This window comes from Bradyrhizobium sp. AZCC 1610, from assembly GCF_036924515.1.
Classification (GTDB): domain Bacteria; phylum Pseudomonadota; class Alphaproteobacteria; order Rhizobiales; family Xanthobacteraceae; genus Bradyrhizobium.
This window is the reverse complement of sequence record NZ_JAZHRR010000001.1, coordinates 5235312-5289636: the sequence shown is the minus strand read 5'-3', so window position 1 is coordinate 5289636 and position 54325 is coordinate 5235312. Positions and strand designations below refer to the sequence as shown.

Sequence of the window (54325 nt, the reverse complement as noted above, 5' to 3'; positions counted from 1 at the left end):
AACATGGCTAAGGAAATCGACCGCCGGCTCGGTCTGTTCGCGGCCGGCACGATGCTGCCGTTCACGGTGTACGATGCCGACAGCAAGGTCGCGGGCATGACGACCTATATGAACGTCGATGCCGCCAACCGCCGCGTCGAAATCGGCTCGACCTGGTACGCCAAACGCGTGCAGCGCAGCGCGCTCAACACCCAGTGCAAATTGCTGTTGCTGACGCATGCTTTCGAAACGCTCGACTGCATTGCGGTCGAGTTCCGCACGCATTTCTTCAATCACCAGAGTCGGCGCGGCATCGAGCGTCTGGGCGCCAAGCAGGATGGTATCCTGAGAAGCCATCAGATCGCGCCGAACGGCACATTGCGCGACACCGTGGTTTACAGCATCATCGCCAGCGAATGGCCGACCGTGAAGGCGCATCTCACCTATCAACTCAACGAGAAGACGCGGTGAACAGGCCGCGCTAGAAACGATACGATGGAAACGTTCGATTACGTGATTATCGGTGCGGGCTCCGCAGGCAGCGTGCTCGCCAACAGGCTCAGCGAAGACCCTGCGAGCCGCGTCTGTGTGCTGGAAGCGGGGCCGAGCGACTGGCACCCCTACATTCATCTGCCGGCCGGCTTTATCAAGACGTTCCACATGAAGAGCGTCAACTGGGCCTACAGCCAGGAGCCGGGCCCATGGACGGGCGGCCGCAGCATCTATGCGCCGCGCGGCAAGACGCTGGGCGGATCGTCCTCGATCAACGGCCATATCTACAACCGCGGCCAGCGCCAGGATTTCGACACCTGGGCGCAGCTCGGCAATCGTGGCTGGGGCTATCCGGACATACTGCCCTATTTCAAGCGGCTGGAGCGGCGGGTCGGCGAGGGCGACGAGACCTATCGCGGGCGCGACGGCAGTCTCACCGTCACCACCATGGACTGGCAGGATCCGCTGTGCGAGGCGTTCATGGCCGGCGCCATGAGCCTCGGGATTCCGCGCAACCCCGATTACAACGGCGCGATCCAGGAGGGCGTGTCCTACTGCCAGCGCACCATCGAGAAAGGCCTGCGCATGAGCGCCGCGAAGGCGTTCCTGCATCCGGCGCGGAAGCGCGGCAATGTCGATGTGCGCACCCATGCGCATGTCACCAACCTCGTTTTCGAGGGCAAGCGCGCGGTCGGCGTGCGCTACCTCAAAGGCGGCAAGGGCGGCGCGCCCGTCGAGGTGCGCGCCAGCAAGGAAGTCATCCTGTCCGGCGGCACCTACAACTCGCCGCAGGTGCTGCAATTGTCCGGCGTCGGTTCGCCGGAATTGTTGCAATCACACGGCATCGAGGTCCGCCACGCGCTGCCGGGCGTCGGCGAGGGTCTGCAGGACCATTACGCGCCGCGCTCGGTCGCGCGCGTCAAGAACATCAGGACCATCAATGAAATGCGCCGCGGGCTTAGTCTGTGGGTCGAGGCGCTGAAATGGGCGACGACGCGGCGCGGCCTGCTCTCGCTGTCGCCGACCATGGTCTATTGCTTCTGGCACTCCGGCGAGACCACCGAAAGCTCCGACCTGCAGCTCACCTTCACGCCGGCAAGCTACAAGGAGGGCGTGCAGGGCCAGCTCGAGGACGAGCCCGGCATGACGGTTGCCTCATGGCAGCAGCGCCCCGAGAGCCGCGGCTATGTCCGCATCCGCTCGGCCGACCCGTTCGCGCCGCCGATCATCCAGACCAATTATCTCGTCGAGGAGATCGATCGCCGCGTCGTCGTCGCTGGCATGAAGCTGGCGCGCCGGCTGCTCGCATCCAAGCCGCTCGCGCCCTATTACGCCTATGAGGATTTCCCGGGACCGAAGGTGCAGAGCGACGATGAATTCCTCGCCGCCGCCACCGAGCGCGGCACCACCACCTTCCATCCCGGCTGCACCTGCCGCATGGGCCCGGCGGATGCCAAATGGGCCGTGGTCGACGACCAGTTGCGCGTGCACGGGCTGCAGGGCCTGCGCGTCGTCGATGCCTCGATCATGCCGCGGATGATCTCGGCCAATCTCAACGCCTCGACGCTGATGATTGCCGACAAGGCCTCCGACATGATCCGCGGCAAGACCGCGCTGGAGGCGGTGAGGTTTCCGGTGTCGGCTACGGTGTGATGCAGCGAACGAAATTGGCCCTCATAGAAACTCGTCATGCCCGGCCTTGTGCCGGGCATCCGTCTTTGCTTCAACACAGCAAGAAAGACGTGGATGGCCGGGACAAGCCCGGCCATGACGAGAGATGGGCGTCGCGAAACTGCGCCTTAGCTAAGCCGCTTCCGGCCGGTACAGGGTGTCAATGGTCACGACACCGATCACGCGCGAGACGCAGGGGCAGATCTTGCGGTTGTCCTGCTTCTGCTGATCGCTGAAGAACACGTCGCGATGGTCGATCTCGCCCTCGACGGCAACGACGTCGATGGCGCAGACGCCGCATTCGCCGCGCTGGCAGTCCGAAATCACTTCGAAGCCGGCACCGTTCAGTGCGTCCAGCATCGAGCTGTTCTGCGGCACAACGAGTTCGGTGTCGGTACCCTTCAGCCGCACGCGGAATTCCGCCGTAGGCTTTAGCCCGCTGGAACCAAAGGTCTCGTAGCGCAGATCGGCGGGCGCTCTTCCCGCGTCATTCCAGGCACGCCGCGCGGCTTCCAGCATCCGCATCGGTCCGCACATGAAGGCGATGGCATCGTCAGGCAAAGCGCGGAAGGTGGTTTCGAGATCGAGCCGCGCGCCTTCATCGGAGGCGTGCACGATCAAGAGATCGCCGAGCAGCGCCGAGAGTTCGTCGAGGAAGGCGGCATCGGTGCGTGATCTGACGGCGTAGTGCAGGGGAGCGTGGATATTCCTGCGGCGCAGGGCGGCTGCGATACCTGTTATCGGCGTGATGCCGATGCCGCCCGCAATCAGGCAATAATTCTTTCTGGTCCAGTCGATTTGGAGCAGGGAGGCCGGAGTTGACGTCTCGATCCGCGCGCCCGGCGTCAAGCTCCACATGCCGCGCGAGCCGCCGCGGCTGTCCGGCGCGAGCCGCACCGCGATGCGATAGGTGTTGGGATCACTGTTCTCCACCAGCGAATAGGAGCGTCGCGCCGGCTGTCCGTCGATCAGCACGGTAACGCCGATGTGGCTGCCGGCCGGGTAGGGCGGCACGCGGCCGTTCTCGGGGCGCAGTCTGAATTCGCGGATCGTGGGCGTCACGTCGCGCACAGTTTCGACGGTGCACCAGCTCCATTGCTCGGCAAAACGCATGGGCGCCCTCCTATTCGGCTGACGATTTGAGCAAAGCGAGCGCAGGCATCAGTTCGAGATGCGTGCGGTTTCGAATCGCGAGCCGCAAATTGCGCGCGGCGAGACGCGAATGCTCGCGCATCACGGCCTCGGCCCGCGCGCCCTCGCGGTTCTCGATGGCGTCGACGACGATGCGGTGATGATCCTGCCCGATCAACAAAATCTGATGCGCCTCCGGCAGCGCCGACTGCGCCATCACGAACGCGCTGGGGGAAGCAAACGGCAATGCCGAGACGCGGTCGATCTCCCGGATCACCGGCGCGCTCGCGGAGAGTTCATTGAGCAGCGCGTGAAAGCGCGCGTTCATGGTCACATAGGCGGAAAAGGCTTCGACCGAGATCGGGTCCTGCCGCACCAGTTGATCGAGGTCGGCGAGGCATTCCTTCAGCGGCTCGAGGCTGCGCGCGCTGACGCCCCGCTCAGCCGCAAAGCGCGCGGCGAGGCCCTCCAGTGTGCCACGCAGCTCGATCGAATCCAGAATGTCGCGCTCGGTAAACGCCTTCACCATGAAGCCGCCAGAAGGGATCGCCTGCAACAGGCCTTCGTCCTCCAGCCGCACCAGCGCCAGCCGCACCGGCGTTCGCGAGACGCCCGTAATATCGACCGCCTGCAGCTCGGAGATGCGTTCGCCCGGGCGCAGCCGGCTCGAGAGGATCATGTCGCGCAACGCGAGTTGCGCGCGCACGGTTTGCGAGACGGAGCGCTCGGCGTCGCGTTCGCTCATGTTCTTACTCCGCTTCGCTCATGACCTCACTCCGCAGCTTGCACGTTTTGCGGCGCGGTCTCGCGCGCGACCATGCGGTCGATCACGCGCCGCGCCCACATCGCACCCGCATCGATGTTGAGGTTGTAGAAGGTGCGGTCCGGATTCTCGTTCATGGCGCGCTGCTGCGCTTCGAGAATGATTTCATCCTCGTGGAAGATGCCGGCAACGCCCTCGCGGATTTCGGTGGTCAGCTTCTGCTCGGTGGTCCGGTAATTGCGGACGAATGCCCAGAAATAGTGACACGTGGTGTCGGTCTCCGGCGTCATGGTGTTGAGCACAAAACCGTTGACGCCGTGCGAGCGGTCGCCCTCCGGCGCGCCGGTGCCGGCAGGCGCGACGCCGACGTCGATATTTACAGTGCCGGGCGCCTGGAAGTTTATGATCTGCCAGCGGTCGACCAGGCCCGGCTTCTGCAACTGCGCCGCCCAGAACGGCGGCGCGTCGATGCCCTTCATCCAGCGCGTCACCGTCACGGTCTTGTCGCCATGGGTGACGTCGAACGGGGCTTCGGCGACATGGTCATTGCCGATGCTGGATCCGTGCACGAAAGCCTCGTGGGTCAGGTCCATCAAATTGTCGACCACGAGGCGGTAGTCGCACTTCACATGAATGGTCTTGCCGTCGCCGGCCCAGGCCGGATCGTCGTTCCAGTGCATATCGGGCACCAGCGCGGGATCGGCCAGCGCTGGATCGCCCATCCACAGCCAGATGAAACGATGCCGTTCGACCACGGGATAGGAGCGCACGCAGGCCGACGGGTTGATGGTATCCTGCGATGGCATGTAGGTGCAGCGGCCCTGCGCATTGAATTTAAGCCCGTGATAGCCGCAGACGACGGTGTCGTCATCGAGCCGTCCCTTCGACAGCGGCACCAGCCGGTGCCAGCAGGCATCCTCCAGCGCGCACACCCGCCCGTTGGACTGGCGGTACATCACGACATGCTTGCCGCAGATCGTGCGCGGAAACAGCGCGTGCTTGAGATCGACATCCCAGGCGGCGGCGTACCAGGCATTGAGCGGAAACGAGGACGGCACGGCTGCACTCCTTGGTGAGTGCAGAATGTATACAGAAATTGCGAAGCCGTGGCAAATGCGTCAATTATACGTATCTAAATACCATCTAACTACCATCTCAGTATACAAAAGCTTTGTGAACTACCTCATTTCGCCGATTCCGGTTAGCCGTCATCCTGATCGCGGGGCAAGCTCGCAACTCCGAAGGGCATGCTTGCGGGCGTCGCCGGAGCGAATAACTGCCGCCTCGCCACTGGCAATGGCCGGCGAAAGCCGCGGCGCCAATCCAGTTCCGAGCAGCGCTCGGCAGGCCCGCAGGGAGATCAAATTCGGAATTCGCAACAGGCAAAAGGAGGCGCGATGTCATCTCAAGTATCGGCCCTCAGGCTTTTCGACTTGATACAGTCGCAACGTGTGACAGCAGTGATCTATGTCGCCGCCAGACTTGGGCTCGCCGAATTGCTGCGGGACGGACCGCAGGCGACAGGCGCGCTCGCCAAGGCAACCGGCGCAGATGAACGGGCGCTTGGCCGCCTGCTCACGGCGCTCTCCACCCTGGGCATCTGTTTGCGTAGCGGCGAAGATCGCTATGCGTTGACGGACATGGGTGCCTGCCTCGATAGCTCTGCAAAGCATTCGATGAAGAGCTGGGCAATCCTTGAGACCGAACTGCTTTCAAAAGCCTGGAGCGGAATGCTTGAATCCGTCATGACCGGCAAGACCGCAGCGCAACTGCAAGGCGTCGATAACAGCTTCGAGCTGATGGGCCGGACGCCGGAGATTGTGGACACGTTCAACGCGGCGATGGTGGAGCTTACCCGTCTTGTCACACCGAATGTCCTTCAGTCCTATGATTTCAGCGGGATACATCACCTGATGGACGTAGGCGGCGGGTCTGGCGAATTGCTTGGCGTCATCGCGCAGCAAAACCGGAAACTGCGCGGAACCGTTTTCGACCTTCCCAGATGTGCCGAGGCCGCGAGCAAACATCTCAGGCAGATCGGTGTCGATGACCGCGTGGAATTTGTGGCCGGCGATTTCTTCAAGGCCGTGCCGGCGATCGCTGATGCGATCATCCTCAAGAGCATTATTCACGACTGGGATGATGCGCGCAGTGTCACGATCCTGCAAAACTGTCGCAAGGCGCTCTCCGACGAAGGCAAGCTGCTTCTGGTGGAACGGCTAATGCCGGAGACGCCAACCATGGCGGACGAGGACAGGGAGCAGGCGTTGAGCGATCTGAACATGCTTCGCGGGCCCGGCGGGCTCGAGCGCACCGAGGGACAGTACCGCAAATTGTTCGACCAAAGCGGCTTCGATCTGGCCGCGGTTTATCCGGCCGGCCGCTTCAACCTGATCGAAGCGCATCCCGCCTGAAGTTCGCCGAGTGACGGGAGTTACCGTCACTCGGCGTCAGGCGCGGCCTCAGCCGTAAACGAACGCCTTGTCCTTCAGATCGATCGCCGGGAATTCGTCCTTCTCCGCCCAGTAATCCTGGTTGTGCTGCCATTCCGGCTTCTCGCCGCGCTTGGGCAACAGGTGCATGCCGCGCATCATGTAGCCGGGATTGAAGTTTTCCGGATCGATCCAGGGCAACAATGGCATGTTGTGGTCTTCGGGTCGGAGCTGCGGTGTGACCTTCTTGGCGCCGCTCTGCTTCATGTGCGTGAGCAGCCGGCAGACGAAGTCGGCGACGAGGTCGACGCGCAACGTCCAACTGGCGCGGAAATAGCCGAATACCCAGACGAGGTTCGGCACGCCGGTAAACATCATGCCGCGATAGGTCACGGTGTCGGCGAAATCGAGCGGCTTGCCGTCAACGGCGAAATCGATGTCGCCATTGGCGGAGAGGTTGAAGCCGGTCGCCGTGATGATGATGTCGGCCTCCAGCTCCTTGCCTGACTTCAGCAAAATGCCCCTTTCGGTGAAACGGTCGATCTCGTCGGTGACGACGGAAGCCTTGCCGGACTTGATGCCCTGGAACAAGTCACCGTCGGGAATGAAGGCGATGCGCTGCCGCCACGGGCGGTATCTTGGCGTGAAGTGGGTCGCGATGTCGTAGTCTTTGCCGAGATAGGCCTCGACCGCCGAAAGCAAATCCTTCTTGGCTGCTTCCGGCTCCTCAAAGGTCTTGCGGGTGAAGGCGTCCTGGTCGAACAGGATCTTTCGCCGCGTGATTTCGTGGATCCATTTCTCGTCGACCTGCAACTGGCGCAGTTGCTCGGCGATTTCGATCGCGTTGCGCCCGGTGCGGAAATACGTCGGCGAACGCTGCAGCATGGTGACATGCGCGCAATCGCCTGCCAAGGCCGGGATCAGCGTCGCCGCGGTGGCGCCGGAGCCGATCACGATCACGCGCTTGTTCCTGTAGTCGAGATCTTCAGGCCATTTTTGCGGATGGACGATCGGACCCTTGAACTTGGTCATGTCCTTCCACTCCGGCGTATAGCCCTCGGTGTGGCGGTAATAGCCCTGGCACATCCAGAAGAAGTTGGTGGTGAAGCGAAGTTCTTCGCCGGTGTCGGTTCTGATAGCCTCGATGGTCCAGAGATTTTCCTCGCTCGACCATTTCGCCGCGGTGATGGTGTGCTGGTAGCGGATGTGAGGCGCGAGATCGTTCTCCTCGATCACGTCGCCCATGTATTTCAGGATTTCGGCGGCGCTCGCGATCGGCGCTGTCGTCCACGGCTTGAAGCGGTAGCCGAAGGTGTGCAGGTCGCTGTCGGAGCGGATGCCGGGATAGCGGTGGGTGGTCCAGGTGCCGCCGAACGTTTTCTGCGCCTCCAGCGCGACGAAGCTCGTTCCCGGGCATTGCGTGGTGAGGTGGTAGGCGGCGCCAACGCCCGAAATGCCGGCGCCGGCGATCAGGACGTCGAAATGCTCTGATGTGCGGGGCGAAGTTGCGTGGATCTGGGTCTGAACGTTCATCTTCCCTGTTCTTTTTTGTTTGTTGTGTTCTGAAAAGCAAAACGCCAGAACCTCAGGTTCTGGCGCCGTAGTCGTCAGCCAATTACACTTCGCGGCGGCTGAGGAAGGCGAGCCGCTCGAACAGGTGCACGTCCTGTTCGTTCTTGAGCAGCGCGCCGTGCAGCGGCGGGATCAGCTTGCGCGGGTCGCGCTCCCTCAGCATCTCCGGTGTGATGTCCTCGTTGAGCAAGAGCTTGAGCCAGTCGAGCAGTTCCGAGGTCGAGGGCTTCTTCTTCAGGCCCGGCACTTCGCGCACCTCGAAGAAGATGCGCAGCGCTTCTTCCACCAGCCGCTTCTTGATGCCGGGGAAGTGCACGTCGACGATCCGGCTCATGGTGTCGGCGTCCGGGAACTTGATGTAGTGGAAGAAGCAGCGGCGCAGGAACGCGTCCGGCAGTTCCTTCTCGTTGTTCGAGGTGATCATCACGATCGGGCGCAGGCTCGCCTTGATGTTCTCGCCGGTCTCGTAGACGAAGAACTCCATGCGATCGAGTTCCAGCAACAGGTCGTTCGGAAACTCGATGTCGGCCTTGTCGATCTCGTCGATCAGGAGCACCGGGCGCTTGTCGTGGGTGAAGGCTTCCCAGAGCTTGCCGCGCTTGATGTAGTTCGAGATATCCGAAACCCTGGAGTCGCCGAGCTGGCTGTCGCGCAGCCGCGACACCGCATCGTACTCGTACAGGCCCTGCTGCGCCTTGGTGGTCGACTTGATGTGCCAGGTCAAAAGCGGCGCGCCGAGCGCCTTGGCCACTTCCTCCGCCAGCACGGTCTTGCCGGTGCCGGGCTCGCCCTTGATCAGCAGCGGGCGCTCGAGCACGATCGAGGCGTTGACGGCGACCTTGAGGTCATCGGTGGCGACATAGTCCTTACCGGTAAATTTCATCTATCCGTTTGCCTTGTGGTTCGTTCGTGGGCCGCTCGCGGCCTGAACAGTAAACGACCGCCGGTCCGGCGGTCGCGATTGGAGTTGAGGCGCTTAATCCTCAGCGTTTGATCAGCGACAGGATCACCAGGATGATCACGGCGCCGATGGTGGCGTTGATGATATCGCGGACCCAGGTGCCGCCGAGGCTGACGCCCAGTTGCGGCAACAGCCAGCTCGCCAGCAGCGCGCCGATGATGCCGATCACGATATTGCCGATCAGCCCGAACCCTGCGCCGCGGACGATCAGCCCGGCAAGCCAGCCCGCGATACCGCCAATGATCAGCGCCGCAATGATGCCCATTGAATTTCCCCTGCCGGAATAAGCCTTTTATGGCTCAATTGTAATTGAAAAAGCCTCCCGGTCTAGGCCTGACTGCCATGCGCCAGCCCGTGACGTGCGCTGGCTCTTGACGTGCGCGGTCCGGCGGGCAATCTGTATCCCATGTTCCTGCAATTCTTCACATCGCTGCGCGACGCGCAGGTCCCGGTGACCCTGCGCGAATATCTGACGCTGATGGAGGCGCTCGACGCCAACCTCGCCGATCAGACGGTCGAGAATTTCTACTACCTCTCCCGCGCCGCGCTGGTGAAGGATGAGCGCAACCTCGACAAGTTCGACCGCGTCTTCGGCACCGTGTTCAAGGGGCTGGAAAGCCTGCTGGACGCCATGGAGAAGGCGGACATTCCCGCCGAATGGCTGAAGAAGCTCGCGGAAAAATACCTCACCGAGGAAGAGAAGAAGCAGATCGAGGCGATGGGCTGGGACAAGCTCATGGAGACGCTTCGCAAGCGCCTTGAAGAACAGAAGGGTCGCCATCAGGGCGGCAACAAGTGGATCGGCACCGCCGGCACCTCGCCGTTTGGTGCCCACGGCTACAATCCCGAAGGCGTGCGGATCGGGCAGGAGAAGAGCCGCAACAATCGCGCCGTCAAGGTATGGGACAAGCGCGAGTTCAGGGATCTCGACGGCAATGTCGAGCTCGGCATCCGCAACATCAAGATCGCGCTGCGCCGCCTGCGAAAATTCGCCCGCACCGGCGCGCCGGACGAACTCGACCTCGACACCACGATCAGGGAAACCGCCAACCACGGCTATCTTGACGTCCACATGCGCCCCGAGCGGCGCAACGCGGTGAAGGTCTTGGTGTTCTTCGATATCGGCGGCTCGATGGATTCGCATATCGAGCAGGTCGAGGAGCTGTTTTCGGCGGCGAAGTCCGAATTCAAGCACATGGAGTATTTCTACTTCCACAACTGCCTCTATGAGGGCGTCTGGAAGCAGAACAAGCGCCGCTTCACCGACCGCACGCCGACCTGGGACGTGTTGCACAAATACCCGCACGACTACAAGGTGGTGTTCGTCGGCGACGCCTCGATGTCGCCTTACGAGATCATGGTGCCGGGCGGCTCGGTCGAGCATGTCAACGAGGAGGCCGGCTCGGTCTGGCTCGATCGCATCACGCGCACCTATCCGCATGCGGTGTGGCTCAATCCGGTGGCGCAGAAGCATTGGGACTATTCGGAATCCACCACCATCATCCGCCGGCTGTTTTCGGAGCGCATGTACCCGATCACGATCGAAGGCCTCGAAGGCGCAATGAAGGAACTGGTGCGGTAACGGGTGTCCCGGACGCGGTGCAGCGTTCTTCACGATGCACCGCAGAGCCGGGACCCACGTCGCGGCCGGTCGATGGGCCCCGGCTCTGCAGCGCACCGCTGACGCGCTGCGCTGCGTCCGGGGTACGTAATCCCGTGAGGGCCGGCACAAACACAAAGAGGAAACACAATGCCCCAGACCATTCACCGCGGCATCAAATCCCTGATCGACGAAGCCAATGCCGCGATCGAGACCGTCAGCGCGGCTGACGCCATCAAGGCCGCGCAGGATCCCAATGTCGTGATTGTCGATATCCGCGATCCCCGCGAGATCGAGCGCGAGGGCAAGATCCCCGGCGCGTTCTCGTGCACGCGCGGCATGCTGGAATTCTGGATCGACCCGCAAAGCCCCTACGCCAAGCCGATCTTCCAGGAGGACAAGAAATTCATCTTCCATTGCGCCGGCGGACTGCGTTCGGCGCTCGCGGCCAAGACCGCGCAGGACATGGGTCTGAAGCCGGTCGCTCATATGGGCGGCGGCTTCGCCGCCTGGCGCGACGCCGGCGGCCCGGTCGAGAAGTGGGAGCCGAAGAAGAAGGGGTGAAGACTCGTCACACGCGGGCTTGACCCGCGTGTCCATCCCAGAAGATGAATCTTTCCGAAAGAAGATGGATTGCCGGGTCAAGCCCGGCAATGACGATCTGCGCAATTGCCGGAGACTGTATCCATGACCGCCACCAACGACCCACTCGTTTCCACCGACTGGCTCGCCGCGCACCTGAACGATCCCAACGTCAGGGTGATCGACGCCTCGTTCAAGATGCCGGGCGTGCTGCCGCTGCCGAAAGACGATTATCTCGCTTCCCATATTCCGGGCGCGGTGTTCTTCGACGTCGACGCGGTGTCGGATCATTCCAATCCGCTGCCGCACATGTTTCCCTCCGCCGATCAATTCGGCCGCGATGTCGGCGGGCTCGGGATCGGCAATGACGACACCGTCGTGCTCTACGATTCCGGCGGCTGGGTCGCTGCACCCCGGGTGTGGTGGATGTTCCTGTCATTCGGCAAGGACGTGCGCGTGCTCAATGGCGGCCTGAAGAAGTGGGTTGCCGAAGGCCGCAAGGTCGAGAAGGGTGAGGTGACGCCGAAGCCGGCCACGTTCCGCGCGACATTCGATGCGCGGCGCACGCGCAGCATGCAGCAGCTCGTCGCCAATCTCTCAAGCCGCGCCGAGCAGGTGATCGACGCCCGCGCCAACGAACGCTATCAGGGCAAGGTGGCCGAGCCGCGGCCGGGCCTTCGCTCCGGGCATATCCCGGGCAGTCTCAGCCTGCCCTACAACAACCTGTTCGATGCCAGTACCGGCACGATGAAATCGCTGGACGAATTGCGCACCGCATTTCTCGGCGCGGGCGTGAAGCTCGATGTGCCCATCGTGACCAGTTGCGGCTCCGGCGTCAGCGCCGCCGTGCTGACGCTGGTGCTCTATCGCCTCGGCGTCGAGAACCCGGCGCTGTATGACGGCTCATGGACGGAGTGGGGCGCAGCCGACGGCCCGCCGCGTCGCGACCGGCCCGGTCTGATCCCAATCCAGAAGCTACCGCGTTGTGCGCGTGACTGTCAGTTGCGCGAATGGATTGGCCAGTTGCTGCTGAGCCGCCAGCGCCGCCTCTCGTGCCAGGTGCGCCCGCCGCACCGCGATCCGCCGCCGTTCCCGCACCCGCTCCGCGGCACGCTTTTTGACGGCGCTGTTGTCCGGCTTCGCTTCCGTCGCCTTGGCTCCCGTTGCTTTGGCTTCCGTGGCCATGGCCGCCGTCTTTTCGTCGACGATGACAGCGGGACCGCCGAGCGTTGCAATCTGCGTCGCGGCGACGTTGCCTTCGAATGAATAGATATCCGGCGCCGGCGGAGGCGGGGTGGCAGCGGCCGGCTCCGGCGTTTCCGGGATGGCGGCGAGCTTTACTTCCGCAGTGGCGACGGGCGCTACGGTTTCGGCCGCAGGGGCCGGAGCGGCCGGTGTCTCTGGGCCTGCCTCCTCCGCCGGGGCTTCCGGCTTTGCCGCTTCTACCTGCACCGGCTCTGCCGGCCTCACGGCGGCCAGTTTCTCGGGCTCCGCCGGAGGGGCGTCCGGGCCTTGTCCGGTCGGCGCGGGGATGTCAGGGGTTGCTTCCGGAACTGCGGCGGCCGGGACATTCTCCGCCGGCTTCTCCGCGACCGGCGGATCGATGCGCAATAGCGCCAGCGTCGGCGGCGGGCCGTCATTCTGGCGTGCAAACATCGGCTCGGGCGTCGCCCGTCGCGAGGGAAGGTTGGCGAATTCCTCATGCGCGGCACGCAGCAGGGCGGCGGCGCCAAGCCCAAAGACCAGGATCGACATCGACAGAACGATCGCAGTGAACAAGAAACGAAAGCTGGGAAGCATGGACTCGAGTTCCACCCTCCTTGATCTCTGGAGGGTTATTGATACCAGGGGAACGCGGTGACCACATGTGGCCGGATTCGTAAGGGCGCGTATGCGCGAATCAGGCTGATTTGAGAGTATCTCAACGCCCGGCCGCTTTTTGTTACAAAATCTGCGGTGTGGAGTCGCTCACCACCCGCTAATGGCGATTTCCGGCGCGCTGAGGCATCTTTGCCGCAACCTAGTGGCAATCACAAATGACCGGCCCGGGCCGAATTTCGCGGATTTGTCTTGAATGTGCCGCTATCTTCCGTCATCTGCCGTTAACCGTCCGGTGGGGCTTGGGGTCTATACATAAGGCGATGATGAACAACCGCATTCTGACGATTTGTGCTGCCATTGCCGCTGGCATGGCGGGAACTTCGCTCGCCCATGCGCAGCAGGGCTATCCGGCCCAAGGCCAAGTCTACCAAGGCCAAGGCCAGGTTTATTCGCCGGCGCCGGGACCGTATGTGCAAGGTGGCTACGCGGCTGATGAACGCCGCGGCCCCGGCGAACCCGATTTCGACGCATTGGAAGATGACGAGGCGCCGAACGGTCAGAACTCGGCCGCGTTGCCGCCGCCCGGCCCGGTGATGTCGCCCAGCGATCCGCGCTATGGCCGCCCGGCCGGCGCCCCGGTTTATTCGGACCGCGGCCCCCCGATGCCGACCGGCCCGATCCTTTCACCCGACGATCCGCGTTACGGCCGCCCTGCCGGTCCGCCGCCGGTGATCTATGCGGACCGCCCGCCCGGTTCGCAACAGCAGCCAGCCTATTCCGATCGCGGCGACAGCCGCATTCCCGGCGCCGGCATCGTCTATCCGAACGACGACCGCACTGGCCTGCGCCCGCCGGGGGCGATCGGCGCCGCACCGGCGACCGCGCCCGGCGCACCGCAACCGCAGCAACCCGCCGTCGGCGCCGACGGCAGGCCGGTGCAGCTCGCCGCGCTGCCGCCGGAAGAGCAGCCGGAAGTGGGCCCTGCGCAGCTTCCGGCGCACCTGCGCCGCCAGGAAGTGGCCTTCCCGACCAAGGAGCCAGCGGGCACCATCGTCGTCGATACCTCCAACACCCACCTCTATTACGTGCTCGGTGGCGGACGCGCGATTCGCTACGGCGTTCGCGTCGGCCGTGACGGCTTCACCTGGAACGGCGTGCAGAAGATCAGCCGCAAGGCCGAGTGGCCGGACTGGCATCCGCCGACCGAGATGATCGAGCGTCAGCCCTATCTGCCGCGCTTCATGGCGGGTGGCCCCGGCAATCCGCTCGGCGCGCGCGCAATGTATCTCGGCTCGACCATCTATCGCATTCACGGCACCAACCAGCCCTCGACGATCGGCAAGTTCGTCTCCTCGGGTTGCATCGGCATGCTGAACGAGGACGTCTCCGACCTGTTCGAACGCGCCAAGGTCGGCACCCGCGTGGTGGTGATGCAAGGTGGTCCGCCGCCCGCCAACACCGCAAGCGCGTCGGCCGCCCCGCAGCCCGGTGGTCCTGCCGCCGGAGCAGGCCCCGGACCGGCACAGGCCCAACTGGCGCCTGTTCCCGGCGCCCAGCCGACCGTCGTGCCGCCGCTGCCTGCACCCGTCACGGTCCGCTAGGCCTAAGTTACAAATAACGTTTCAAAGGCGCGCCCTGCGGCGCGCCTTTTTTGCTGCCCGTGTACCCCGCCCGTCGCGATCCTGCGCGGCTGCGGCTTTGAGCGTCGCGCGCTTGAATTCACATTTGCTCCGACTACCTGCCGGCCAGAATTGTGGGGCAGCAACAGGAGGATTTGACATGCGGATATTTGTTGCAGGCGCCACCGGCGCCGTGGGCCGCCCGCTCATTGCCGCGCTGATCGCGGCCGGTCACTCCGTTGTTGGCACGACGCGAACGGCGGCGAAGGCCGAAATCATCAAACGGATGGGCGCGGAACCTGCGATCGCCGATGGGCTCGACGCGCCGGCCATTCGCGCCGCCGTGATCGCGGCGAAGCCCGATGTCATCATCGATCAGATGACCGATCTCGCTGATGTCACGGATATCAGGCATTTCGATCGCGCGTTCGCCACCACCAACCGGTTGCGGACAGAGGGCACCGATTTCCTGTTGGCGGCCGCCCGCGAAGCCGGTGCGAGGCGCTTCATCGCCCAGAGCTTCTGCGGCTGGACTTACAGCCATGGTGGCGAATCGATCAAGACGGAGGCCGACGCGCTGGATCCCGATCCGCCGGAGGAGCTGCGCCGCACGCTGCAAGCGATCCAGCAACTGGAAGGCGCCGTCGCCGGCTCGACAAGCCCTGAAGGGATTGTCCTGCGGTATGGATCATTCTACGGCCCGGACACCGGGATGCTCTCGCGCGCGATGATCGATCAGTTGCGCCGCCGCCGCGTGCCGCTGATCGGCGGCGGTGGCGGACGGTGGTCGTTCATCCACGTCGATGATGCGGCTGCCGCTACCGTTGCTGCCGTCGAGCGCGGCCAGCCCGGCAATATCTACAACATCGTCGACGATGAACCGGCGGAAGTGAGCGAATGGCTGCCCGCCCTTGCCGCCTTGCTCGGAGCCAGGCCGCCGATTCGCGTGCCGGCCTGGCTTGGCCGGTTGTTCGCCGGCGAGCACCTTGTTTCGATGATGACCGAAGTGCGGGCGGGCTCCAACGCCAAGGCCAGGCGGGAACTGGGCTGGCAGCCGGAGCATCCGTCGTGGCGGCTGGGATTTGCGGAGATCGCGAACCGGGCCACCACGCAACATGCTGCCTGAGCTTGGCTTATAGCGTTTTCGAGCGAAGTGGATACCGGTTCGCGTAAAGAAAACGCGTCAAAACAAGATTCTAGAGCTTCGGTTCTGATTCAATCAGAACCGATAATGCTCTAGGCCAGCCGCTGCTTCGGCTCGCCCTTGAACCAGGCGTCGATACCCTCGACCATCTGCTGATAGTGGTTTCGAAAACTGTCCTCGGTGACGTAGCCGAGATGCGGCGTCAGCACCATGTTGTCGAGCTTGCGGAAGGGGTGGTCGACCGGCAGCGGCTCGACCGAGAACACGTCGACGCCGGCGCCGGCGATCTTCTTTTGCGTCAGCGCTTCCAGCAGCGCGCCTTCGTCGACGATCGGCCCGCGCGCGGTGTTGACAAGGTAGGCGGTCGGTTTCATCCGCGCGAGATCATCACGCCCGACCAGCCCGCGCGAGCGCTGGCTCAGCACCACATGGATGGTGACGATGTCGGCCGTCGAAAACAGCTCGTCCTTGCTGGCGTAGGTAACGCCGACTTCCTTGCACTTCTCTAGCGTGAGATTCGGGCTCCAGGCGATCACGTTCATGCCGAAGGCCTGCGCCAGTTTTGACACCTTGGTGCCGAGCTTGCCGAGGCCGATGACGCCCAGCGTGCGGCCCTCGATCTCCATGCCGACGTGCTTCTGCAACGGCTCGCCAGCATGCATGCGGGCGTTTTCGCGGCCGATATTGCGGGTCAGCTCAAGGATCAGGCCCATGGTCAGCGGCGCGGTCGGGTCGCGGCCCCATTGCGTGCCGCACAGCGTAACCTTGTGGTCCTTGGCGGCTTCCATGTCGATCGCGGCGTTGCGCAGGCCCGAGGTGATCAGGAGTTTCAGGTTGGGCAGGCCTGCAAACATGGTGCGCGGGAACGGCGTCCGTTCGCGCATCGCGCAGATGATCTCGAAATCCTTCAGCGCGCTGGCGGCGGCTTCAGCGGTCGCAAACGGCTGGTTGAACACCGTGATGTCGACACGGTCGGAGACTTTGGACCAGTCAGCGACCGAGAGCGCCACATTGAGATAGTCGTCGAGGATTGCACAGCGCAGCCGCGTCATGGGGAGGTCCGTTGGTGGCGAGGACGACGGCCGGAAACGGCCGTCGGGGAGGTCGCCATGGTTGCGCGCAATCAGAGATGGCGCAAGCGGACTTAAATGCGGGGCTGCCTCAAATAACCGGATAGCTCAGTTTGAACCGCCGGGATGCTTGGCGCGCCAGGCAGGTCCCGGGCCGCGCATATAGTGCAGTTCCGGGTGGTAGGGGTCGAACGCCTTGGCGATGAACTGGCGCAAGAAGGTGCGGAGTTCTGCCAACGGTTTTGCCAGTCCGTCGCGGCTGTTCGCCGGGGCGTGAAGGGATGCCGAACTGATCGTAGCCATGACGCGGGCCCTTTGTTTCACCCGCGGCGCTCGCCGCGTGAAACGCCTTTTTGGCGCCGGGAACGAGTTTTCGCCTGATTTATTAAAAGATAGTTTCAATTGTCGCGATCTGTCGCCACATGGTGACCATCCCGTATTCATCCGTGGTGAACGGATGGAAAACGGGTTCCCGTGGTTGCCCTTTGGCGGCCGCGCCGCTACATCAGCGGCAGCAAATCTCCGTAAAATCCAACCGTTTCCAGGGATCGCGATGGCTCGCCAGTTCGTCTATTTCATGCAGGGTTTGACCAAGAGCTACCCGACCCGGAAGGTGCTCGATAACGTCCATCTCTCGTTCTACCCCGACGCCAAGATCGGCGTGCTCGGCGTCAACGGCTCCGGCAAGTCGACCCTGCTCAAGATCATGGCCGGCCTCGACAAGGAGTATAATGGCGAGGCCTGGGTCGCCGAGGGCGCCCGCGTCGGCTACCTCGAGCAGGAGCCGCACCTCGATGCCTCCAAGTCGGTCCGCGAGAACGTCATGGAGGGCGTCGCCAAGAAAAAGGCCATCCTCGATCGCTACAACGAACTGGCGATGAACTATTCGGAAGAGACCGCCGACGAGATGACCAAATTGCAGGACGAGATCGAGGCCGCGGGCCTCTGGGATCTCGACAGCAAGGTCGACCAGGCGATGGACGCGCTGCGCTGCCCGCCTGACGATTCCGACGTGACAAAACTTTCGGGCGGCGAGCGCCGCCGCGTCGCGCTCTGCAAGCTGCTGCTCGACCAGCCGGAACTGCTGCTGCTGGACGAACCGACCAACCATCTCGACGCCGAGTCGGTGTCGTGGCTGGAAGGCCATTTGCGCAACTATCCCGGCGCGATCCTGATCGTGACCCACGACCGCTACTTCCTGGACAATGTGACGAGCTGGATCCTCGAACTCGACCGCGGCAAGGGCATCCCCTACGAGGGCAATTACTCGTCCTGGCTGGTGCAGAAGCAGAAGCGCCTCGAGCAGGAAGGCCGCGAGGATGTCGCGCACCAGAAGACGCTCGCCCGCGAGCAGGAGTGGATCGCGTCCTCGCCGAAAGCGCGTCAGGCCAAGTCCAAGGCGCGCTATCAGCGCTATGAGGATCTGTTGAAGCAGGCGAGCGAGAAGCAGAGCCAGACCGCGCAGATCACGATTCCCGTGGCCGAACGCCTGGGCCAGAACGTCGTCGATTTCGAAGGGCTGAACAAAGCCTTCGGCGACCGCGTGCTGATCGAGGACCTCACCTTCAAGCTGCCGCCGGGCGGCATCGTCGGCGTGATCGGGCCGAACGGCGCCGGCAAGACCACGCTGTTCCGGATGATTACCGGGCAGGAGAAGCCGGACCAGGGCACCATCACCGTCGGCGAAAGCGTGCATCTCGGTTACGTCGACCAGTCGCGCGACGACCTCGACGGCAAGAAGACGGTGTGGGAGGAGATTTCCGGCGGCAACGAACTGATCCTGCTCGGTAAGCGCGAGGTCAATTCGCGCGGCTATTGCTCCTCGTTCAACTTCAAGGGCGCCGACCAGCAGAAGAAGGTTGGCGCACTGTCAGGCGGCGAGCGCAACCGCGTGCATCTGGCCAAGATGCTCAAGTCCGGCGCCAACTTGCTGCTGCTCGACGAACCGACCAACGACCTCGACGTCGATACGCTGCGGGCGCTGGAAGAGGCGCTGGAGAATTTTGCCGGCTGCGCCGTCATCATCAGCCACGATCGCTGGTTCCTCGACCGCATCGCCACCCACATCCTGTCCTTCGAAGGCGACAGCCACGTCGAATGGTTCGAGGGCAACTTCCAGGACTATGAGAAAGACAAGATGCGCCGGCTCGGCCAGGACAGCATCATCCCGCACCGCGTGAAGTACAAGAAGCTGACGCGGTGAGCCTCCGCCTGATATCGCCGAACCCGTCGAGAAAGTTGCGCGCGCGGGGCAACGCGTCATGAAGGAATTGCTCCGGCTCGCGCAGCCAAAGTCCCTCGATCTGCCGCGAGCGCTGTTCTGAAATCAGAACATCGGCTGGCAAGTCCACCAGCGCGGCGTCCCAGCCGGGAAAGAATCGCCGGCCGCGCCTGAAGGCCAACGCGAGCAGGCGCTGTTCGATGGTGAGGCCGTGATAGTCGAAGGCGTTGATCCCGTCGGTGACGTAGATGTGGTTGCCGCTGAATCGAGCCGCCGGTTTGATCCATCGGGCGCGAAACTCGAGATCGGGATATCGTTCCAGAAACGCAAAGGCCAGCACCTGACAGGCGCCGTTAGCGAAGAAGTGCCGGTCGGGCCGGTGCCATCGCCGGACCGGATCGATCTTCACGTTGATCTTCGGGAAGAACATTCCGGCGCCGTGTTTCTCGATGATTCGGTGTCGTGATGACCGAGAGTTTATCTTTGTTTCCAGATCCGCGGGACCTCTTCACGAACTCAAATGGCGGGATGCGTCGTTGATAAGGATTGTGGCTCTGTAACGAGACGACCGTGCGGACGCTATTTTGCCTTGAAGCTCCGGCTAACGTGACGATCCCGTAATACGCGCTGCGGCCAGTTGTCGCTTCACAGCGCGGTCAGATTGCGTAGATATAGGCCTCCTTCCGCAATTCGAATCCCCTGCAGCGAGCCCTCCTGAATGTCCCTTACTCCCGAAACACCCTTGCCGCCCAAAGCTCAGAGGAAGGCATTGCGTCCGGTCCCGCTGCTGATCTTCAGCTCCCGCTGGCTGCAACTGCCGCTCTATCTTGGCCTGATCGTCGCGCAGGGCGTCTATGTGGTGCTGTTTCTGAAGGAGTTGTGGCACCTGTTCGCCCACGCCTTCGATTTCAGCGAGCAGCAGATCATGCTGGCGGTGCTGGGCCTGATCGATGTGGTGATGATTTCCAACCTGCTGGTGATGGTCATCGTCGGCGGCTACGAGACCTTCGTGTCCCGTCTCAATCTGGAAGGACATCCCGATCAGCCGGAATGGCTCAGCCACGTCAACGCCAGCGTGCTCAAGATCAAGCTGGCGATGGCCATCATCGGCATCTCGTCGATCCATCTGTTGCGCACCTTCATCGAGGCCGGAGGATTGGCTTCGGGCAAGAGCGGCTACACCGAAACCGGCGTGATGTGGCAGACCATCATCCACACGGTTTTCATTCTGTCGGCGATCGGCATTGCCTATGTCGACAGGTTGTCGAATGTTTCCACCGAACATGCCAAACAGGCCGTCTCGCATTGATGAGCGACATGTCGATCGACAGGATTCCGGTTTGCGACAGAGGTTGATAGCCGCGGTTCTGATACTGGCAGCGATGACGCCGGGCGCGATGCGTCCGGCCCGTGCCGCCGACGCCGACTTTACCCAATTCATCGCCTCGCTGTGGCCGGAAGCGCAGGCGGCCGGCGTGTCGCGCGCGACGTTCGATGCCGAGACGAGGGGGCTCGAACCAGATTACAAATTACCCGATCTCTTGCTGCCCGGCCGGCCCGCCACCCGGCGCACCGTCGCAAGCCGAGTTCGTGCAGGTGCCGGCCGATTACGTGAAGGAAGCCTCGATCGCGCGGCTGGCGGCGGAGGGGCAGAAGCTGATGCAGAAGCATCGCACAGCGCTCACCGAGATCGAAAAGCGTTTCGGCGTTCCTTCAAGCATCGTGCTCGCGATCTGGGGCCGGGAGACGGACTATGGCCGCTACCGGCTGCCCTACGACACGCTGCGCGTGGTGGCGACGCAGGCCTATGTCGGCCGCCGCAAGGATCAGTACCGGGGTGAGTTCATTCTCGCGCTGAAGCTCCTTGGCGAGGGTGCGGTGGCTCGCAAGGATTTTCGCTCGTCCTGGGCCGGTGCCACCGGATACACCCAATTCCTGCCGTCCGAATACTACAAGCACGGCGTCGATCTCGACGGCGACGGCCGGGTCGACATCTGGCATTCGGTGCCGGACGCGCTGGCCGCAGCCGCGCAGCAGCTCGTCAACAAGGGCTGGCAGCCGGGCGTTCGCTGGGCCTATGAGGTGAAGGCGCCCGCCAATGTCGATTGCACCATGGGCGTGCCCGAGGTGACCAAGCCGATCGCCGAATGGCTGCGCGCGGGTTTTGTGCCCGTGCGCGGGCAGAGGTTGAGCGCGGTGGAGCAGGCGCAGCCGGCCTCGCTGCTGCAGGTGGAGGGCATCTACGGCCCGGCGTTCCTGACCACGAAGAACTACTTCGTCATCAAGGAATACAATTTCTCCGATCTCTATGTGCTGTTCGTCGGGCATCTCGCTGACCGCATGGTGAGCCCGCAGCCGTTCGCGACCCCATGGTCGGCCTCGACACAGCTGCGCTCCGCGGATGTCGAAGCCATGCAGCGTCACCTGACGCGCATCGGCCTCTACAAGGACAAGCTCGACGGCAAGGCGGGCATGCAGACCCGCGCGGCGCTCGGGGCGTATCAGAAGTCCGCCGGCCTCAAGGTCGATTGCTGGCCAAGCGAAGCGGTGCTGCGCGCGATGAGTGCGGGGCGATGACGACCCCGTAGCCCGGATGGAGCGAAGCGCAATCCGGGAGCGGTGTCAGCCAAATGGAATATCCGTTGGTTTTGTCACCACTGTCCCGGGGTCGCTTCGCTCGCCCGGGCTACAGGACCGATCAAAGAAAAAGCCCGGCCGAGATCTCGGCCGGGCTTCGATCACTAATCGATCAGATCAGTTGCAGACCTCGACGCGGCGATAGCGCCAGTCATAGCCGTCCCAGAAGCGCTCGCGAACCATCCGGCACGCCGGGTAGGGCGCTTCTTCCACGTACACCGGACCGCCGTAGGCCGGGCGGCTGGAGGCGATCGCGCCACCGATGATCGCGCCGCCGAGCAAGCCGGCCGCCACGCCTGCGGCAACGCCACGCTGTGCGTTTGCGGGTGTCGAGGCAAGCGAACCGGCAATCGTTGCGACCGCGACCAAGGCAGCAAATGTCTTCTTCATGTCCTGGGCTCTCCTGGGGGTGGCGCCTTCGAGCGCCGGGTTTAGGGATGACTCACACGCTGTTTCGAACTGCCGCTTCGCTAAAAAAGCGCACATGGGTCAATCGAAAGTAAACGTTCCTAACGGGTGCCCGAAAAAAACGGTTTTTTCGGGCCGGAAATGGCATGCATCCCGGAAAAGCAGGCACTGTTCCGGGATGTTGGGCGCAATTTAATGAAGATGAACGGGCGGCTAGCTAGTCGCAAACCCTGACGTTGCGGACGCGCCAGCCATAACCATCCCAGAACCGCTGCCGCTGCCAGATGCAGGATTCGCCGTAGCCGGGATCGACGACATAGGCCGGGCCGCCATAGCCAGGCGCATAATGGCCCGGGCCGTAATAGTAGCCGTTCTGCGAAGCAATCGCGCCGCCGACGATGGCGCCGCCGATCAATCCGGCCGCGACGCCCGCTGCAACGCCGCGCTGCGCATGGGCGGGAGCCGGGATAGAAACGGCGGAAACGGTCAATGCGGCGGCCGCACCGAGCGCCGTCAATGTCTTCTTCATGGCCTTACCTTTCTCGTGGGAGCAAGGACGTCACGTTTTGTCCCGGCAAAAGTTCCACATTTCGCGTGAATGTTCAATGAACGGCCGTGCGTCCAAGGGCGACGAAAATGGGACGGACCGGCCAGTTGCGGTGCGAAGATACCAAAAATTCTTCCTCGGCCCTTGAACGAAGGCACAATGATGAGCGGATGGCGGCATTCATGGTGGAGGCGGTGGCGATGGCGGAGGCGACTGACGCCGAAAACCGCCGGTAAATCAGCGCCAGTGTGATCTACCGCAACGCCGCCTTTTTAGATTCATTCCAGTATCTTCCCAGCATCAGTTTGGAATTGCTTGAAAATGCGGCTTTTCCTTTTGCATCTCGTCGCGCTCTTAAATATCGATGAGATCGCATCACCAAGGGTTTTAGCGGTTTCATGATTGTCTGTTCCTGCAACGTCCTGAGCGACCACGATGTCCGTAATGCCGTGAGTGCAGCTTCGGACCTGCCGCGAAATCCGAAACAGATTTACGGTTGCCTCGGCTGCAGCGCCGAATGCGGCCGGTGCGCGCGCACCATCAAGACCATCATCGACGAAGCACTCGGCGCCTGCGCCAAGGAATGCTGTTCCGGTTGCCCGCACAGCCGCCAGGCTGCCAACGACGAGCCCGCGCAGGAAGCTGCCCCGGCTTTTGCGCTCGCGGCCTGCTGAAAACCCCTCGAATTCCACTGATTTCTGCCGTTCCCACCGCTTTTTTCGCGGAACGGTTGCTCTCGGCTCCAAACTGATTTAGAAGTATTCTAAATACAGGTCAGGCCGCCTTTGGCCTGAGGAAATCGGAGTGGACCATGCAGGGCGATCCCAAAGTCATCGACTATCTCAACAAGGGCCTGCGCAGCGAGCTCACCGCGATCAACCAGTACTGGCTGCATTACCGGCTCCTGAACAATTGGGGCCTTCTGGAAATGGCCAAGGTCTGGCGCAAGGAATCCATCGAGGAGATGGTGCACGCCGACAAGTTCACCGACCGGATCCTGTTCCTCGACGGCTTTCCCAACATGCAGGTGCTCGATCCCCTGCGCATCGGCCAGAACGTCCAGGAGATCATCGAATGCGACCTTGCAACCGAGATGACCGCGCGCACGCTCTATCAGGAAGCCGCGACCTATTGCCATGGCGTCAAGGATTACGTCTCGCGCGACCTGTTCGAGAGCGTGATGAAGGATGAGGAACATCACATCGATTTCCTCGAAACCCAGCTCGATTTGATCAAGCGCATCGGGCTTGATCTCTACACCCAGAAGCACGTCGGCGGGTTGGAGAACGGGGACTGACTGTTTAGCACGCAACTCCATCACTTCGTCATGGCCGGGCTTGTCCCGGCCATCCACGTCTTCGTCGCCGCGACACCGTTAAGTCGTGGATGCCCGGGACAAGCCCGGGCATGACGGAGAGAGTGATCCTCTACAACTGCGTCTTATACCGCTCGTAAATCACGTCCTGGCTTTCGCGCTCGCCGAGGCCGGTCTGGTCGTGGATCACTTCGCCGATGCTGGGCATCACCGAACGCTCGACCCGCTCACCCGCCCACAGTTTCGATCGCATCAGCGCCTTGCCGCAGTGGAAGTAGGCCTCCTTCACGTCGATGCGCAGCACCGCGCGCGGCGGCTTGCCGAACTCCACCATCGAGGCCATCAGCTCCGGGTCGACAGATACTTTGCCCCTGCCGCCGACGCGTAGCGTCTCGTCGATCCCGGGCACGAAGAAGATCAGCTGCACGAAGCCTGATCCCTCGACGATGTTGCGAAAACTGTCGATGCGGTTGTTGCCCGAGCGATCCGGCATCAGCAGCAGGTTCGGTCCCGCGACATGGATGAAGCCGGGATTGCCGCCGCGCGGCGATGCATCGACGCTGCCGTCCGCGCCTGACGTGGCCAGCACACAGAACGGCGACATGCCGATGAATTTCTTCGCATGGACATCGATCTCCGGCCGCGCCTTGGCGATCACGCGGGGTGAGGGCGCAGGATAGATCGTGGCGAGGTCGTCGGCGGAAAAATCGGTCACGGGCGGCTCCGTTCAGTTTCGCCAGAGATTATCACCCCGCGGCGCGGGCGTCATCCCCACGCTGGATAGACGTTCCAGCTTCGTCATTGCGAGCGAAGCGAAGCAATCCATCTATCCGTTGTGCCGTGCGATGGATTGCTTCGTCGCTAGCGCTCCTCGCAATGACGTCACTCAAACCGCGTCCGCCGGCACGAAGCAGCTGATGATGATGCTGCCGCGGTGATGCACGTACCACACCACGGCTTCGCCGATCGGGTTGCCCTGATCGCGAATGACCGCGCGCTCGGGCACCTGCATCCATTGGCCCTCGATCGGAACCCAGTAGGCGCCGGCGCGAACGTCGTAGGTGGTGCGATGCCCGTCCGATTCATCGCAACAGGGCACGCCGTTCGGCGCGATCACGCTCTTGAACCAGGCGCGGATATCCGGCGGCACGTGCTCGTACTGGCCCCTGTCGACGGCGAGCGCTGTGCTGGCCAGCACCGAAAGGCAGGCCAGCAAGACGAATGGCGCAAGCCTTCGCATCCGATCCTCCGCTGCGTTGTCCTGTCCTCGCGGGCATGCACCCGCGATTCGCAATTCAAGGCAATTCAAGCGGAGCGGGCTTGCCGATGCACGCTCAAATAATGAGCGACGTGGGCGACGCAAATTTGATGCGGTGCGAAAATCATGGTGCTTCCATCACATCCGGCTCACATCGCCCGCTGCGGCGCGGTCTGCAGCAGTTCCTCCAACTGCTTCTTGTAGAATTTCGCATTGCCGGTCGTGAGATGGCCCCGCGTCTCGCTGGAGGCGGGGATCAGGAACAGGCGGCCGTTCTTGACGCGCTTCAGCGCCGCGTCCGTGACGCCGGTTTCCGGCGGATTGCGCTCGTCGTCGGCGGCATTGATCAGGAGCAGCGTGGCTTCGATCTTCTCGAGCGAGGGAGCCGGATTGTAATCGCGCGAGGCTTCCCACTGGTAGATGAAGTCGTTGGCATCGGCGGTGATGGCGGTTGCCAGCCGGTCGTCGACCATCTTGTCGGCCTGCGCCGCCGTCGGCGCCAGCGCCTGATAGGCCAGCGTGCCGCCGCTGGTCGCGATGCCATAGGCGTTGATGGCGTATTTCATCATGCGCGGCTGGGTGATGTAGTTGCCGCGATTGTAGTCGGGATCGTTCTTGATCGTCTCCAGCATCATCCGCCGCAGCATCCAGTTGCGCGCCGCCATCTCGGTCGGCTGCGACGCCATCGGCACCAGCGCGTCCATGAATTGCGGATATTTGCCGCCCCAGATCCAGGTGTGCATGCCGCCCATCGAATTGCCGATCACGAGCCGCAGATGTTTTACGCCGAGACCTTCCTTGACTAGGCGATACTGCGCGTCGACCATGTCCTCGTAATTGTATCTGGGAAATGCGGTCTTCATGCCGTCGGAGGGCTTTGACGATTTGCCGTGGCCGACACTATCAGGAATGATGATGTAGTATTTCGCGGCGTCCAGCGGCTGGCCGGGGCCGAACAATTCGCCGCCAAAGCCGGCCGTCAGCATGCTGGCGGCCGAGCCGCCCGAGCCATGCAGCACCAGCACCGGCTGTCCGGTCGGCTCGCCGATCGTGGTGTAGTGCAGCCGCAGCTCCTGCATCGTCTCGCCGCTGTGGAATTTGAAATCCCGGGCGATCCAGTCGCCCTGTTTCGGCGCGGGATAGTCTGCGGCGAAAGCGGTGACGGAGGTCAAGGCAAGGGCGGCCGACAAGGCGGCGTACGGAAAATTCATGATGGTCTCTCCCCAAGGGCGCGGCCGTCTTTGCGGACCGCTTGGCAGGGAGCCTAGCACACCGGCTATTTCACCGTCACCAGATCGCCGAACAGCGGCGGCTCCCCTAGCCCTCCACTTCGGTTTCCGGCCGGTCATTGCCGGCAGCGGTCTCCGAGTGCCATCGTCCGTCCGGGGTTTCGTACTCGATGGCCTCGGTGCGGCCCGGCACCCGCTGCTCGGCCGCTGCGCGCCGGGCGGCTGCCAGCGCCGCGGCACGGTTCGGAAACGGTTCGGAAAACACGCCATTGACGGTGTAGGCCCAGCCGCCGTCATGTTCGACGATCTTGTAGGTCACATGGGTCATCGGGAACTCGCTGTTTGCAGGTGCCGACGGGGTGAACGCGCCGCGTGATCATGACAGAATAGGCCACGCCGTCGGATTTTGCACCGGCCGTTCGTCCTTGATCGACGACGGGTGCAGAGGAGAGAACCATGTGCCGCAATATCAAGACCCTGTTCAATTTCGATCCCCCGGCTACCCACGCCGAAATCCATGCTTCCGCGCTGCAATTCGTGCGAAAACTCTCCGGTTTCAATTCGCCGTCGCAGGCGAACGCCGAGGCGTTCAACCGCGCGGTTTCTGAAGTTTCCGACAGTGCGCGGCGCTTGCTGGCCTCGTTGCAGACCAACGCGGCGCCGCGCGACCGCGAGGTCGAGGCCGAGAAGGCGAGGGAGCGCTCGCGGGCGAGGTTTGGCTAGGGGCGCGGTGCGGTCATTGCCGCCGAGTATGCGGACGCCTCAAAAATCGCGCGGCGATCGCAGAATGCATCTTGGCCTGTGCAGCCACTGGTGAGCGAGACCCAATCGAACCTGGGCTGGCGGCGTTGATTAATTTGAAGGTCACTGTCGCGGCGTGACCGGACGCCGATCAAGCACGTTGCTGTGCACGGGTTGCGCAATGAGAGGGCCTAACGGTTGACGCTTGACCGACCTTCAAACAAGTCGATTCTCTTGTCGTGCGACGATCTCACAAACGCCCTAGGGCTGCTGCGCTCCTGCCTCCCTTCCGTCAAACCAGGATCGCCTCTTCCCTCAAGAATTTGGAAGAGCCGTCGGTGGAGGTACCAATGTTATACTCGCAAAGCCCACCACTGACAGCCGATGAACCTTCGTCCGGCGGGCTTGCGCGCGATCCGGACGTCCGATCCGATCAGCGCATGGGTAGACGGCGCATGAAGCCGTCGATCGATCCTCCCCATCACTACCGCTTCGGGGAGGGGCCGCTGGCGAGCGGCCGGCCGTCGATTGGCAGGCGAATATTCCGTACCCTTGCCCGGTTCTCTATTGCGGTTCTCATCGGTGTCGGCGTCACGCTTGGCTGGCAGTCCCACGGTGATGCAGCAAAGGAGATGCTGGTAGCCCGGGCTCCGATGCTGGCCTGGGTGTTATCCGTTTCGACGATGAAGTCGCCAGTCGTGGCCGCAACTTCCACTGACCCGATGCAGCAGCTTGCGCCCTTGGCATCCAGTCTCGATGTCGTGCGGCGCAGCGTAGAACAACTCGCTGCCAAGCAAGAACAGATGGCCCAGAACATTGCGGCACTACGGGCTGTTGAGGAGGACATCAGACAGAAGATGTCATCCACGCCTCCGGCCCCGACCCAGCAGGCGACCTCCATCCCGCAGCCCAAACCTCCGCAACCCAAGGCGCAATCATCGGCCGTACAGTCATCGTCGGTGCCTCGCCCGCCGCCTCCCGCCGGACCACAGCTCTCGCGCTGACTGCCCAGATTGCCGGCGGCGAAATTGATCAACGCCTTTCCTTTTGTGACCCGGTCAACCCATGGCGACCGACCCTCCCGCCTCAGTTCACTTCGAGCTTCATTTTGAGGGGTTATCACCGCGCTCACGCAACATCGGTGGCGCTCTCCTCTGCGACCGTCGCTTCCAACTCGGGATGCGTGCCATGACTGCTGTTGGGGCACGTTTGAGACATGCCGACCGGTTCTGAAGATGTCGGTTGATCGGGGCAGACCGGAAGTGATCAGTACACCGTCAAAGCGCCGCGAATGACCCAACTCGGACATCGGCTCCGCAGTTCACCCGCCACGTGACCACTTTCTGCCGCAGCACGATCGCACCGCAATATTGAGACCGACGACGCAGAACGAGTGCTTGCCGATGTCGATGCCGACAAAGGCGACGGCCGTGGCAGCGGCCTTGCCTAATGTGGGCTGGTAATCTCGTTAGGTTTGCGAGATGATCCGCGGCGCCTGTTAAAACGAGCGTCAACGCGCCAAGGAAGCGGCCGGCCTGACAGAGCCGCACCAAGGATGCTCGATACCCGGCGGCGAGGGAGGAAGCCATGCCGACCAGCGGCAGCAAGGCTCTCAAATTGGGCTGGCAAGTCGCCTGCTTGTGCCTCCTTGGCATCTTCGTGCCCGCGCTCGTGACGTCCCTTGGCTATTCGCTGACCGATGCCTTGGGCCCGGGCCCTGGCTTCTTTCCGTTCTGGCTCAGCCTCATCGGTGCGGTCCTCTCCGCCGCGATCCTGGTGCAAGTGACACTGGCCAAGGCGGCCGAGGGCACCGCCATCAGCCTTGCACCGGACCGGCGGATGGCGCTGCAGGCAATCGGCGTACTCATTGCCCTGACGGCGGCGGCAGCCCTGTTCGAGCCCCTCGGGTACCGGCTGACCATGCTGCCATTCATCGTGGGAGTGCTGCTCATTCTCGGCGCACGGTCGCCGATCGCCATCACGCTGACGGCGCTCGCGGGAAGCTTCGGCGTCTTCCACGTTTTCTACCACTGGCTCAAGGTGCCGTTGCCGATCGGCGCATTCGGGATGTGAGGCAGGGCACGCGATGGACACTCTTGCGCATCTGATGGCGGGCCTGACGGCGGCGCTCAGCCTGCAGAACCTCGCTTTCGCGCTCATCGGCTGCCTGCTGGGCACGCTCATCGGCGTGCTGCCCGGCCTCGGGCCTGCCGCCGGCACCGCGATCTTGATACCGCTGACCTTCAAGCTCGACCCGACTGGCGCCCTCATTATGCTTTCCGCGATCTACTATGGGGCGATGTATGGAGGCACGGTGACCTCGGTGCTGATCAACGTGCCGGGCGAAGCTGCGTCAGTGATCACCTGTATCGACGGGCACCAGATGGCCAAACAGGGCCGCGGCGGCACCGCGCTGGGCATCGCTGCGATTGGCTCATTTGTCGGCGGAATCGTTGCGACCATTGCGCTGGTCGTCGTCGCCCCGCCGCTCGCGCAGGTAGCCTTGAAGTTCGGTCCGCCGGAATTCTTCGCGCTGATGCTGGTCGGCCTCTGCCTCATCACCGGCCTCGGCGGCCGTTCGCTGCTCGCCGGACTCACCATGGCAATACTCGGGCTTCTGATTGCCATGGTCGGGATCGATCCCGTACGCGGGGCTCCGCGCTTCACGCTCGGCATTCCGAGCCTCTATGACGGCCTCGGTTTCATTCCCGTCGTGATGGGCCTGTTCGGCGTCGCCGAAATCCTGCTCGGCATCGGGCAACCGCGTCACCAGGTCATCAAGACCGACCTGGCCTCATTGCTGCCTTCGCGCGAGGAGTGGCGCCGCTCTATTGGGGCCATCGGACGCGGAACCGGCATCGGCTTTTTCCTTGGGCTTATTCCGGGGGTCGGGGCGATCATTCCGACCTTCGTGGCGTATGTCTTCGAGAAGCGTCTCTCGAAGACGCCAGAGCGGTTTGGGCACGGCGCCATCGAAGGCGTGGCGGCACCCGAGAGCGCCAACAACGCCTACGCCAATGCCGCCATGATTCCGCTGCTGACCCTCGGCATCCCGAGCTCGCCGACGATTGCGGTGCTGATGGGCGCGTTCATCATCAACGGGCTCACCCCGGGGCCGTTCCTCTTCCAGGAGCGCCCGGATCTTGTCTGGGCCGTGATCGCGAGCTTCTTCCTCGGCAATATCCTGCTGCTCGTTCTGAATTTGCCTTTCGTCGGCTTGTGGGCGCGCATCCTGTATCTACCCCATTCTTATGTGTGGGCCGGCACGCTCCTGTTTTGCATCATCGGCGCCTACAGCCTGCAGCAGAACGTGTTCGATATCGGCGTCATGATCGTCTGCGGCATCATCGGCTATGGCATGCGCAAGATCGACATGCCGATCGCACCACTGGTGCTGGGGCTGATCCTCGGACCCTTCCTTGAGAAGTCGCTCAGAACGTCGCTGGAAATGTCGGCGGGCGACTTCTCCATTTTCTTTACGCGCCCGCTCTGCCTCACGCTGCTGGTGCTGGCAGGTATCGTGCTCGTTGCCTCCGCGCTACGGCTGCCGCCGCGCGAACTCCGGGAGGGATCTACCACCTGACAGGAATCGAGAGTGTGAGACTTCGAAGCATAAGAGGAGGATGAGGAAATGCCCAAGCTCACGAAATGCCTCTCCGTCGCGGCCATTGTGCTCGCCGCGGTGACCGGAGCTGCGAGGGCGCAGCAGGATTTTCCCACCAAGCCGATCCAGCTGATGGTCGCCTTCCCGGCGGGAGGATCGACCGATATTGCGGCGCGCATCGTCGCATCCATCGCCGAGAAGGCGCTGGGACAGCCGATCGTGATCGTCAACCGCGGCGGTGCCGGCGGCCAGATCGGGTGGACCGAATTGGTGCGCCAGAGGCCCGACGGCTACTACATCGGCTTCATCAACCTGCCCGCTACCAATACGGTGATCCTCGATCCGGAGCGCAGGGCGACCTTCACCGAGGAGGACCTCACACCGATCATCAACCAGGTGCTGGATCCTGGCGTTATCTGGGTCAGGGCGGACAGCCTCTACAAGACCGTGCAGGACCTCATCGACGCGGCCAAGAAATCGCCGGGAACGATCCGCGCCGCCACGACCGGCATCCTGTCGGACGACCACCTGGCGATCCTCATGACCGAGGAAGCAGCGCCGGGCGCAAAATTCCGTCTCGTGCATCTTGAAGGCGGCGCTGCGCAGTTCAAGGAGATCATGGCCGGCAACATCGATGTCGCGTTCGACAATGTCGGCAGCATCGTCAAGCGCGTACAGTCGGGGGAGGTTCGGGCGTTGGCCGTGATGGATGACGTGCGGTCCAAGTTCTTGCCCGACGTGCCGACCATGAAAGAGCTCGGCTTTCCGACGGTGATCTCGAGCTCGACGCGCGGTGTCGCCGGTCCCAAGGGGATGGCGGCGCCGCTCGTGGCCAAGCTGCGCGACGTTCTCAAGAAGGCGATGGAAGACCCTGAGCACGTGAAGAAGCTCGAGGAGCAGGGCCTCGCCATCAAGATCATGATTGGCGATGAGTACGAAAAGTACTTCGCCGAAACGCACGCCAAGGCGAAGAAGTATACGGAGTGGGCCAAGGACCGACCGCCCATGTGATGCTGGCGGCTGATCCTCGCGGCGCGTCGATCGTGGCTTTCCGCGAACAACGCTTCGAATCGGGCGTGGCGCTGGTATAGCGGCGCGCCGCAGTGCCGCGCCGCATCTCCAACTCATTCGAAAGGTCCGCTTGTGGGCACTTTTCGGATCTCACGCGATGTTCGACGTGAGTCTGGAATGCGCATCAAAGCGGAAGTTCGCCAACCACCTTGGATTTATGGGTTCGTAGCCGCCCGGTTCCGGCGCGGCGTGATGCACCTCACGGTGCGGCGAGGCCGTGGCGTCCATGATGGCATCGGATGTCAGCGACCGGAGCACTGTCATGGATCAGGCCAAGCGATTGAAGCTCGCGGCCATTTTCTTCACCATCTTCTGGATCGGCGGGATGCTGTGGTGGAGCGGCGAGTATCATCCCGCCTACATCATCCTTCTTGCCGTTTGCGGGACCATCGGAGGCTATCTCTGGTACCTCGCCATGCGCTGGGTATTTCAGCACATGCACCTGCGCAACGGCGATCATGGCGGCGGCCGGGAGACGCCGTGAGGCGGTGACGCCTTCATCGATTGCTGTTAATTTCCCCTCATGCACTTTGAACCGGGCAGGTTGGCCATGCGAGTTCTCGCCGTCCTTGCATTCGTCCTGATTTCCTCCACGGCCTTTGCCGTGACATCAGAAAGATTCGGCCGGGGCGGCTGGTACAAGGATTTCCACCCCGAGATCGAGCGCGCCAATTCCAGCGGCGAACTGTTTCGCATCAAGGGCCATTGCCAGTCGAACTGCACGTTGTTTCTGGGGCTGCGCAATGTCTGCGTCGAGCGCAGCGCCACGCTGTTGTTCCACGCCGGTCACGACCGCCAGCGCAATATCCATGCGGGCTCCACGCAGCGGATGCTGAACGCCTATAACCCCAAGCTACGCCAGTATCTCGTCGACAATCACTACATGGAGACGCTGGAATTTCACACCATTCCGGGCAGCACGATCATCGACCGGTTCGGCTACCGGGAATGTCCGCGCCAGTAGAAGCTTCGTAGTTCTACGATAGTGCGCCTTGGTGCCGACAGCTGGTCTAGCTATTAGACCAGCCGAAGCACTAACTGGCGCAAGGGATGGATGTGGGTTTGCACGAAGTCAGTCAAATGCTCAGGCACCAGCACACAATCCATGTCGCAGCGTAGCTGGATTTCAGCCGCTATGTCCGAAGAAACATCTTCGGACCAGTGTTCGAGCGTGTTGAACGCCACGATGCGGACGGGGCTATTGTATTGGCCGGAAAGTAGATCGCCGACGATGGTTTCAAGGTCGGCTTTTTCGATCTCGGTTTCTCGGTAAACCCTCCCGCTGGAAAAGCTATCTACAACAAGGTAGACGGTTTCATCCGCCCCATAGGGTACTATGCCGGGTGACCAGTCAGTCTTTGGCATGTGCGCGCATCCTGCAACTCACGCGATTCAAGTGCTGTCCAGCCCAGCGGTTCCAGTTTTTGTTCCACTTTTTCCCGAATTTGCTATCATCAAAACCGTCTTGTCGCTCGTAGAGGATGTTGGTTTAGGGCAGGCGCCCGGAGAGGTAGTGCCATGACCAAACTGGATGATCGGACGATTGCAAACATGAGTTTCGTTTTGGAAGAGACCTGCCGCGTCTTCCCTAACGGCGGCGACCACGAACGCCGTCGCTACATCGCACAGAAATTGAGGCTCAGTGCGAAAAGGGGAAACGCCACCTTGGGCGGATTGAGGACCGTCGCACACAGCGCGCTCAAAGAGATAACGAAGCAACGGTCGGTCTAACAGGATATTTTCGAGCGTTCTTGATGACGCGACGGCCGAAAAGGTAGCGAAGGAAATCGTCGCCCGTTTGCGAGAGCAACGGCTCGCAGCATTCCCAATTTTTCATTCTCGCAACCAATGGGGATGGCGAGCGCGTTTTTCGAGCGCCGATTGATCTTGCCCAACTAGCGTTGAACTGAGTTCTGTCAGAAAACCTCACCGTAGTTGCCCGGATGGACGACCGTGAAGCATTGACTGAGAATGCCGCTTTCTCTCCAAAGCGTATATTTGCGTTCGCCCGGCACACTCGCCGGGCTTTCGCGTGCGCCGAAATAGCATCGCTTTTATGACTATCTGCAACGATCAGGCAGCGTCCCACTTCACTGGCAGATTGAGCAGGCCGCGAAACGCCCAGCCGCCGATCCGCACCGGTTCGCTGTCGTCCAGCCGCAGGCCTTTCAGCCGCGCGAATGCGCTCGGCAGCGCGACGTCGGCCACCATGGCGCGAGAGGCGAACGCACCGGCGCAATAATGCGGGCCGGCGCCGAAGGCGATGCTCTTCTGGGTGTCGCGGGTGATGTCGAAACGATCCGGATCGTTGAACGAGGCCTCGTCGCGATTGGCCGAGCCGAACATGAAGAACACGCGGTCTTCCGGCTCGAAGTCGACGCCGCGATAAGTCCACGGCTTGGCGACGCGGCGCGGCGACATCTGGATCGGTGCAATCCAGCGCGCATACTCCTCGAACACGTCGATCCACTTTGCTTTTCCCTCGCGCACCAGCGCGAGCTGCTCGGGATGCGTCAGCAACGCCCAGGTCGCGCCTGATATCGCGTCGCGCGGCTCGTTCTGCCCGCCCGAAATCGCAAGCTTGATGTTGGCGCGGATGCTTTCCATGTTCTGGCCTGAAGCCAGCAGCACGCTCAGGATCGAGGTGTTCGGGTGCTTCTTCACCACCGGAATCATGTCGTCGATCGCGGCATCGATGCCGGATGTTGCCGCATGGCAGCGCGCCTCGACCTCCTTGTTGCCGGTGTAATTGGCGATGCCGTCGATCATCGCCTGCGACCACGCGTCCATGTCCTGGTAGCGCATGTTGGTGAGCCCGGTGACGTCCTTCAGGCATTCGGCCGACAGCGGCAGCGCCAGCTCTTTACAGAGATCGGCGGAGCCTTTCGGCACGAGCTCGTCGAGGATACGGTCGGCGTGGGCCTGAAACTGCCGGATCCAGGTGTCGCGCACCGTGCGCGGCGACACCGCGGGAAACATCGCCTGCCGCTCCGTCATGTGCGCATCGCCATCCTTGCGCATCATGTTGTGGCCCATCAGCACATTCATCAGCCCGTTCGGCTGGTGCGAGGAGAACACGTCGATGCGCTTCTCCTGGGTGAAGATGTCGTCGCGCCGGGTGAACACGGTCGAGCCGAGCTGCGGCACGAACGCGATCGGCGCCTCCTTCCGCATCTGCGCCAGTGCAGGGTAGGGATCGGCCCAGAACGTGGGGACGTCGATATTGAAATGCGGGGCGTTGGACATGAGGCGCTCACACCGCCCGATAGCCGCCGTCGACCATCACGATCGATCCGGACACGTACGCCGACAGATCGGACGCCAGGAAGATCGCAGGCCCGACGATGTCTTCCGCGGTGCCGGCGCGGCCCAGCGGGGTGTGGTCCATGAACGTCTTCACCAGGTCTGGATTGTTGGCGCGGGCATTGGCGTTGAGTGGGGTCGCGATGAAGCCGGGGCCGATCGCATTGACGCGGACGCCTTCCTTGCCGAGTTCGGCGGCGAGCGCCTTGGTGAAGCCGAGCACGCCGTGCTTGGAGGCGGTGTAGGCCGGCGAGCTCGGCGTGCGCACATGCACGAAGGACTGGATCGAGCCGATGTTGACGATGCGTCCCTTGCTGGCGCGCAAAGGCGCGAGGAACGCATGCGTCACATTGAAAACACCCGTAAGGTTGATCGCGATGATGTCTTCCCAGTCGTTGATCACGGCCTCCGCCGCGCCCAGCATGCCGTTGCGGCGGACGATGCCGGCATTGTTGACGAGGATCGAGACTTGGCCAACCTTGTCGGCGATCTGTTTTGCCATCGCGACACAGTCCTCGCGCTTGGCGACATCGAGCGGAAAGCTTTCGGCTTTGGCACCGGCATCGCGGATCTCCTTCGCCGCTTCCGCCGCCGCCTTCTCGTCCCTGTCGAGCAGCACGACCCGCGCCCCCTCTCGTGCATAACCGTTCGCGATGGCGCGCCCGATACCGGAGCCGGCACCGGTGATGACGGCGATGTGATTTTGGAGAAGTGGCATGTGGCGTTCCTCTGCTTTTGGTTTTGGCAGAGGATAGCAAGCGTGTCCGCTTGTACAAGGTGGGAAAGGGCGTCCGCAGGATGGGGTAGAGCCAACGGGTCGCGGGAGCGCGCGCCCGATGACAGCCTCCGCGAAACCCATCGATTGGTACCGATGAACGAAATGATGGGTGTCGCTTCGCTCCTACGGAACCAGTACGACGTGCCAGACCTCATCCTGAGGAGCGCGTCTGGCTTAGCGAAATCTCCGCGCGCTGTTATGGTTCGGGCCCGGCAGCGGTGCGATGCCACTGTCGTGGTTGAAGGAGACGAAGCATGATGCACACAGCAACCCCGTGGCGCGCGTCAAGCCTGCGCAGCCGCGCAAGTGCCGCGCTGACCATGCTGTGCGCGCTAGCCGCAGTGTCGTTTCAATCGGGCGGATCGCCGGCCGCCGCGCCGATCGCGGTGGCGGTGGCGGATTTCGATTATTTCGACACCTCAGGAGAGGTCGCGGACCAGAGCGCGGAGCATCGCGCGCGCGTGGCGTCGTTTGCCGCGTTGCTGCGCGATCATCTGGCGGCCCAGGGCAATTATCGCGTGGTGCCGATCGAATGTCCCGATCAGCCCTGCACCGCCACCAGCATGTCGCAGGATGTTTTCATCGCCGCCTCGCGGAAGGCCGGCGCGCGCCTCGTGATCTATGGCGGCATCCGCAAGATGCGCACGCTGGTGCAATGGGGCGAAGTCCAGTTGCTCGATCTCGAAGCCGAGAAATTGTTGATGCAGCGGACCGTGACGTTCCGCGGCGACAACGATGCCGCCTATCGGCACGCCGCCGATTTCGTCAGCGATCAACTGAAGGAAACGATGCCGAAGCCGTGAGCTATCTCGTGGGGCGGATTAGTTAGTTAGTTAGCGAAGCGTAATCCGCCGACCTTGCCGTGAATGGCGGATTACGCTCACGCTAATCCGCCCCTACGCCTTCGTCAGTGATGCAACAGCTTCGATCTCGATCAGCATTTTCGGATCGGGCAGCGCCTGCACCACGCAGGTGGTGCGGGCGGGGTAGGGTGCGGGCCCGAAGGCGGAGGCATACAGCACGTTCATCGTGGCGACGTCGGATGCGCGCGTCAGCAGCACGTTGACCTTGACGAGATCGCGAAACGTCGCGCCGGCCTCGTCGAGCACGCGCTTGATGTTGGCGACGACGAAGCCGAACTGCGCCTCGAAACCATCAGCCAGCGCGCCCTTGTCGTCAAAGCCCGGAATGCCCGAGACGAACAGCAGGTCGCCGGTGCGGGTCGCGAACGAGAGCGGCGGGGACTTGATGCCGGCGGGCGGAGCGAAATGCTGTATCTGCGACATGGGACACCTTCGTGAGGGGTTCGGTCCCTTAAGCCTACAGCATGATCCGGAAAAGTGGATACCGGTTTTCCCTCGCGACAAAGGCGGAACGCGTTTGCGCGGAGATCATGCTCCAATCAAAGAGTTAGGGCGTGATGACGATTCGAAGAAGCGTCATCACGCTCTAACGCGCCGCTGCCTCGCTGGAAAGGCAGCGGCGCGGCGCCTACGACCCGCCGATAGGTTTGAAGGTCCCGCCCGTCAGTGCAATTCGCTGGACATGAAATAGCGCGACACGCTTCCGGTCGAAGTAATGCAGTTCACAGTCCGGCTTTTTTTGTTCGTGCAATCGTGATGAAATTGTGTCGGATGCACGGCGCGGGTTGGCGTGCGCAGTGCGCCGCGTGAGGCGCCGAATACACTTTGCCCCTTGCGCCGATCGGTTACTATCCGATAGTTGCTATTGCAAAGCCCGCCCGACACTTTTCCGATTTGCAAGACCTCCGGAGATACGACCCATGAAAATGCCATCCGCCATTCGCGCTGTCCTGCTCGCGCTGACGGTGCTCGCCGGCGCGGCGCTGCCCTCCGCCTCGCATGCCGACGAAGGCTTTGTGCAGCTCACGATCTACAAGGCGGGATGGATCATCGGCGGATCCGGCGGCAGCGGCGTTCTGAACTTCCACGGGCGACGCTATTCGCTGTCGACCGGCGGCCTCGATTACGGCCTGGTGTTCGGCGGCTCGAAAACGGTGCTGCGCGGCCGGGTCAGCAACATCTATCGCCCCTCCGACGTTGCCGGCGTCTACGGCGCGGCCGGCGCGGGCCTTGCGGTGGGCCGCGGCGCGCGCGCGATCGTGCTGACCAACCAGAAGGGCGCGGTGCTGGAATTGACCGGCCACCAGGTCGGATTGATGGCGAACGCGGATCTCAGCGGCTTGGCGATTACGATGCGGTAATTTCCCGAACGTCATTGCGAGCCAACGGGTCGCGCGAATGCGCGCCCGATGACAGGCTCCGCGAAGCAATCCATGCCGCCGCTTGCGGAGATATGGATTGCTTCGTCGCTTGCGCTCTTCGCAATGACGCTGTCGAATGGTGAGACCTGGCAATGAACCGCGAAGAGTTGGTTGCCGCTTACACCGCGCCGGGCCGCCACTATCACAACCTGGCGCATATCGAAGACTGTCTCGGCGCGCTCGCGCGCGTCGACGGTCTTTCAGCGTTTGAGCGCGAAATTCTGTCCCAGGCAATCTGGTGGCACGATGTCGTCTACGACGCGACGCGGGCGGACAATGAAGAGCTCAGCGCGCGCCTGGCCGAACAGCATGTTCGCGCGGATATTCGCCAGGAAGTAGGCCGCCTCATCCGCCTGACCAAGACACACGACGTCCAGCCCGATGATCGCCTGGGCGCCATTCTGATCTCGATCGACCTCAGCATCCTCGGCGCGGAGCCCGCGCGCTACGACGCTTATGCCGCCGCGATCCGGCAGGAGTTCATCCATGTTCCGGATCGCGACTATCGCGCCGGCCGCGCTCATGTGCTTGGCCGGTTCGCAGCACGGCCGGTCATCTTTCCCGATGCGGTCTTTGCCGCGCGATATGACCGGCAGGCCCGCGAAAACCTCGCGCGCGAACTGGCTTCGTTGCGCTGATGCCGCCGTCGCCGCGGCTTGCGATGCGCGCGCGACGACGGCTGCGATTACCTCACCCCGAGAAAATCACGCTTGCCGATCTCTACGCCGTTGTGGCGCAAAATGCCGTGGGCGGTGGCGGCGTGGAAATAGAAATTCGGGAAGGCGAAGTTGACGAGATATTGCTGGCCCTTCATCGTCATGGTGTTGCTCGGGCCGATGGGGAAGGTCACTTCCCGCATGTCGCCACCCTCGAACTGCGCCGGCTTGAACGTCTTCACATAGTCGATTGTCTTCGCGATCCGCTGCTGCAACTCCTCAAAACTCTTTTCCGTGTCCGGCGTGGACGCCACCTCGCTGCCGGTGAGCCGCGCGCAGGTCTTGCCCGCGAAATCGCAAACCGTCTGGATCTGCCGTGACAGCGGATACATGTCCGGGTAAAGCCGCGCATTGAGCAGCACCTCGGGCTGGATGTTCTTCGCCTTGCAATGCGCTTCCGCCTTGGTGAGCAGGCCGGAAAGGCTGCCGAGAATCTGCAGGAAGGCAGGCACGGTCAAGTCGTGGAAAGACATGTGATGCTCTTTTCGTGATGTGGAATGATACCTCGAGAGGGTGAGGCGCTTTCCGACATGGGGCGGCGGCAGGGAAAATACAACGCTTGCAGAGCGCCGATTGCGGGTCAATTATTTCACGGCCAGTAGCCCGGATGTAGCGAAGCGCAATCCGGGGTTCTGTGCACGCGGCACCGTCCCGGATTTCGCTGCGCTGCATCCGGGCTACGAGGAGTCAGTTCATCGCGCCGCCGGCATCACCAGACCAGCGGGCTGCGCCTGGACGCCGGGCCCGCGCATCCGTGCCAACAGCTCCGCCGTCGGCCAGGAATCCGCTGGCAGGGCATACTTGACCTGCATCGCCTTTACCGCCGTGCGGCTCAATTGCCCCATCACGCCGTCGACCTTGCCGACATTGAAGCCCGCGCGCACTAATAGAAGCTGCAGCTCTTTCAGCTCGTTGAACGGCAGTTGCGCCACCGGTGCCGATGGCTGCCGCATCGGCGCTGCGCCGGCGATGCGGGTGGCGAGATAGCCCGCGGTGGTCGAATAGATCAGCGAGTTGTTCCACTCGGTGTAAGCGGCGAAATTCGCGTACGCCAGAAACGCAGGTCCGGTGCGGCCCATCGGCAGCAGCAGCGAGGCCGGCATGTCGTCGTTCGGAAGCGCGCGGCCGTCCGGATAGGTGACGCCGAGCTGTGCGAATTTTGCGCGCGACAGTTTGATCGTGAGGTCGGCCTGGTCCCACGGGAAATTCGCCGGCGCGCGCACTTCCTGCAGCCACGGCTCGCCGCGCCGCCATTTCAATCCGTTGGCGATGTAGTTCGCGGTCGAGCCGATCACGTCGGGTGCGCTGCGCAGCATGTCGCGGTGGCCGTCGCCGTCATAGTCCACCGCATAGTTGAAGTAATGCGTCGGCAGGAACTGCGCCTGGCCGAGTTCGCCGGCCCATGAGCCGATCATCTCGCTTGGCTTGAGATCGCCGCGGTCGATGATCTTCAAGGCGGCGATGGTTTCCTTCTGGAACATCTCCGAGCGGCGGCAGTCATAGGCCAGCGACACCAGCGACGGCAGCGTATGCAGCTTGCCTAGCTCGGCGCCAAAACTGCTCTCCAGCCCCCAGAACGCGGCGATCACCGCTGATGGCACGCCATATTCCTTCTCCGCGCGCGCGAACGCCGCCGCATGCATCCGGATTCTCGCCTGCGCATTCTTTGCCGCGCCATCGGATGCCCTGTTTCGAGCGAATTCGGTGAACACCTGGCCGAATACGCGCTGGCCGCGGTCGCGGTTGACGATGCTTTGGTCGTAGACGAGGTAGGGTGCGGCCTCTGCAAGCGCGCGCTGCGAGACGCCCTCGCTAAGCGCCTGCTGCTTGAGATCAGCGAGGAAGCGGTCGAACGACATGCCATTGTGACAGGCCGCCGCGCGGGGCGAGGGGGCCCTCGCAACCGGCTGGCCGGGAACGCCTGCGGTCGGCGGTCTTGGTTGCATCGCCGCAGGCCGGACCGGTGCGGGGGCGGGTTGGGCGATGGCGAGGGATGAAAGGGACAGGGACGCCGCGGCAGCAACGAGGAGTCTGAAAAGCGGCATCAAGGTCACCGGTTGGAAAGGGATCGTAGCAAAGCGAAGCGTGCCCACCATTTCAAAGCAACTCCGCCAGTTCAACCAAGATGGTGGGCACGGCGCAAGGGCGCCTTTGCCCTACGGCCTCGGAGCAATCCGGCCCGCAAGCCCCACCATACGCATAGGAGCCTGCCGTATGAACCTGATCTCGCAGGCTGTTCCAACCGCCTCCCGCCGTGTAGGCTCAGGCCCGCACTGCCGGGCCGGCATAAGGCCATCGTCCATATGGGGCGGGCAGACAAAAAGGGAGATTGCGGAATCCATGACGGAACTCCGATATCTGGCGCCTGATACGCTTGACGAAGCGGTCGGCGCATTTGCGAAAGCCGGCAGCGCCGCGCGCATCCTGGCCGGCGGCACGGATTTGCTGGTGCAGATGCGATCCGGGATGCTGAAGCCCGGCGTGATCGTCGACATCAAGAAAATCCCCGAGATGATGGGAATCGAGCAGACCGCCGATGGCGGCTTCTGCGTCGGCGCGGCCGTCTCCGGCATGGCGCTCGCGGAACACAAGAATTTCGGCAAGGTCTGGCCCGGCGTGCTCGAGGCCGTCAACCTGATCGGTTCCAAGCAGGTGCAGGGCCGGGCGTCGGCCGGCGGCAATCTCTGCAACGGCTCGCCCGCCGGCGACAGCGTGCCCGCGATGGTCGCAGCCGGCGCCATCGTCACCGTGCAGGGCCCGGACGGCCGCCGTGAGATGAAGGTCGAAGACGTCCCCGCCGGCCCCGGTCGCACCAATCTGAAACCCGGCGAGATCCTGGTCAGCTTCACGTTGCCGCCGCGTCCGCCGGGCTCCAGCGATGCTTATCTGCGCATGATCCCGCGCACCGAAATGGACATCGCCGTGGTCGGCGTCGGCGTCAGCCTCACCATCAAGGACGGTACCGTCACCGCCGCCCGCGTCGGCTTAGGGGCCGTCGCGCCGACCGTGATGCTGGTCGAAGACGCTGCCAAGGCGTTGATCGGCTCAAAGCTCGACGACGCCGCGCTCGCGAAAGCAGCCGCCGCGTGCTCCGTCGCCTGCCGTCCGATCGACGACAAGCGTGGCACCATCGCCTACCGCACAAAAGTGGCCGGCGTGCTGCTCAAGCGCACCGCCGCGATCGCTGCCAAACGCGCTACAGGGAAATAAGCTTCATGGCCAAAGTTCACGTCACCACGTCAATCAACGGCGAGCCGATGGAATTTCTGTGCGAGCCATCAGACACCATGCTCGATGCGCTGCGCGGGCCGTTGGCGCTTACGGGCTCCAAGGAAGGCTGCGCCTCCGGCGATTGCGGCGCGTGTTCGATCACGCTCGACGATCGCCTGGTCTGCTCCTGCCTGATGCTTGCCGTCGAAGCGCAAGACCACGAGATCCGCACCATCGAGGGCATGGCGCAGGGCGACAAGCTGCATCCGCTGCAGCAAAAATTCCTCGAAATGGCGGCCCTGCAATGCGGCATCTGCACGTCGGGCATGCTGGTCGCCTCCGACGCGCTGCTCAAGAAGAACCCGAAGCCGAGCGAGGAGGAAGTCCGCTTCTGGCTCGCCGGCAACCTCTGCCGGTGCACCGGCTATGACAAGATCGTCCGCGCGGTAATGGAAACCGCCCAGGAAATGCAAAATCAAGAAATGCGCGCGCAATAGATTGCGGGAGACAGCCCAATGAACCTCGTCACCAACAACAAGTGGATCGGCCAGCGCACCATCCGTCCCGACGGCATGGACAAGGTGACCGGCCGCGCCCAGTTCGCCGCCGACACCACCATGCCCGGCATGATCTGGGGCAAGGTTTTGCGCAGCCCGCATCCGCATGCGCGCATCAGATCGATCGACACCTCGAAGGCGGAGAAGCTGCCGGGCGTAAAGGCCGTCGTCACTTCGCGCGACATCGTCGATTTCCCGATCGCCAACGGCGCTGTCATGCTCGGCATCCAGGACATGCGCTGGATGTGCCGCAACGTGATGGCGCGCGACAAGGCGCTGTTTCCTGGACACCCCATCGCCGCCGTGGCCGCGACTACGGAGGCGATCGCAGACGAAGCCTGCAAGCTGATCGAGGTCGACTACGAGGTGCTTCCGTGGTCGATCGAGATCGACGACGCGATTCTGCCCGACGCGCCCATCCTGCACGAGTTCAGCAAGTTCGACGGCAAGCCTTCGAACATCGCCGGCCGCCTCGAGCACAAGAAGGGCGACATCGCGGAAGGTTTTAAAAAAGCTGACGTCGTCATCGAGCGCACCTTCACCACGCGTCCCGTTCATCAGGGTTATATCGAGCCGCATGCCTGCCTGATCTCGGTGGCGCCCGACGGCAAGACCACGATCTGGAGCTCCAGCCAGGGCCAGTTCATGGTGCGCGCGATGACGGCCTATCTCACCGGCATCCCGCAGAGCGACATCCGCGCCATCCCCGCCGAGATCGGCGGCGGTTTCGGCGGCAAGACCATCGTCTATCTCGAACCGCTCGCGACCTTGCTTGCGAAAAAATCCGGCCGCCCGGTGAAGATGGTGATGACGCGCGAGGAAGTGATGCGCGCCACCGGCCCCACCTCAGGCTCGAAGAGCACGGTGAAGATCGGCGCTACGAAGGACGGCAAGATCGTCGCCGCGCACGGCACCTTCTATCTGCAGGCCGGCGCCTTCCCGGGCTCGCCGATCCGCGGCGCCGCGGGCTGCAGCTTCACGCCCTACGACATCCCGAACCTGCTCTCCGAGGGTTTTGACGTCTGCTCCAACCGCTCGAAGGTCGCGGCCTATCGCGCGCCGGGCGCGCCGATCGGCGCCTATGCCGTGGAATGCGTGCTCGACGAAGTCGCCGAAGCGCTGAAGATGGACCCGCTCGACTTCCGCCTGAAGAACGCCGCGAAGGAAGGAACGAAAGCCGCGCACGGCCCGGTGTTTCCGCGCATCGGCTATATCGAGACGGTGGAAGCCGCGAAGAACTCGGATCACTACAAGGCCCCGCTCGGCAAGCTACAGGGCAGGGGCGTCGCTAGCGGCTTCTGGTTCAACGCCGGCGGCGAATCCTCAGCCCAAGTCAACATCACCGAGGATGGCAACGTCGTCGTCACGACAGGGCATCCGGACATTGGCGGGTCGCGCGCGGGCATCGCCAACATCTGCGCCGAGCTGCTCGGCATCGACTACCGCCGCGTCTCCGTCATCATCGGCGACACGCAGACGGTTGGTTTCTCCAACTTGACCGGCGGCAGCCGCGTGCTGTTCGCCTCGTCGATGGTGGTGACGCAGTCGACCGAAAAGATCATCCAGACGCTGCGCGAGCGCGCCGCAAAGATCTGGGAGATCGATCCCGAAGCGGTGAAGTGGGAGCAGGGCGCGGCGCATCCGGTGAGCCCGAACGCCGGCCAGTTCGAGCCGCTGACGCTGGAACAGCTCGCCGAGAAAGCGCCCGCGATGGGCGGCCCGATCGGGGCCGGCGTGCAGCTCAACACCACGGGCGCCGACGGCGGCTTCGGCACGCATGTCTGCGACGTCGAGGTCGACGTCGATCTCGGCATCGCGCGCGTGATCCGCTACACCGCCGTGCAGGATGTCGGCCGCGCCATTCACCCCGGCTATGTCGAGGGCCAGCTCCAGGGCGGCGTAGCCCAAGGCATCGGCTGGGCGCTAAACGAGGAATACATCTACACCAGGGAAGGCAAGGTCGATAACCCCGGCTTCCTCGACTATCGCATGCCGGTCTGCTCGGACCTGCCGATGATCGACTGCCTCATGGTCGAGGTCCCGAACCCGAAACACCCGCAAGGCGTCAAGGGCGTCGGCGAAGTGCCGCTGGTGCCGGTGATGGCCGCGGTGGCCAACGCGATCTACAACGCGCTCGGCAAACGCTTCTACGCCCTGCCGATGTCGCCGCCAAAGGTGCTGGAAGTGCTGGAAGCGCCAACGCAGCAGGCGGCGGAATAGAGCGCGGGATTCGTAGGATGGGTAGAGCGCAGCGAAACCCATCATTGTCGCTAATCGGATGAATTGATGGGTATCGCTTCGCTCCACCCATCCTACGCACTGTCCGCCGCAGCAAGCGTAGCCCGGATGAGCGAAGCGATATCCGGGGGCTTTCGTTGTCGTCTCCCGCATATCGCTGCGCTCATGCGGGCTACTGGTCGGAAACGCAAATGAGCGATCTGCTTCCCTATCGTGCCATGGCGTACAATAACGCCTGGGCAAACCACCGGCTGCTCACCGCCTGTAGGCGGCTGTCGCCGGACGAATTCACCGCGAAACGAACCGGCTTCTTTCCAAGCCTGCGCGCCACGCTCAACCACATCCTGATCATCGACCACTTCTACGTCGACGCGATGGAAGGCGGCACGCTCGGCCCGGCCGCCTTCGCGGATCAGGAGCCTTGCGCAACGGTCGCCGCGCTGAAGGAAGCACAAGCCGCAGTCGACCGGCGTTTGCTCAAGGTCGTCGAAGCGCTCGACGCCGCCGGCTTGCAGCGCATCGTCTCCGTGCATCGCGGCACCTCCATCCAGCGCGAGCGGATGGACCGATTGCTGCTGCATTTGTTCCAGCACCAGGTGCATCATCGCGGCCAGGCGCACGCGATGCTCAGCGGCACATCGGTGAGCCCGCCCCAGCTCGACGAGTTTTTCTCGGCAGGTGAAGCGCCCTTACGGGCCGCGGAGTTCGCAGAACTGGGTTGGACCGAGCAGAAGATCTGGGGCGGGTCGGACGCTGAGACGTGAGCAAACGTAGCCCGGATGAGCGCAGCGATATCCGGAGCTTTGTCCCAATTCCCGCTTATCGCTGCGCTCATGTGGGCTACTGGCTCACTTGATCTTGTTGATCCGCCGCAAATCCTGATCGATCCGCGACTGCCATCCGGGGCCGCCGGCCTTGTATTTCTCGATCACCTGGCCGGATAGCCGCAACGACACCAGCTTTTTCGTCGGGGCCTTGTTTGGTCCGCGGCCACGCCGGATCGATGCTGCAAGCTCCGGCAGCGCTTCAGCGAAGGGCTTCGCCTTCGACATCTGTTCGTCGGTGAGTTTGGGATTGTCGGAGACCGCATCCCAATCCTTCCGGCTGTATCCCTTTCCGGGCTTGTAGGTCTTAGCCATCGAGGAGTTTCCTTTCCTTACGGCTCGCGGGGCGCATGCTGACGATACTCACGCCTTCCGAGCCGAGAGCGACGAACACCACGACAACAACGCCGTTCGCGAGACTTCCCACGGCGATCAGCCGGTTGCCTCTGCCCGGCACGATTACGGATCGTTCGAAAAACGTTTCATCCAGATCGGCGAAGTCGAGGCCATCGTGCTTGGCGATGTTGGCAAGGCGCTTCGGTTCGTCCCAAACGATCTTCACGAATATATTGTATCTACAAAATAATTGGAGGTCAACGGCTTTCGCCCCCACGGCATTGGTGGCAACTGTACGGCTGCCTCACACTCGAGACGAGTCCGCGCCGAGGACCGATTCACGACCCGAAAGCAAGCGTAGTCCGGATGCGGAAGGCGACATCCGAGGTTTTGTCCCGAGTCCCGCATGCGATCATGCGGGCTACCCGTTGCCGTCCTCACTTGAAGATCAGCCAGCCCAGCGGGATCAAAATACAGAGCGTCAAGAATGCCCCAAGCATGAGCCGCCCGAATCTCTCCAGGCGTGAAATCTGCGAGGGGTTGCGATGCGGCTGGCGATCCAGCCAACGACGGAAGACGCCTAGCGGCCAACCAAAGATCAGGCCGAAGAGACGTAAGACGCCATCAAGCGAATCCACTGCGTATCTCTCTGTTCTCAAGCGATTGGGCAGTCTATTTTAGGTGGAATTAACGTCGTGATAAGCGCGTCAATGGTGGCGGGCCAAGTGGAGATGCAGCCGTGACTGATCAAAACCCTCCGTCCACTTCCCCCTTCCAGTCCATCCGCGCCGTCGACTACACCGTCATCTTCGTGCGCGACATGGCGGCGATGCGCCGCTTCTATGAGGGCATCCTCCGCTTTCCGCTGACGCGCGAGCTGTCGGCGGGATGGATCGAATATCAGATTGGGCGCAACACGCTCGCCTTGGCGCGGCCGGGCCGGACGGCGAAGGATGCACCGACGCCCACCGGCAGCGCTTCGCTGCAGCTTGCCTTCAAGGTTGCAGCCGATGACGTCGATCGCTGCGCCGACGAGCTGGTGCGGCACGGCGTCGATCTGCTCGAACCGCCGACGAACCAGCCCTTCGGCCATCGCACGCTGTTCTTCAGGGATCCCGATGGAAACCTGCTGGAGGTGTATGCGGAGATTTGACGCGTGCGATGAACGTAGCCCGGATGGAGCGCAGCGCAATCCGGGACAGGTCGCTCAGCGGAGAAATGGTCCCCGGATTGCGCTGCGCTCCATCCGGGCTACTCTAGGCGTTATGCCGCCGCTCAACTACGCCCTAATTCAGCGTCAGCCACACCAGATTGCCGTCGTGCTGGCAGGTATTGCAGTGCGCCGGCTGGTTGAAGGTGTTGGCGAGCTGCCATTCCTGCGCTTCGTTGCTCCATTGCGCCGTGGCGTGGCAGATGATGTCGTCGGAACCGCAGGCGTCGCAGACCGGCGTGGAACGGGCAGCCCGATTCGTCACCTTCCGCTCGACCGGCTGCGGCCGGTCCTGGGGGACAAGATCTTGGGTGACCCGGTCCTGGGTGATTTCGAACGGGTTCAACAGCATAACGCGTCGCAACATCGGTCCCTGCATCCATCCACGAGTTCTGAGAATCGCTGCCTTCAAAACTAGCGAATCGGCTTGTCCGTTCCATCGCGAAATTGCGGTATACCCACGTTTTAAATGTGATCGTTACCAGCGGGACACAGAAGCGGCTTTCCGGCGGGAGAAAGCGGTCCATTGATGCATCGCACTGCGCCAATGACGCGCGAGAGCTGCAGAAAGATCGAATCTGTGGACACGCGCACGCAAAACAGCCCGGCATCGATGCCGGGCTGTTCTGTCAGATAACTAATACTTCTTTTTGGTCGCGGCCGATCCGGTCGTCGTCGGCTCCGACGCCGCCGGCGCGGTCGAAGCTTTGCTCTTCTGCATCTTGCCCGGTGCCGCCGCCGTCTTGCTCTTCTTCATCTTGCCCGGTGCCACCGCCGTCTCGCTCTTCTGCATCTTCTGTCCCGGGGCGACTTCCGAGGAACCCGGGGATTTCGCGGTGCCCTGCGCAAACGACGCAGTCGTCAGCAGCACGGTCGAAACGATAATCAACGTTTTCAGCATTGGTCTCTCCTGTTGCAAGCAACCAAGCAAACGTCTCGCTCGTGGCGAGGTTCCGCTTTTTCCCGCTCGCGTGCGGTCCGATGTAATGCTGATGAACAGGCCTTCATCTTCGCGCCGAAATTTCGTGTTCAGGCCGCAGCCCGTAGGGCGGATTGGCGACAGCGTAATCCGCCGCGTGCCAGCCAGCACCCGGCCTTCCCCGCGCCCTCTGATTTCGGGGGCGGCAATTACAGCAAAGCTCGGGCGCAGCGCGCCGCGAGATCGAGAAACCATGTCTATCCACGTCATTGCGAGCGCAGCGAAGCAATCCATCGCGCCGCCTCACCCCAGCCCGTCGTCGCCCGCCTTGTGCGCAATTGTGCACTGGGGCGGGCGATCCAGATGCTATGGGGGGAGCGGGCGGCGAGGGTGTGGATACCCTCGAGCGCCGTGATCACGCAATGGAGCACCCCATGTCGCAATCGTTTGACGCCAGCAGGTCCCTCACCGCCTTCGAACAGGATAGCACGTTGGTCGCAGTGATCGAGATGAGCCAGTCGAAGTGGCTTGTTGCGGCTGTGATCCCGGGGGTCGAGCGCCAGCCCCTGAAGAAGCTTGGTGCAAATGCGGACGCTCTGCTGAAGCTGTTGCAGCGCTGGCAGGATGAAGCGCGCAAGGCCGGGCGGACGGTCAGGCGGATCGTCTGCGCCTATGAGGCCGGGCGAGACGGATTCTGGCTGGCGCGCTGGCTGCAGGCGCGCGCCATCGAGGCCTACGTCATCCATGCCGCAAGCATCGCAGTGTCCCGCGAGCACCGCCGGGCCAAGACCGATCGGATCGATACGGAACTGCTGATGCGCTCGTTTCTCGGCTGGCTGCGTGGCGAGAAGCGCCATTGCAGCATGGTCGCGATCCCGACCATGGCGGAAGAAGATGCGCGGCGGCCGAGTCGTGAGCGGGAGAGCCTCGTGGGCGAGCAGACACGGATCGTCAACCGGATCAAGGCTGTCCTCGCCCTGTTCGGCATCGGCGGGTTCAATCCGAGGCTGCGCAAGGCGGCGCAGAAGCTGGAGACACTGCACACCGCGGAAGGAACACCGTTACCGGAAAATGCCCACGCCGAATTGCGCCGCGATCTGGAGCGGCTGCGCCTGGTGCACGACCAGATCCACATCATCGAAAGTGAACGGTTGCGCCGGCTCGCGCTCGCGCCGGCCGCAACGACAAGGCCTCACGCGATGGTTCGTCTGATCGCAAGGGTTTTTGGCGTCGGCATTGAGACCGCCGACATGCTGGTAAATGAGGCGCTGGCGCGCAAGCTGCGCGATCGCAGAGCCGTGGCGCGCTATGCCGGACTAACCGGCGCGCCGGACGAAAGCGGCAAGCGCCGGCGCGAGAAGGGACTGGCCCGCGCCGGCAATGGTCGGGTCCGCCGCGGCATGATCCAACTGGCCTGGCGCTTTCTGATCTTCCAGAAGGATAGCCGGCTCGTCCGCTGGTTCCGCGAGCGCACCGCAGATGGCCGCAGCGCCACGCGCAAAACCATGATCGTGGCGCTGGCGCGCAAGCTGCTCATCGCGCTGTGGCGGCTGGCAACCACCGGCGAGATAACTGAGGGGCTCAGGCTGCGCCCGGCCGGCACTTGACCATGCAGCTTCCGCAACTCCAACACGATTGACGGTTCAGCAGCCGGCAGTCTGCCGACGACATCCGAGGTGGCGGTGATCCGCCGGAATACATGGCCTTTGCGCCGCGACCCAGAATGGACCCGCCGCCCCGGAGCTTCGCCCCCCGATGCGCATGCATGCATCATGGTTCTGGTCCCGATCGATCAACCGAATACAAGTCTGCGACGCGGTATCGCGTCCACGGTGGGCTCGCCTCGGAAATCGTCCCTATGCCGCTAACGCCAAACCTCGTCCCGCCCTCAAGCCTGCCGCCGGGCTCACGACCGTCAAGGGCTGCGTCGCTCCGCGATGGCCTGCGGCTACCCTTGACCGTCGTTCCGCCCAGGCGGCTAGTCGTCTCGGGGTCGGGACGAGGAGATGTCGGTCTTCGTCGAACAAGGAGACGACAGCAATGATCTGACAACGATCACTCTTGATCACCCCCATACAAGTATTCCAGAGACGTCAGTGATTGAACCGAGAAGCCGCGGCGTACTGGATACCCCGCCTTCGCGGGGCATGACGAATTATTGTGAGGCGGCTACGCCCTCACAACTCCCGCGCATTCGAGAACGCAAACGACGACACCCGCCGCGTATTCTCGTCCAAAATCAGCGTCCGCGTGATCGGCGGCTCGGCGCGCTGGGCACAGTTCTCGCGTTCGCAGAGCCGGCAGTTGACGCCGATCGGCGTACCCTCGGCTTTTTCCAGATCCATCCCCGCCGCATAAACCAGCTTCGAGGCATGGCGGATTTCACAGCCCAACCCGATCGCAAAGCGCGGCTGCGGCTGCGGGTGCGGCGCCACCGGCCGGCGCACCATCTGTGCGATCGAGAAATAGCGGGTGCCGTCGGGAAGTTCGATCACCTGCTTGAGCAGGCGGTCGGGCGTGTCGAAGGTCGAATGCACGTTCCACAGCGGGCAGGTGCCGCCGAATTTCGAGAACGGAAACGTGCCGGAGGAGAATCTTTTGGAGACGTTGCCGGCATTGTCGACGCGCAGTAGGAAAAACGGCACGCCGCGCGCGTTCGGCCGCTGCAGCGTGGTGAGGCGGTGGCAGACCTGCTCGAAGCCGGCGTTGAAACGCTGCGCCAGCACATGGACGTCGTAGTTCAAATTTTCCGCCGCGGTGTGAAACGGCTGATAGGGCATCATCACCGCCGCCGCGAAATAATTCGCCAGCGTAATGCGATAAAGCCGCCGCGGCGTGTCGTCGAGCGGGCCGGCGCGGTTGACGATGGCGTCGATGGCAGCACCGCATTCGGCGAGGCCAATCTGCAGCGCGAGCTGGAAGGCGCGGCCCGAACCGTCGACCAGTTCGGAGATCAAAAGCTGCCGGCGATGGCGATCGAACCGCCGCAGCGTCTCGCGCATCACGTCGACCGGCATGATGCGGGTGACGATCGAGTGCTTTTCGCGCAGCCGCGCCGAAAGTGCTGCGAACAATTCCTCGGCGGAGGCGTTGAGTTCGTCGCGCAGGTTTTCCGCGGCCTGTTCGAGTTCCGGGAAATAATTGCGGTTGGCCTCGATCAGGTCGCGGACGCGCTCGATCGGGTTGGCCTCGAAGCGGGTGCCCTCGTCGCGGTCGGCCATCTGCGCCGCCACCAGCGTTTCACCGCGGCGGGCCTCGGTATAGGCGGCGTAGAGGCGCTGCAGGGAATGAGTCACACCCGGGCACAATTCGGCGAGGTCGCGCAGTTCCTGCTTCGGCAGGTCGATCTGGCGGAACAGCGGATCGGAGAAGATCTCGTTCAGCTCGGCAAAGAAACGGTCCTCGTCGGCGGTGGCGAGATCGCGCAGATCGAGGTCATAGGTTTCGGCCAGCCGCAGCAATATCTGCGCCGTCACCGGGCGCTGGTTCCGCTCTATCAGATTGATATAGCTCGGCGAAATCCCCAGTCCCTCGGCGATCTGGGTCTGCGACAGCCCGAGCTGCTGGCGGATCCGCCGGAAGCGGGGCCCGACGAAGAGTTTCTTTCCGGTGTCGGTGGCCATGGCAGGTTCCCTGACCTTGATTGTCACGAAATTTACAAAATGACATCTATGACAAGTTCAGATGTTACATGACATCACCAATAAAAATCAAGCTGTCTATACGAAATCAGCTTTATCGCGTTTAGCTCTCAGCACGTTTCGCAACGCACTGTCACGAATGTCGATTGAGAGAAGAGTGGCGAAGACAGATTTGTCGTCACCGAAAGGATCACGCACATGAACTACCAGCCACGTGGGATCAGTGACCCGGCTATCCAGGGACCGGCTTCCTATCTGAGCGAGATTGGAGCTGCTCAGGCGCTCCTCAAGACCCAGCCGACCTGGAACGGCGTCACCGCCGAAGCCGTGGCGCGCATGCGCCTGCAGAACCGCTTCAAGACCGGCCTGGACATCGCCCGGTACACCGCGGCGCTGATGCGCAGCGATATGGCTGCCTATGACGCCGATCCCACCAAGTACACCCAGTCGCTCGGTTGCTGGCATGGCTTCATCGCGCAGCAGAAGCTGATTTCGGTCAAGAAGCATTTCGGCAAGACTGATCGCACCTATCTGTATCTGTCCGGCTGGATGATCGCCGCGCTTCGCTCCGAGTTCGGACCGCTTCCTGATCAGTCGATGCACGAGAAGACCTCGGTGCCGGCGCTGATCGAAGAGCTCTACACCTTCCTCCGTCAGGCGGACTCCCGTGAACTCAACGATATCTTCCGCGCCCTCGACGCCGCTCGCAAGGCAGGCGACCAGGCGAAGGAAAAGGCATTGATCGAAAAGATCGATAACTTCCAGACGCATGTCGTGCCCGTCATCGCCGACATCGACGCTGGTTTTGGCAATGCGGAGGCGACCTATCTGCTCGCAAAGAAGATGATTGAAGCCGGTGCGTGCGCTCTGCAGATCGAAAATCAGGTCTCCGACGAAAAGCAGTGCGGTCACCAGGACGGCAAGGTGACTGTGCCGCACGAGGTGTTCCTGGCGAAGATCCGGGCCTGCCGCCATGCCTTCCTCGAACTGGGCGTCGAAGACGGCATCATCGTGACCCGCACCGACTCGCTGGGTGCCGGTCTCACGCAGCAAATCGCTGTGAGCCACAAGCCCGGCGACCTCGGCGATCAGTACAACAGCTTCCTGGATTGTGAGGAAGTGACAGCCGCCAACGCCAGGAATGGCGATGTCATCATCAACCGCAACGGCAAGATGATGCGTCCGAAGCGGCTTGCCAGCAACCTCTATCAGTTCCGTGCCGGCACTGGCGAAGATCGCTGCGTGCTCGACTGCATCGCCTCGCTGCAGAACGGTGCCGATCTCTTGTGGATCGAGACCGAGAAGCCGCATATCGAGCAGATCGCCAAGATGGTCGACCGCATTCGCGAGGTCATTCCGAACGCGAAGCTGGCCTACAACAATTCGCCCTCGTTCAACTGGACGCTCAACTTCCGTTGGCAGGTCTACGACGCGATCAAGGAAGCCGGCAAGGATGTCAGCAAGTACAACCGGGCCGAGCTGATGAAGCCGGAATACGACGATACGCCGCTGGCCATTGAAGCCGACGAGCGCATCCGCACCTTCCAGGCCGATTCAGCAAAGCGTGCTGGCATCTTCCACCATCTGATCACGTTGCCGACCTATCATACGGCAGCTCTGTCGACTGATAATCTCGCGAGGGAGTATTTCGGAGAGCAGGGCATGCTGGGCTATGTGAAGAATGTTCAGCGCCAGGAGATCCGTCAGGGTATCGCCTGCGCCAAGCATCAGAACATGGCCGGCTCCGATATCGGCGACGATCACAAGGAATATTTCGCCGGTGAAGCCGCTCTGAAGGCAGGCGGCGCCCACAACACGATGAACCAGTTCGGCTAACGGTAACAGCCGGTCAACAGCAGGAGACTAGTCATGACGAAGAGCAATTTCTGGGTGATTGGCGGCGAGTTCGGATCGATGAACTTCCACAAGCTCGTGGAAGGCTCGGCTCAGGTACAGGGACCCTTCAAGACCCGCAAAGAGGCGGAGGATGCCTGGCGCGCGGTCTCGGAAGAGAACCGCCACAAGGCCGGGGTACGCTTTTCGATCGTCGAAGAGCCCTCCCGCGTCTCGGCCTGACCGGCTGCCAAACAATCAAAATCTTCAGGAAACGCCAGGGACAGGCGGCCCCATCCGGAAATCCGGGTGGGGCCGTTTGCGTTCTCAAAGCGGCGGGGAGGCGAGCCAAGCTCGCTCCGGGAGGCGAGCCAAGCTCGCTCCGGGAGGGCCGGGGTGGGGGCGCCGCCGCAGACTCGAAACCCAGTGGATCGCTAACCCATTGCAAACAAACAGCCATTGCGCGCAACATAGTTACTGCTAGGTTAACCGGGCCCACCCTCTCAGGATAAAAGGCGGCTTACGATGGCAGAAGCGCAAAACACCGGCAGTGAAGCCCGCGACATGCGACCGACGCGGCTGCGCGACGCGCTCCGCCAGGCCCGCAT

General features: G+C 62.8%; 59 protein-coding genes and 2 pseudogenes (2 of these 61 only partly in view). 33 read left to right on the top strand and 28 right to left on the bottom strand.

Annotated elements, in window-relative coordinates:
* Positions 1 to 450: the 3' portion of a GNAT family N-acetyltransferase gene (locus V1279_RS26180; RefSeq protein WP_334441814.1), read on the top strand. Its footprint begins 144 nt before the window's first position; only the last 450 of its 594 coding nucleotides appear in the window; its start codon lies beyond the left edge, outside the window; it ends in the stop codon at positions 448 to 450.
* Positions 451 to 474: 24 nt separating this feature from the next.
* Entirely contained in the window at positions 475 to 2124 is a 1650-nt protein-coding gene (locus V1279_RS26175; RefSeq protein WP_334441812.1) for a GMC family oxidoreductase, read from the top strand.
* A 150-nt stretch (positions 2125 to 2274) separates the two neighbouring features.
* Here the strand turns inward: V1279_RS26175 and V1279_RS26170 are convergent, their stop codons facing one another.
* The 3 genes from V1279_RS26170 to V1279_RS26160 are packed head-to-tail and all read right to left on the bottom strand — an operon-like array spanning position 2275 to position 5094.
* Entirely contained in the window at positions 2275 to 3255 is a 981-nt protein-coding gene (locus V1279_RS26170) for a PDR/VanB family oxidoreductase (RefSeq protein ID WP_334441809.1), read from the bottom strand.
* Positions 3256 to 3265: 10 nt separating this feature from the next.
* Positions 3266 to 4018, bottom strand: a complete 753-nt coding sequence (locus V1279_RS26165; protein WP_334441806.1) for a GntR family transcriptional regulator — start codon at positions 4016 to 4018, stop codon at positions 3266 to 3268.
* 26 nt (positions 4019 to 4044) lie between these two features.
* On the bottom strand, positions 4045 to 5094 hold the full coding sequence (locus V1279_RS26160) for an aromatic ring-hydroxylating dioxygenase subunit alpha (protein ID WP_334441804.1): 1050 nt from the start codon (positions 5092 to 5094) through the stop codon (positions 4045 to 4047).
* Between the two features lie 189 nt (positions 5095 to 5283).
* Here V1279_RS26160 and V1279_RS26155 point away from each other — a divergent pair, with 189 nt between their 5' ends.
* Positions 5284 to 6450 (top strand): methyltransferase, encoded by a 1167-nt coding sequence (locus V1279_RS26155; protein WP_334441801.1) that lies wholly within the window; start codon positions 5284 to 5286, stop codon positions 6448 to 6450.
* A gap of 48 nt (positions 6451 to 6498) precedes the next feature.
* On the opposite strand, the gene V1279_RS26150 is transcribed toward V1279_RS26155, so the two are convergent.
* The 3 genes from V1279_RS26150 to V1279_RS26140 form a co-directional block, all read right to left on the bottom strand.
* The gene (locus V1279_RS26150) at positions 6499 to 8001 is read right to left on the bottom strand and encodes a flavin-containing monooxygenase (RefSeq protein WP_334441798.1); all 1503 of its coding nucleotides are present in this window, start codon (positions 7999 to 8001) and stop codon (positions 6499 to 6501) included.
* An 82-nt stretch (positions 8002 to 8083) separates the two neighbouring features.
* Entirely contained in the window at positions 8084 to 8923 is an 840-nt protein-coding gene (locus V1279_RS26145) for an AAA family ATPase (RefSeq protein WP_334441795.1), read from the bottom strand.
* A gap of 100 nt (positions 8924 to 9023) precedes the next feature.
* Positions 9024 to 9266 (bottom strand): GlsB/YeaQ/YmgE family stress response membrane protein, encoded by a 243-nt coding sequence (locus tag V1279_RS26140; RefSeq protein ID WP_334441792.1) that lies wholly within the window; start codon positions 9264 to 9266, stop codon positions 9024 to 9026.
* Positions 9267 to 9407: 141 nt separating this feature from the next.
* Between V1279_RS26140 and V1279_RS26135 the strand changes: the two genes are divergently transcribed.
* The 3 genes and pseudogenes from V1279_RS26135 to sseA all read left to right on the top strand — a co-directional run bounded on the left by V1279_RS26135 (position 9408) and on the right by sseA (position 12144).
* Positions 9408 to 10583: a vWA domain-containing protein gene (locus V1279_RS26135; RefSeq protein ID WP_334446574.1), complete on the top strand. Its 1176-nt coding sequence runs from the start codon at positions 9408 to 9410 to the stop codon at positions 10581 to 10583.
* A gap of 168 nt (positions 10584 to 10751) precedes the next feature.
* Entirely contained in the window at positions 10752 to 11165 is a 414-nt protein-coding gene (locus tag V1279_RS26130) for a rhodanese-like domain-containing protein (protein ID WP_057836457.1), read from the top strand.
* Positions 11166 to 11288: 123 nt separating this feature from the next.
* A pseudogene (sseA, locus tag V1279_RS26125) lies at positions 11289 to 12144 on the top strand (3-mercaptopyruvate sulfurtransferase).
* Positions 12145 to 12158: 14 nt separating this feature from the next.
* Here the strand turns inward: sseA and V1279_RS37985 are convergent.
* Positions 12159 to 12983 (bottom strand): hypothetical protein, encoded by an 825-nt coding sequence (locus V1279_RS37985; RefSeq protein WP_442894816.1) that lies wholly within the window; start codon positions 12981 to 12983, stop codon positions 12159 to 12161.
* Positions 12984 to 13324: 341 nt separating this feature from the next.
* On the opposite strand from V1279_RS37985, the gene V1279_RS26120 reads away from it, so the two are divergent.
* Together V1279_RS26120 and V1279_RS26115 are read left to right on the top strand one after the other, a co-directional pair.
* On the top strand, positions 13325 to 14605 hold the full coding sequence (locus tag V1279_RS26120; RefSeq protein ID WP_334441786.1) for a L,D-transpeptidase: 1281 nt from the start codon (positions 13325 to 13327) through the stop codon (positions 14603 to 14605).
* Positions 14606 to 14783: 178 nt separating this feature from the next.
* The gene (locus V1279_RS26115; RefSeq protein ID WP_334441784.1) at positions 14784 to 15749 is read left to right on the top strand and encodes an NAD-dependent epimerase/dehydratase family protein; all 966 of its coding nucleotides are present in this window, start codon (positions 14784 to 14786) and stop codon (positions 15747 to 15749) included.
* 110 nt (positions 15750 to 15859) lie between these two features.
* Here V1279_RS26115 and V1279_RS26110 read toward each other — a convergent pair whose 3' ends face one another.
* Together V1279_RS26110 and V1279_RS26105 are read right to left on the bottom strand one after the other, a co-directional pair.
* Positions 15860 to 16819, bottom strand: a complete 960-nt coding sequence (locus tag V1279_RS26110; protein ID WP_334441782.1) for a D-2-hydroxyacid dehydrogenase family protein — start codon at positions 16817 to 16819, stop codon at positions 15860 to 15862.
* A 126-nt stretch (positions 16820 to 16945) separates the two neighbouring features.
* The gene (locus tag V1279_RS26105) at positions 16946 to 17140 is read right to left on the bottom strand and encodes a hypothetical protein (RefSeq protein WP_334441780.1); all 195 of its coding nucleotides are present in this window, start codon (positions 17138 to 17140) and stop codon (positions 16946 to 16948) included.
* Positions 17141 to 17390: 250 nt separating this feature from the next.
* On the opposite strand from V1279_RS26105, the gene ettA reads away from it, so the two are divergent.
* The gene (gene ettA / locus V1279_RS26100; protein ID WP_334441777.1) at positions 17391 to 19040 is read left to right on the top strand and encodes an energy-dependent translational throttle protein EttA; all 1650 of its coding nucleotides are present in this window, start codon (positions 17391 to 17393) and stop codon (positions 19038 to 19040) included.
* Here ettA and V1279_RS26095 read toward each other — a convergent pair.
* Positions 19000 to 19488: a hypothetical protein gene (locus V1279_RS26095; RefSeq protein WP_334441774.1), complete on the bottom strand. Its 489-nt coding sequence runs from the start codon at positions 19486 to 19488 to the stop codon at positions 19000 to 19002. The two genes, ettA and V1279_RS26095, sit on opposite strands and share 41 nt — an antisense overlap.
* A gap of 288 nt (positions 19489 to 19776) precedes the next feature.
* Here V1279_RS26095 and V1279_RS26090 point away from each other — a divergent pair, with 288 nt between their 5' ends.
* The gene (locus tag V1279_RS26090; protein WP_334441771.1) at positions 19777 to 20367 is read left to right on the top strand and encodes a TIGR00645 family protein; all 591 of its coding nucleotides are present in this window, start codon (positions 19777 to 19779) and stop codon (positions 20365 to 20367) included.
* Positions 20368 to 20440: 73 nt separating this feature from the next.
* A pseudogene (locus V1279_RS26085) lies at positions 20441 to 21635 on the top strand (lytic murein transglycosylase).
* A gap of 177 nt (positions 21636 to 21812) precedes the next feature.
* On the opposite strand, the gene V1279_RS26080 reads toward V1279_RS26085, so the two are convergent.
* Together V1279_RS26080 and V1279_RS26075 are read right to left on the bottom strand one after the other, a co-directional pair.
* A complete protein-coding gene (locus V1279_RS26080; protein ID WP_334441769.1) occupies positions 21813 to 22085 on the bottom strand; it encodes a hypothetical protein in 273 nt (90 codons plus the stop codon).
* A gap of 235 nt (positions 22086 to 22320) precedes the next feature.
* The gene (locus V1279_RS26075) at positions 22321 to 22632 is read right to left on the bottom strand and encodes a hypothetical protein (RefSeq protein ID WP_334441767.1); all 312 of its coding nucleotides are present in this window, start codon (positions 22630 to 22632) and stop codon (positions 22321 to 22323) included.
* A 416-nt stretch (positions 22633 to 23048) separates the two neighbouring features.
* Between V1279_RS26075 and V1279_RS26070 the strand changes: the two genes are divergently transcribed.
* Both V1279_RS26070 and bfr read left to right on the top strand, forming a co-directional pair.
* Positions 23049 to 23324 (top strand): (2Fe-2S)-binding protein, encoded by a 276-nt coding sequence (locus V1279_RS26070; protein ID WP_334441764.1) that lies wholly within the window; start codon positions 23049 to 23051, stop codon positions 23322 to 23324.
* 137 nt (positions 23325 to 23461) lie between these two features.
* Positions 23462 to 23947 carry a bacterioferritin gene (gene bfr, locus V1279_RS26065; protein WP_334441761.1) on the top strand — a complete coding sequence of 162 codons (486 nt, stop codon included), beginning with the start codon at positions 23462 to 23464 and terminating at the stop codon, positions 23945 to 23947.
* Between the two features lie 130 nt (positions 23948 to 24077).
* On the opposite strand, the gene V1279_RS26060 is transcribed toward bfr, so the two are convergent.
* From V1279_RS26060 to V1279_RS26045, 4 genes are all read right to left on the bottom strand, one after another.
* Positions 24078 to 24680: a pyridoxamine 5'-phosphate oxidase family protein gene (locus tag V1279_RS26060; protein WP_334441758.1), complete on the bottom strand. Its 603-nt coding sequence runs from the start codon at positions 24678 to 24680 to the stop codon at positions 24078 to 24080.
* Positions 24681 to 24851: 171 nt separating this feature from the next.
* Positions 24852 to 25205 carry a hypothetical protein gene (locus V1279_RS26055; RefSeq protein ID WP_334441755.1) on the bottom strand — a complete coding sequence of 118 codons (354 nt, stop codon included), beginning with the start codon at positions 25203 to 25205 and terminating at the stop codon, positions 24852 to 24854.
* Between the two features lie 167 nt (positions 25206 to 25372).
* Positions 25373 to 26434 (bottom strand): alpha/beta fold hydrolase, encoded by a 1062-nt coding sequence (locus V1279_RS26050; protein WP_334441752.1) that lies wholly within the window; start codon positions 26432 to 26434, stop codon positions 25373 to 25375.
* Positions 26435 to 26540: 106 nt separating this feature from the next.
* Complete coding sequence (locus V1279_RS26045; RefSeq protein ID WP_334441749.1) at positions 26541 to 26780, bottom strand: DUF2188 domain-containing protein; 240 nt, start codon at positions 26778 to 26780, stop codon at positions 26541 to 26543.
* Positions 26781 to 26908: 128 nt separating this feature from the next.
* On the opposite strand from V1279_RS26045, the gene V1279_RS26040 reads away from it, so the two are divergent.
* The 7 genes from V1279_RS26040 (at position 26909) to V1279_RS26010 (ending at position 32832) form a co-directional block, all read left to right on the top strand.
* Positions 26909 to 27175 carry a DUF2277 domain-containing protein gene (locus V1279_RS26040; RefSeq protein ID WP_108518865.1) on the top strand — a complete coding sequence of 89 codons (267 nt, stop codon included), beginning with the start codon at positions 26909 to 26911 and terminating at the stop codon, positions 27173 to 27175.
* Positions 27176 to 27648: 473 nt separating this feature from the next.
* On the top strand, positions 27649 to 28197 hold the full coding sequence (locus tag V1279_RS26035; protein WP_334441747.1) for a hypothetical protein: 549 nt from the start codon (positions 27649 to 27651) through the stop codon (positions 28195 to 28197).
* Positions 28198 to 28780: 583 nt separating this feature from the next.
* Complete coding sequence (locus V1279_RS26030; protein WP_334441744.1) at positions 28781 to 29266, top strand: tripartite tricarboxylate transporter TctB family protein; 486 nt, start codon at positions 28781 to 28783, stop codon at positions 29264 to 29266.
* Between the two features lie 13 nt (positions 29267 to 29279).
* A complete protein-coding gene (locus V1279_RS26025; RefSeq protein ID WP_334441741.1) occupies positions 29280 to 30776 on the top strand; it encodes a tripartite tricarboxylate transporter permease in 1497 nt (498 codons plus the stop codon).
* Between the two features lie 48 nt (positions 30777 to 30824).
* Complete coding sequence (locus V1279_RS26020) at positions 30825 to 31808, top strand: Bug family tripartite tricarboxylate transporter substrate binding protein (protein WP_334441739.1); 984 nt, start codon at positions 30825 to 30827, stop codon at positions 31806 to 31808.
* Between the two features lie 322 nt (positions 31809 to 32130).
* Positions 32131 to 32352 (top strand): hypothetical protein, encoded by a 222-nt coding sequence (locus tag V1279_RS26015; RefSeq protein ID WP_334441738.1) that lies wholly within the window; start codon positions 32131 to 32133, stop codon positions 32350 to 32352.
* Between the two features lie 66 nt (positions 32353 to 32418).
* Positions 32419 to 32832, top strand: coding sequence for a hypothetical protein (locus V1279_RS26010; protein WP_334441735.1), 414 nt, complete (start codon positions 32419 to 32421; stop codon positions 32830 to 32832).
* A gap of 53 nt (positions 32833 to 32885) precedes the next feature.
* Here the strand turns inward: V1279_RS26010 and V1279_RS26005 are convergent, their stop codons facing one another.
* The gene (locus tag V1279_RS26005) at positions 32886 to 33233 is read right to left on the bottom strand and encodes a hypothetical protein (protein WP_334441732.1); all 348 of its coding nucleotides are present in this window, start codon (positions 33231 to 33233) and stop codon (positions 32886 to 32888) included.
* A gap of 153 nt (positions 33234 to 33386) precedes the next feature.
* Between V1279_RS26005 and V1279_RS26000 the strand changes: the two genes are divergently transcribed.
* On the top strand, positions 33387 to 33599 hold the full coding sequence (locus tag V1279_RS26000; protein WP_334441730.1) for a hypothetical protein: 213 nt from the start codon (positions 33387 to 33389) through the stop codon (positions 33597 to 33599).
* 342 nt (positions 33600 to 33941) lie between these two features.
* Here V1279_RS26000 and V1279_RS25995 read toward each other — a convergent pair whose 3' ends face one another.
* A complete protein-coding gene (locus V1279_RS25995) occupies positions 33942 to 35114 on the bottom strand; it encodes a cytochrome P450 (protein WP_334441728.1) in 1173 nt (390 codons plus the stop codon).
* Between the two features lie 7 nt (positions 35115 to 35121).
* Entirely contained in the window at positions 35122 to 35889 is a 768-nt protein-coding gene (locus tag V1279_RS25990; RefSeq protein ID WP_334441725.1) for an SDR family NAD(P)-dependent oxidoreductase, read from the bottom strand.
* Positions 35890 to 36203: 314 nt separating this feature from the next.
* Here V1279_RS25990 and V1279_RS25985 point away from each other — a divergent pair, with 314 nt between their 5' ends.
* Entirely contained in the window at positions 36204 to 36752 is a 549-nt protein-coding gene (locus V1279_RS25985) for a DUF2380 domain-containing protein (protein WP_334441722.1), read from the top strand.
* A gap of 93 nt (positions 36753 to 36845) precedes the next feature.
* Here the strand turns inward: V1279_RS25985 and V1279_RS25980 are convergent, their stop codons facing one another.
* Positions 36846 to 37235, bottom strand: a complete 390-nt coding sequence (locus tag V1279_RS25980) for a RidA family protein (RefSeq protein WP_334441720.1) — start codon at positions 37233 to 37235, stop codon at positions 36846 to 36848.
* A 497-nt stretch (positions 37236 to 37732) separates the two neighbouring features.
* Between V1279_RS25980 and V1279_RS25975 the strand changes: the two genes are divergently transcribed.
* The gene (locus V1279_RS25975; RefSeq protein ID WP_334441718.1) at positions 37733 to 38173 is read left to right on the top strand and encodes a hypothetical protein; all 441 of its coding nucleotides are present in this window, start codon (positions 37733 to 37735) and stop codon (positions 38171 to 38173) included.
* 152 nt (positions 38174 to 38325) lie between these two features.
* Complete coding sequence (locus V1279_RS25970) at positions 38326 to 38871, top strand: HD domain-containing protein (RefSeq protein ID WP_334441715.1); 546 nt, start codon at positions 38326 to 38328, stop codon at positions 38869 to 38871.
* 47 nt (positions 38872 to 38918) lie between these two features.
* On the opposite strand, the gene V1279_RS25965 is transcribed toward V1279_RS25970, so the two are convergent.
* Positions 38919 to 39422, bottom strand: a complete 504-nt coding sequence (locus V1279_RS25965) for a DUF1993 domain-containing protein (protein WP_334441713.1) — start codon at positions 39420 to 39422, stop codon at positions 38919 to 38921.
* 219 nt (positions 39423 to 39641) lie between these two features.
* Positions 39642 to 40994 (bottom strand): lytic murein transglycosylase, encoded by a 1353-nt coding sequence (locus tag V1279_RS25960; protein ID WP_334441711.1) that lies wholly within the window; start codon positions 40992 to 40994, stop codon positions 39642 to 39644.
* 295 nt (positions 40995 to 41289) lie between these two features.
* Between V1279_RS25960 and V1279_RS25955 the strand changes: the two genes are divergently transcribed.
* From V1279_RS25955 to V1279_RS25940, 4 genes are all read left to right on the top strand, one after another.
* Positions 41290 to 42159 (top strand): FAD binding domain-containing protein, encoded by an 870-nt coding sequence (locus V1279_RS25955; RefSeq protein ID WP_334441709.1) that lies wholly within the window; start codon positions 41290 to 41292, stop codon positions 42157 to 42159.
* 5 nt (positions 42160 to 42164) lie between these two features.
* A complete protein-coding gene (locus tag V1279_RS25950) occupies positions 42165 to 42656 on the top strand; it encodes a (2Fe-2S)-binding protein (protein ID WP_334441707.1) in 492 nt (163 codons plus the stop codon).
* 18 nt (positions 42657 to 42674) lie between these two features.
* Positions 42675 to 44936, top strand: a complete 2262-nt coding sequence (locus V1279_RS25945) for a xanthine dehydrogenase family protein molybdopterin-binding subunit (protein ID WP_334441705.1) — start codon at positions 42675 to 42677, stop codon at positions 44934 to 44936.
* A gap of 209 nt (positions 44937 to 45145) precedes the next feature.
* The gene (locus V1279_RS25940) at positions 45146 to 45718 is read left to right on the top strand and encodes a DinB family protein (RefSeq protein WP_334441702.1); all 573 of its coding nucleotides are present in this window, start codon (positions 45146 to 45148) and stop codon (positions 45716 to 45718) included.
* 84 nt (positions 45719 to 45802) lie between these two features.
* On the opposite strand, the gene V1279_RS25935 is transcribed toward V1279_RS25940, so the two are convergent.
* The 3 genes from V1279_RS25935 to V1279_RS25925 form a co-directional block, all read right to left on the bottom strand.
* On the bottom strand, positions 45803 to 46093 hold the full coding sequence (locus V1279_RS25935; protein WP_334441699.1) for a BrnA antitoxin family protein: 291 nt from the start codon (positions 46091 to 46093) through the stop codon (positions 45803 to 45805).
* Complete coding sequence (locus V1279_RS25930; protein ID WP_334441697.1) at positions 46086 to 46340, bottom strand: BrnT family toxin; 255 nt, start codon at positions 46338 to 46340, stop codon at positions 46086 to 46088. The genes V1279_RS25935 and V1279_RS25930 overlap by 8 nt, the downstream gene beginning before the upstream one ends.
* Before the next feature lie 211 nt (positions 46341 to 46551).
* A complete protein-coding gene (locus V1279_RS25925; protein WP_334441695.1) occupies positions 46552 to 46752 on the bottom strand; it encodes a hypothetical protein in 201 nt (66 codons plus the stop codon).
* Between the two features lie 101 nt (positions 46753 to 46853).
* Between V1279_RS25925 and V1279_RS25920 the strand changes: the two genes are divergently transcribed.
* A complete protein-coding gene (locus V1279_RS25920; protein WP_334441693.1) occupies positions 46854 to 47267 on the top strand; it encodes a VOC family protein in 414 nt (137 codons plus the stop codon).
* A gap of 133 nt (positions 47268 to 47400) precedes the next feature.
* On the opposite strand, the gene V1279_RS25915 is transcribed toward V1279_RS25920, so the two are convergent.
* Together V1279_RS25915 and V1279_RS25910 are read right to left on the bottom strand one after the other, a co-directional pair.
* Positions 47401 to 47691 carry a hypothetical protein gene (locus tag V1279_RS25915; RefSeq protein ID WP_334441692.1) on the bottom strand — a complete coding sequence of 97 codons (291 nt, stop codon included), beginning with the start codon at positions 47689 to 47691 and terminating at the stop codon, positions 47401 to 47403.
* A 270-nt stretch (positions 47692 to 47961) separates the two neighbouring features.
* The gene (locus V1279_RS25910) at positions 47962 to 48225 is read right to left on the bottom strand and encodes a hypothetical protein (protein ID WP_334441691.1); all 264 of its coding nucleotides are present in this window, start codon (positions 48223 to 48225) and stop codon (positions 47962 to 47964) included.
* A gap of 452 nt (positions 48226 to 48677) precedes the next feature.
* Here V1279_RS25910 and V1279_RS25905 point away from each other — a divergent pair, with 452 nt between their 5' ends.
* A complete protein-coding gene (locus V1279_RS25905) occupies positions 48678 to 49850 on the top strand; it encodes an IS110 family transposase (RefSeq protein ID WP_334441689.1) in 1173 nt (390 codons plus the stop codon).
* Positions 49851 to 50420: 570 nt separating this feature from the next.
* On the opposite strand, the gene V1279_RS25900 is transcribed toward V1279_RS25905, so the two are convergent.
* Positions 50421 to 51866, bottom strand: coding sequence for a helix-turn-helix domain-containing protein (locus V1279_RS25900; protein ID WP_334441687.1), 1446 nt, complete (start codon positions 51864 to 51866; stop codon positions 50421 to 50423).
* Between the two features lie 216 nt (positions 51867 to 52082).
* Between V1279_RS25900 and V1279_RS25895 the strand changes: the two genes are divergently transcribed.
* The 3 genes from V1279_RS25895 to V1279_RS25885 form a co-directional block, all read left to right on the top strand.
* Entirely contained in the window at positions 52083 to 53720 is a 1638-nt protein-coding gene (locus V1279_RS25895) for an isocitrate lyase (protein WP_334441685.1), read from the top strand.
* Between the two features lie 33 nt (positions 53721 to 53753).
* Complete coding sequence (locus V1279_RS25890) at positions 53754 to 53960, top strand: DUF4170 domain-containing protein (protein WP_212033207.1); 207 nt, start codon at positions 53754 to 53756, stop codon at positions 53958 to 53960.
* A gap of 282 nt (positions 53961 to 54242) precedes the next feature.
* Positions 54243 to 54325, top strand: the beginning of a protein-coding gene (locus V1279_RS25885) for a hypothetical protein (protein WP_334441683.1). Its footprint extends 475 nt past the window's final position; 83 of the gene's 558 nt are visible here — the first part of the coding sequence; its start codon is at positions 54243 to 54245; its stop codon lies beyond the right edge, outside the window.

What these genes read in the sequence shown, in the direction of transcription:
- V1279_RS25955 (WP_334441709.1), top strand. Translation starts at nt 41,290, where the DNA reads ATGACGGAACTCCGATATCTGGCGCCTGATACGCTTGACGAAGCGGTC.
- V1279_RS26120 (WP_334441786.1), top strand. Translation starts at nt 13,325, where the DNA reads ATGATGAACAACCGCATTCTGACGATTTGTGCTGCCATTGCCGCTGGC.
- V1279_RS26115 (WP_334441784.1), top strand. Translation starts at nt 14,784, where the DNA reads ATGCGGATATTTGTTGCAGGCGCCACCGGCGCCGTGGGCCGCCCGCTC.
- V1279_RS26170 (WP_334441809.1), bottom strand. Translation starts at nt 3,255, where the DNA reads ATGCGTTTTGCCGAGCAATGGAGCTGGTGCACCGTCGAAACTGTGCGC.
- V1279_RS25965 (WP_334441713.1), bottom strand. Translation starts at nt 39,422, where the DNA reads ATGTCTTTCCACGACTTGACCGTGCCTGCCTTCCTGCAGATTCTCGGC.
- V1279_RS26110 (WP_334441782.1), bottom strand. Translation starts at nt 16,819, where the DNA reads ATGACGCGGCTGCGCTGTGCAATCCTCGACGACTATCTCAATGTGGCG.
- V1279_RS25995 (WP_334441728.1), bottom strand. Translation starts at nt 35,114, where the DNA reads ATGTCCAACGCCCCGCATTTCAATATCGACGTCCCCACGTTCTGGGCC.
- V1279_RS26140 (WP_334441792.1), bottom strand. Translation starts at nt 9,266, where the DNA reads ATGGGCATCATTGCGGCGCTGATCATTGGCGGTATCGCGGGCTGGCTT.
- V1279_RS26000 (WP_334441730.1), top strand. Translation starts at nt 33,387, where the DNA reads ATGACCAAACTGGATGATCGGACGATTGCAAACATGAGTTTCGTTTTG.
- V1279_RS25975 (WP_334441718.1), top strand. Translation starts at nt 37,733, where the DNA reads ATGAAAATGCCATCCGCCATTCGCGCTGTCCTGCTCGCGCTGACGGTG.
- V1279_RS26005 (WP_334441732.1), bottom strand. Translation starts at nt 33,233, where the DNA reads ATGCCAAAGACTGACTGGTCACCCGGCATAGTACCCTATGGGGCGGAT.
- V1279_RS25960 (WP_334441711.1), bottom strand. Translation starts at nt 40,994, where the DNA reads ATGCCGCTTTTCAGACTCCTCGTTGCTGCCGCGGCGTCCCTGTCCCTT.
- V1279_RS25900 (WP_334441687.1), bottom strand. Translation starts at nt 51,866, where the DNA reads ATGGCCACCGACACCGGAAAGAAACTCTTCGTCGGGCCCCGCTTCCGG.
- V1279_RS26145 (WP_334441795.1), bottom strand. Translation starts at nt 8,923, where the DNA reads ATGAAATTTACCGGTAAGGACTATGTCGCCACCGATGACCTCAAGGTC.
- V1279_RS25895 (WP_334441685.1), top strand. Translation starts at nt 52,083, where the DNA reads ATGAACTACCAGCCACGTGGGATCAGTGACCCGGCTATCCAGGGACCG.
- V1279_RS25980 (WP_334441720.1), bottom strand. Translation starts at nt 37,235, where the DNA reads ATGTCGCAGATACAGCATTTCGCTCCGCCCGCCGGCATCAAGTCCCCG.
- V1279_RS26040 (WP_108518865.1), top strand. Translation starts at nt 26,909, where the DNA reads ATGTGCCGCAATATCAAGACCCTGTTCAATTTCGATCCCCCGGCTACC.
- V1279_RS25915 (WP_334441692.1), bottom strand. Translation starts at nt 47,691, where the DNA reads ATGTTGCGACGCGTTATGCTGTTGAACCCGTTCGAAATCACCCAGGAC.
- V1279_RS25890 (WP_212033207.1), top strand. Translation starts at nt 53,754, where the DNA reads ATGACGAAGAGCAATTTCTGGGTGATTGGCGGCGAGTTCGGATCGATG.
- V1279_RS26020 (WP_334441739.1), top strand. Translation starts at nt 30,825, where the DNA reads ATGCCCAAGCTCACGAAATGCCTCTCCGTCGCGGCCATTGTGCTCGCC.
- V1279_RS25970 (WP_334441715.1), top strand. Translation starts at nt 38,326, where the DNA reads ATGAACCGCGAAGAGTTGGTTGCCGCTTACACCGCGCCGGGCCGCCAC.
- V1279_RS26155 (WP_334441801.1), top strand. Translation starts at nt 5,284, where the DNA reads ATGCTTGCGGGCGTCGCCGGAGCGAATAACTGCCGCCTCGCCACTGGC.
- V1279_RS25990 (WP_334441725.1), bottom strand. Translation starts at nt 35,889, where the DNA reads ATGCCACTTCTCCAAAATCACATCGCCGTCATCACCGGTGCCGGCTCC.
- V1279_RS26010 (WP_334441735.1), top strand. Translation starts at nt 32,419, where the DNA reads ATGCGAGTTCTCGCCGTCCTTGCATTCGTCCTGATTTCCTCCACGGCC.
- V1279_RS25940 (WP_334441702.1), top strand. Translation starts at nt 45,146, where the DNA reads ATGAGCGATCTGCTTCCCTATCGTGCCATGGCGTACAATAACGCCTGG.
- V1279_RS26075 (WP_334441767.1), bottom strand. Translation starts at nt 22,632, where the DNA reads ATGAAGAAGACATTGACGGCGCTCGGTGCGGCCGCCGCATTGACCGTT.
- ettA (WP_334441777.1), top strand. Translation starts at nt 17,391, where the DNA reads ATGGCTCGCCAGTTCGTCTATTTCATGCAGGGTTTGACCAAGAGCTAC.
- V1279_RS25935 (WP_334441699.1), bottom strand. Translation starts at nt 46,093, where the DNA reads ATGGCTAAGACCTACAAGCCCGGAAAGGGATACAGCCGGAAGGATTGG.
- V1279_RS37985 (WP_442894816.1), bottom strand. Translation starts at nt 12,983, where the DNA reads ATGCTTCCCAGCTTTCGTTTCTTGTTCACTGCGATCGTTCTGTCGATG.
- V1279_RS26175 (WP_334441812.1), top strand. Translation starts at nt 475, where the DNA reads ATGGAAACGTTCGATTACGTGATTATCGGTGCGGGCTCCGCAGGCAGC.
- V1279_RS26025 (WP_334441741.1), top strand. Translation starts at nt 29,280, where the DNA reads ATGGACACTCTTGCGCATCTGATGGCGGGCCTGACGGCGGCGCTCAGC.
- V1279_RS26050 (WP_334441752.1), bottom strand. Translation starts at nt 26,434, where the DNA reads ATGAATTTTCCGTACGCCGCCTTGTCGGCCGCCCTTGCCTTGACCTCC.
- V1279_RS26045 (WP_334441749.1), bottom strand. Translation starts at nt 26,780, where the DNA reads ATGACCCATGTGACCTACAAGATCGTCGAACATGACGGCGGCTGGGCC.
- V1279_RS26035 (WP_334441747.1), top strand. Translation starts at nt 27,649, where the DNA reads ATGAAGCCGTCGATCGATCCTCCCCATCACTACCGCTTCGGGGAGGGG.
- V1279_RS26165 (WP_334441806.1), bottom strand. Translation starts at nt 4,018, where the DNA reads ATGAGCGAACGCGACGCCGAGCGCTCCGTCTCGCAAACCGTGCGCGCG.
- V1279_RS26150 (WP_334441798.1), bottom strand. Translation starts at nt 8,001, where the DNA reads ATGAACGTTCAGACCCAGATCCACGCAACTTCGCCCCGCACATCAGAG.
- V1279_RS25910 (WP_334441691.1), bottom strand. Translation starts at nt 48,225, where the DNA reads ATGCTGAAAACGTTGATTATCGTTTCGACCGTGCTGCTGACGACTGCG.
- V1279_RS26055 (WP_334441755.1), bottom strand. Translation starts at nt 25,205, where the DNA reads ATGCGAAGGCTTGCGCCATTCGTCTTGCTGGCCTGCCTTTCGGTGCTG.
- bfr (WP_334441761.1), top strand. Translation starts at nt 23,462, where the DNA reads ATGCAGGGCGATCCCAAAGTCATCGACTATCTCAACAAGGGCCTGCGC.
- V1279_RS26080 (WP_334441769.1), bottom strand. Translation starts at nt 22,085, where the DNA reads ATGAAGAAGACATTTGCTGCCTTGGTCGCGGTCGCAACGATTGCCGGT.
- V1279_RS26090 (WP_334441771.1), top strand. Translation starts at nt 19,777, where the DNA reads ATGTCCCTTACTCCCGAAACACCCTTGCCGCCCAAAGCTCAGAGGAAG.
- V1279_RS26030 (WP_334441744.1), top strand. Translation starts at nt 28,781, where the DNA reads ATGCCGACCAGCGGCAGCAAGGCTCTCAAATTGGGCTGGCAAGTCGCC.
- V1279_RS25905 (WP_334441689.1), top strand. Translation starts at nt 48,678, where the DNA reads ATGTCGCAATCGTTTGACGCCAGCAGGTCCCTCACCGCCTTCGAACAG.
- V1279_RS25985 (WP_334441722.1), top strand. Translation starts at nt 36,204, where the DNA reads ATGATGCACACAGCAACCCCGTGGCGCGCGTCAAGCCTGCGCAGCCGC.
- V1279_RS26070 (WP_334441764.1), top strand. Translation starts at nt 23,049, where the DNA reads ATGATTGTCTGTTCCTGCAACGTCCTGAGCGACCACGATGTCCGTAAT.
- V1279_RS26095 (WP_334441774.1), bottom strand. Translation starts at nt 19,488, where the DNA reads ATGTTCTTCCCGAAGATCAACGTGAAGATCGATCCGGTCCGGCGATGG.
- V1279_RS25945 (WP_334441705.1), top strand. Translation starts at nt 42,675, where the DNA reads ATGAACCTCGTCACCAACAACAAGTGGATCGGCCAGCGCACCATCCGT.
- V1279_RS26015 (WP_334441738.1), top strand. Translation starts at nt 32,131, where the DNA reads ATGGATCAGGCCAAGCGATTGAAGCTCGCGGCCATTTTCTTCACCATC.
- V1279_RS26130 (WP_057836457.1), top strand. Translation starts at nt 10,752, where the DNA reads ATGCCCCAGACCATTCACCGCGGCATCAAATCCCTGATCGACGAAGCC.
- V1279_RS26105 (WP_334441780.1), bottom strand. Translation starts at nt 17,140, where the DNA reads ATGGCTACGATCAGTTCGGCATCCCTTCACGCCCCGGCGAACAGCCGC.
- V1279_RS25950 (WP_334441707.1), top strand. Translation starts at nt 42,165, where the DNA reads ATGGCCAAAGTTCACGTCACCACGTCAATCAACGGCGAGCCGATGGAA.
- V1279_RS26135 (WP_334446574.1), top strand. Translation starts at nt 9,408, where the DNA reads ATGTTCCTGCAATTCTTCACATCGCTGCGCGACGCGCAGGTCCCGGTG.